Raw genomic sequence first — 48,808 nt, forward strand, 5'->3', positions numbered from 1 at the left:
GCATGCCGGTGATGATGGGTGCCAGTTTTGCTGCCGTCGGCAGCATGGTGGCCATGGCCGGCATGCCCGGCGTAGGCCTGCAGGGGATCTTCGGCGCGACCATCGCTGCCGGGTTCTTCGGCATGCTGATCGCGCCGTTCATGTCCAAGGTCGTACGCTTCTTCCCGCCTCTGGTCACCGGTACGGTGATCACCTCTATTGGCCTGTCGCTGTTCCCGGTGGCGGTCAACTGGGCAGGTGGTGGCGAAGCATCGGAAAACTTCGGCGCGCCCATCTACCTGCTGGTGGCCAGCCTGGTGCTGGCCGTGATTCTGTTGATCAACCGCTTCATGCGCGGCTTCTGGGTCAACGTGTCGGTACTGGTGGGCATGGGCCTGGGCTACATCCTGGCCGGCTCCATCGGCATGGTCGACCTGACCGGTCTGAACGAAGCGCCGTGGGTGCAAGTGGTAACCCCACTGCACTTCGGCATGCCGACCTTCAGCCTGGCGCCGATCCTGTCCATGTGCCTGGTGGTGGTGATCATCTTCGTCGAGTCCACGGGCATGTTCCTGGCCCTGGGCAAGGTGACCGATCGCGAAGTTACCCCGGGGATGCTGCGGCGCGGCCTGTTGTGCGATGCCGGTGCGTCGTTCATCGCCGGCTTCTTCAACACCTTCACCCACTCCTCGTTCGCCCAGAACATCGGCCTGGTGCAGATGACCGGGGTGCGCTGCCGCTTTGTCACCATCGTGGCTGGCGCACTGCTGATTGTGCTCAGCCTGCTGCCCAAGGCGGCCTTCCTGATTGCCTCGATTCCACCCGCTGTATTGGGCGGCGCATCCATTGCCATGTTCGGCATGGTCACCGCCACCGGAATCAAGATCCTTCAGGAGGCGGACATCGGCGACCGCCGCAACCAGTTGCTGGTGGCGGTGAGCGTCGGCTTCGGGTTGATCCCCGTGGTGCGGCCGGAGTTCTTTGCCCAGATGCCACAGTGGATGGAACCCATCACCCACAGTGGTATTGCCATGGCCACGGTCAGTGCCCTGGTGTTGAACGTACTGTTCAACATCCTTGGCGGTGCCGAACGCGCAGTGCACAACGACGCTTGTCACCAGCATTGAGCCAAGCGGGGCGGCGCGTTGCCGCCCCGCATTCACATAAGCCGTAACCGCTATACCGTCGGCCCGCCGGAATGGGCCGCCCGGGGCGCCTGCGCGCCAAAAAAACCGCCAACAAAAACAATAAGTCCGGGAATCACAACATGAAGCGCATCACCACGTCCCTGTTGTTGGGCAGCAGCCTGCTGGCCACCCTCCCCTCGCATGCAGGCGAATGGCTGCAATGGCACGGCGAAAGCCTGACCTACCTGTACGGCAAGGATTTCAAGGTCAACCCTGATATCCAGCAGACCATTACCTTCGAGCACGCCAACAAATGGAAGTACGGCGACACCTTCATGTTCGTCGACAAGATTTTCTACAACGGCAAGGCCGACCCCGGCAAAGGCGTGACTACCTACTACGGCGAGTTCAGCCCGCGCCTGTCGTTCGGCAAGATCTTCGATAAAAAACTGGCCTTCGGCCCGGTCAAGGACGTGCTGCTGGCCATGACCTACGAGCGCGGCGAAGGCGACAACGAGGCCTACCTGATCGGCCCCGGCTTCGACCTCGACATCCCTGGCTTCAACTATTTCACCCTGAACTTCTACGTGCGCAACACCGAAGGCAGCCGCCCAGGGGACAACGTCTGGCAGATTACCCCCGGCTGGTCCTACACCATCCCCGTGGGCAGGTCAGACATTCTGATCGACGGTTACATGGACTGGGTCACCGACAACGACCAGACCCGCCGTGGCACCTACCACGCCAACCTGCACTTCAACCCGCAGGTCAAATACGACCTGGGCAAGGCGCTGAACCTGGGCGCCAAGCAGCTGTACGTGGGCTTTGAGTACAGCTACTGGAAGGACAAGTACGGCATCGACAGCCGCGGCAACCTGGACAGCAACCAGAGCGTTGCCAGTGCCCTGATCAAAGTGCACTTCTAAGAAACTGACCAAACGCACAAGTTTGCATCACCCCGCTCCAGGACGGAGCACTTGAGGCGCGGCGCGCAAGCCAGTAATCTGCGCGCCCCCTCGATCAGGGCAGAACGGATTCTGCCTGCGTTTACTGACCGCTCAGTCAATGAATACGGGCGGTTGGCCAACGTGTTGCTAGCCTGAAAGACCCTTTTCATCCGTTCAGAACGAAGTCGAGCAGGAAGGTTTTGCCAACCCGGAAAAGTTGGCCCAACCCTTGCCAAACAGCTGTGGCCTATCGAAAAAAGCTGACTCGCAAGACAAAAAAAGCGCCAACACCGAGCGCTGACAACAGATCAATCAAGGGAGCGACACTCGCAATGCGTACCATCAACAGCCTGATCCTCGCCGGCGGCCTGCTGGCCTGTGGCACCACCTTCGGCGGCGACCTGCTGCAATGGCAGAACAACAGCCTGACCTACCTGTGGGGCAAGAACTTCAAGGTCAACCCGTCGATCCAGCAAACCGTTACCTTCGAGCACGCCGATGGCTGGAAGTACGGCGACAACTTCATCTTCGTCGACAAGATCTTCTACCAGGGGCAGAAAGACGCCGGTAACGGCCCGAACACCTACTACGGCGAGATCAGCCCGCGCCTGTCGTTCAACAAGATCTTCGACCAGAAGCTGGAGTTCGGCCCGGTCAAGGACGTGCTGTTGGCCATGACCTACGAGTTTGGCGAGGGTGACACCGAGTCGTACCTGATCGGCCCCGGCTTCGACCTGGCCATCCCGGGCTTCGACTACTTCCAGCTGAACTTCTACAACCGCACCACCGACGGCAGCCGCGCCGGCGACAATGTGTGGCAGATCACCCCGGTATGGTCGTACACCATTCCGGTCGGCGATTCCGACGTGCTGATCGACGGCTTCATGGACTGGGTGGTGGACAACGACGAGAACCGCCGTGGCACCTACCAGGCCAACCTGCACTTCAACCCGCAGATCAAGTATGACCTGGGCAAGGCATTGCACCTGGGTGAGAAGCAGTTGTACGTGGGTGTGGAGTATGACTACTGGAAGAACAAGTACGGTATCAAGGACAGCGATGCGTTCACCACCGACCAGAACACCATGAGTTTCCTGGTCAAGGTGCACTTCTGACCTGAGCCCTCCGGGCCGCGCTGCGGCCCATTCGCGGGCACGCCCGCTCCCACAGGGTCCGCGCTCGGCCCAAGGCAGGCACTTTACCTGTGGGAGCGGGCTTGCCCGCGAACCGGGGCAGCGCCCCGGCCATGCGCACTAGCTGGCCGGCCGAACTGCCCGCCACAGTTTGCCGACAACCGCCACCACTGCCAGCACCACGGCTCCGGCCACCACCCCGGCCACGCCATTGAGCAGCGCACCGGTCAATGCACCACCACGCCCTTCGCTGAATGCCTCGATGGCGTGATGCAGCGGCGCGATGCCGTGCACCAGAATCCCGCCGCCGACCAAAAACATCGCAGCAGTCCCGATCACCGACAGGCTTTTCATCATGTATGGCGCCGCCCGCAGGATGCCGTTGCCGACCCCCTGCGCCAGGCGAGATGCCTTCGTGGTCATCCACAACCCAAGGTCATCCAGCTTGACGATGCCACCGACCAGCCCGTAGACGCCGATGGTCATGACAATGGCAATCCCCGACAGCACGATGATCTGTTGTGACAGTGGCGAGTCAGCGACGATGCCCAAGGTGATGGCGATGATTTCTGCCGACAAAATGAAGTCGGTACGCACGGCCCCCTTGATCTTGGCTTTTTCATACGCCACCAGGTCGACGCTGGCATCAGCCACCGCCTCCGTGCGCGCCTGGTGCTGCGCGTCGTCTTCTTCCTTGCTGTGCAAGAACTTGTGCGCCAGCTTCTCGAAGCCCTCGAAGCACAGGTAGGCGCCACCGATCATCAACAATGGTGTAACCGCCCAAGGAATGAATGCACTGATCAGCAGCGCCGCCGGTACCAGGATTGCCTTGTTGACAAACGACCCCTTGGCCACCGCCCACACCACAGGGATTTCGCGTTCGGCACGCACACCGGTGACCTGCTGGGCGTTCAACGCCAGGTCGTCGCCCAGCACGCCTGCGGTTTTTTTCGCCGCCACCTTGGTCATCACCGAGACGTCATCCAGCACGGTTGCGATGTCGTCGATCAGTACCAGTAGACTGCTTCCTGCCATGTTTGCCTGTATCCAGATGTGTATGTGCCACGGATTCTAGCCCAAAGCCGCTGCCTTGAGCGCCCGTCGAGCCCGGTGCTACCATGCCCGATCCCTCTTAGAGGTGGCCAGACACGAGGAAGATCCCTGACCATGAGCACCATTCGCGAGCGCAACAAGGAACTGATCCTGCGCGCGGCCAGCGAGGAATTCGCAGACAAGGGCTTCGCCGCCACCAAGACCAGCGATATCGCGGCCAAGGCCGGCCTGCCCAAGCCGAACGTGTATTACTACTTCAAGTCCAAGGACAACCTCTACCGCGAGGTCCTGGAAAGCATCATCGCGCCGATCATGCAGGCCTCTACGCCGTTCAATGCCGACGGCGACCCGAAAGAAGTGCTGAGTGCCTACATTCGCTCGAAGATCCGCATTTCGCGTGATCTGCCGCACGCCTCCAAGGTGTTTGCCAGCGAGATCATGCACGGCGCCCCACACCTGTCGCCAAACCAGGTGGAGCAGCTGAACGAGCAGGCCCGGCACAACATCGAGTGCATCCAGCGCTGGATCGACCGCGGGCAGATCGCCCATGTGGATGCGCACCACCTGATGTTCAGCATCTGGGCGGCGACACAGACGTATGCAGATTTCGACTGGCAGATTTCTGCTGTGACCGGTAAGGCCAAGCTGGCTGACAGTGATTATGACGCGGCGGCCGAGACCATCATCCGCATGGTGCTCAAGGGCTGTGAGCCCGAGGCAGCCTGACAGGGCCAGTGGGGCTGCTTTGCAGCCCATCGCCGGCAAGCCAGCTCCCACAAGGTCTCCACAGTTCTCAGGCACTGTGATAATCCTGTGGGAGCTGGCTTGCCGGCGATGAGGCCAGAACAGGCAATGAAGATTTAGGCTGCTACCCCGGCATCCGCCCGCAACCCGACCTCCTCGATCGCACTGATCGCACACTGCTCGTCAATATCCGACGTATCCCCGCTGATCCCGACAGCACCCAGCACCTTGCCAGCCTGATCACGAATCAGCACCCCACCCGGTGCCGGCACCACAGGCCGTTCACCCATCCCGTTCAGCGCAGCAAAAAACGCAGGGCGCTGCTGAGCATCCAGCGCCAGCAAGCGCGAGCCCTTGCCCAGGGCAATCGCACCCCAGGCCTTGCCCGTGGCCACCTCAGGCCGGATCAGGCTGGCGCCATCCTCACGCTGCAACGCCAGCAAGTGCCCGCCAGCATCCAGCACCGCCACCGTCAGTGGCGCAGCATTGATCTTGCGGCCCGCCGCCAGCGCGGCATTCACCAGGCTGACAGCAACATTCAGGTTCAAAACGTTCATGGAAAGGTCCTCTTCTTGTTGTGAGAAGCCCTGAGGGCAGTTGAAAACCGATAGACCAAATAGAACACAACGAAATGTATTTTTGTATACAATATTTTGAAACGATCGTATGCGATGGCGCAAATAGCCGTTTTCACGGCCGCTTTGACGAAAGCTGGCCCACCCGATGAAAACCCATTGACCTGAGCCGCCAGCCGTGAATACACTCTGTCGCAACGCAAGTTGTATACAATTACAAAATCGATGAGGCACAAACCATGAGCAAAATGAGAGCAATCGATGCAGCCGTTCTGGTCATGCGCCGTGAAGGTGTAGATACCGCGTTCGGCATCCCGGGGGCTGCCATCAACCCGTTGTACTCGGCCCTGAAGAAAGTCGGTGGCATCGATCACGTCCTCGCTCGTCACGTCGAAGGTGCCTCGCACATGGCCGAGGGCTACACCCGTGCCAACCCGGGCAACATCGGCGTGTGCATCGGCACTTCCGGCCCGGCCGGCACCGACATGGTCACCGGCCTGTACAGTGCCTCGGCCGACTCCATCCCGATCCTCTGCATCACCGGCCAGGCTCCGCGTGCCCGCCTGCACAAGGAAGACTTCCAGGCCGTCGACATCACCAGCATCGTCAAGCCGGTCACCAAATGGGCGACCACTGTCCTGGAACCAGGCCAGGTGCCTTATGCCTTCCAGAAGGCCTTCTACGAAATGCGCACCGGCCGCCCTGGCCCGGTACTGATCGACCTGCCGTTCGACGTACAGATGGCCGAAATCGAATTCGACATCGACGCCTACGAACCGCTGGCCGTCAACAAGCCTTCCGCTACCCGTGTACAGGCCGAGAAAGCCCTGGCCTTGCTCAATGAAGCCGAGCGCCCACTGCTGGTGGCCGGTGGCGGCATCATCAATGCCGATGCCAGCGACAAGCTGGTCGAATTCGCCGAACTGACCGGCGTGCCAGTGATCCCGACCCTGATGGGCTGGGGCACCATCCCGGACGACCACGCACAAATGGTCGGCATGGTCGGCCTGCAGACCTCGCACCGCTACGGCAACGCCACCCTGCTGAAATCCGACCTGGTGTTCGGTATCGGTAACCGCTGGGCCAACCGCCACACCGGCTCGGTCGACGTCTACACCGAAGGCCGCAAGTTCGTGCACGTCGACATCGAACCCACCCAGATCGGCCGCGTGTTCACCCCGGACCTGGGGATCGTTTCCGACGCTGGCAAGTCATTGGACGTGTTCCTGGAAGTGGCCCGCGAGTGGAAAGCCGCCGGCAAGCTGCAGTGCCGCAAGGCCTGGCTGGAAGACTGCCAGCAGCGTAAAGCCAGCCTGCAGCGCAAGACCCACTTCGACAACGTGCCGGTCAAGCCGCAGCGCGTTTACGAAGAGATGAACCAGGTATTTGGCAAGGACACCACCTACGTCAGCACCATCGGCCTGTCGCAGATCGCTGGCGCGCAGTTCCTGCACGTTTACAAGCCACGCCACTGGATCAACTGCGGCCAGGCCGGCCCGCTGGGCTGGACCATCCCTGCCGCGCTGGGCGTGGTCAAGGCCGACCCCAAGCGCAAGGTTGTCGCGCTGTCGGGTGACTACGACTTCCAGTTCATGATCGAAGAACTGGCCGTGGGCGCGCAGTTCAACCTGCCGTACGTCCACGTGCTGGTGAACAACGCCTACCTGGGCCTGATTCGTCAGGCGCAGCGTGGCTTCGACATGGATTACTGTGTACAACTGGCGTTCGAGAACATCAACTCCACCGACGCTGCCACCTACGGTGTCGACCACGTTGCCGTGGTCGAGGGCCTGGGCTGCAAGGCCATCCGTGTGTTCGAGCCGGCCGAGATCGCCCCTGCCCTGCTCAAGGCACAGAAAATGGCCGAAGAGTTCCGCGTACCGGTGGTGGTCGAAGTGATTCTCGAGCGTGTGACCAACATTTCCATGGGCACCGAGATCAACGCGGTCAACGAGTTCGAAGACCTGGCCCTGGTCGGTAACGACGCGCCAACCGCTATCTCGATGCTGGACTGATCGCCTGACGCCCCCAGGCATACCCTGGGGGCCTTCAACGCAAGGAGACACCCCATGCCTCGCTTCGCTGCCAACCTGTCCATGCTGTTCACCGAACAGGACTTCCTGGCCCGCTTCAAGGCTGCCGCCGATGCTGGTTTCAGCGGCGTCGAATACCTGTTCCCGTACGACTTCAGTGCCGCCGAAATCAAGCAGCAACTGGAAGCCAACGGCCTGACCCAGGTGCTGTTCAACCTGCCCGCTGGCGACTGGGCCAAAGGTGAGCGTGGCATCACCTGCCACCCTGACCGCATCGAAGAATTCCGTGCCGGTGTCGACAAGGCCATGGAATACGCCAAGGTGCTGGGCAACACCCAGGTCAACGCCCTGGCTGGTATTCGCCCACAAGGCCCGGATTGCGCCACCGTGCGCAAGACGTTCGTGGAAAACCTGCACTACGCCGCTGACAAGCTCAAGGCCGCCGGTATCCGCCTGGTCATGGAAATGATCAACACCCGCGACATCCCGGGTTTCTACCTGAACACCACTAAACAGGCCCTGGAAATCCAGGCCGAAGTGGGCAGCGACAACCTGTTCCTGCAGTACGACATCTACCACATGCAGATCATGGAAGGTGACCTGGCGCGCACCCTGGAAACCAACCTGCAGTTGATCAACCACGTGCAGCTGGCCGACAACCCGGGCCGCAACGAACCCGGCACCGGCGAGATCAACTACCGCTTCCTGTTCGAGCACCTGGACCGCATCGGCTACCAGGGTTGGGTGGGCGCGGAGTACAAGCCCAAGACCACCACCGAAGCAGGCCTTGGCTGGCTGAAAACGCACAACGCAATCTGAACGGCTGAACGCTAGCCCCCTGTGAAACACGAACCCTGTGGGAGCGGGCATGCCCGCGAACACCGGCATCGCCGGTGCCATCCACCGAGTCGCCTGTTTCGCGGGCACGCCCGCTCCCACAGGGGCCGAGGTTCGCTTGAGACATCACAAATACAAAGAGGCACATTCTCATGGCTAAAATCGGTTTCATCGGCACCGGCATCATGGGCAAGCCCATGGCCCAGAACCTGCAAAAAGCAGGTCACAGCATCTTCGTCTCCACCCACCACGACGCAGCCCCGGCTGACCTGATCGCTGCAGGCGCCGTGGCCCTGGCCAACCCGAAGGAAGTGGCCCAGGAAGCCGAATTCATCATTGTCATGGTGCCGGATACCCCACAGGTAGAAAGCGTGCTGTTCGGTGAAAACGGCGTGGCCGAAGGCGTGGGCCCGAACAAGATCGTGATCGACATGAGCTCGATCTCCCCTACCGCCACCAAAACCTTCGCCGAAAAAATCAAGGCTACCGGCGCCGCTTACCTGGACGCTCCAGTGTCCGGTGGCGAAGTCGGTGCCAAGGCCGCGACCCTGAGCATCATGGTCGGTGGCTGCCCGAAAGCCTTCGAGCGCACCCTGCCGCTGTTCGAAGCCATGGGCAAGAACATCACCCGCGTGGGTGGCAACGGCGACGGCCAGACTGCCAAGGTGGCCAACCAGATCATCGTTGCACTGAACATCCAGGCTGTTGCCGAAGCCCTGCTGTTCGCCGCCAAGAACGGCGCCGACCCGGCCAAGGTGCGTGAAGCACTGATGGGCGGCTTCGCTTCGTCGAAAATCCTCGAAGTGCATGCCGAGCGCATGATCAAGGGCACCTTCGACCCGGGCTTCCGCATCAACCTGCACCAGAAAGACCTGAACCTGGCCCTGCAAGGCGCCAAGGAACTGGGTATCAACCTGCCCAACACCTCCAATGCCCAGCAAGTGTTCAACACCTGCCAGGCCCTGGGTGGCGGCAACTGGGACCACTCGGCGCTGATCAAAGGCCTGGAACACATGGCCAACTTCTCGATCCGCGACGACAAGTAATCTGTAAGCCTTAACGGCCTCTTCGCGGGCTCGCCCGCTCCCACAGGGATCGCACCGCCCTCGAAACCTGTGCAGTACCTGTGGGAGCGGGCAAGCCCGCGAAGAGACCAACACCGATGAACCTGCGACCACAGGCTCATAAGGTGGCACCGAGCAACACCCGCCCCTGGTTCGGCCTGCACGGAGGCAGTTCCAGGGGCGTTTTTGATTCTGCAGAACAACAATAATTGGGAGCCTGCCATGTCGGTCGATCCGCAAAAAATTCTCCGCGAGCTGTTCGACACAGCCATCGCTGCCGCCCACCCCCGTCAAGTGCTCGAACCCTACCTGCCCGCCGACCGTAGCGGCCGGGTCATTGTCATCGGCGCCGGCAAGGCCGCAGCCGCCATGGCCGAAGTGGTCGAGAAAAGCTGGCAGGGCGAAGTCTCTGGCCTGGTCGTCACCCGTTACGGCCATGGCGCCAACTGCCAGAAGATCGAAGTGGTCGAAGCCGCCCACCCGGTACCCGACGCCGCCGGCCTGGCCGTGGCCAAGCGCGTGCTGGACCTGGTCAGCAACCTCAATGAAGACGACCGCGTCATCTTCCTGCTCTCCGGCGGTGGCTCCGCGCTGCTGGCGCTGCCGGCCGAAGGCCTGACCCTGGCCGACAAACAGCAGATCAACAAGGCACTGCTGAAATCCGGCGCCACCATCGGCGAGATGAACTGCGTACGCAAGCACCTCTCGGCGATCAAGGGCGGCCGCCTGGCCAAGGCGTGCTGGCCGGCCACCGTCTACACCTATGCCATTTCCGATGTGCCCGGCGACCTCGCCACGGTGATCGCCTCCGGCCCGACCGTGGCCGACCCGAGCACCTCGGCCGATGCCCTGGCCATCATCAAACGTTACAACATCGACGCCCCCAAAGCCGTCATCGACTGGCTCAACAACCCGGCGTCGGAAACCGTCAAGGCCGACGACCCGGCCCTGGCCCGCAGCCACTTCCAGCTGATCGCCAAGCCCCAGCAGTCGCTTGAAGCCGCTGCGGTCAAAGCCCGCCAGGCCGGCTTCAGCCCGCTGATCCTCGGCGACCTGGAAGGCGAGTCGCGCGAAGTGGCCAAGGTACACGCCGGTATCGCCCGGCAGATCGTGCTGCATGGCCAGCCACTGAAGGCGCCGTGCGTGATCCTGTCCGGCGGCGAAACCACAGTGACGGTGCGCGGCAACGGCCGTGGCGGGCGTAACGCCGAGTTCCTGCTCAGCCTCACCGAAAGCCTGAAAGGCCTGCCGGGTGTGTATGCCTTGGCCGGTGACACCGACGGCATCGACGGCTCGGAAGAAAACGCCGGCGCCTTCATGACGCCAGGCAGCTACGCCCGTGCCGAGGCCCTGGGCCTGTCGGCCAGCGACGAGCTGGACAACAACAACGGCTACGGCTATTTCGCCGCGCTGGATGCGCTGATCGTCACCGAACCGACCCGCACCAACGTCAACGACTTCCGCGCCATCCTGATCCTTGAGACTGCCCAATCATGACGCCTGATAAAAAAGTAAAGATCCTCGCCACCCTCGGCCCTGCGATCAACGGCATCGACGACATCCGCCAGCTGGTAGAGGCCGGGGTTAACATCTTCCGCCTCAACTTCAGCCACGGCGAACACGCTGACCACGCCCTGCGCTACCAGTGGATCCGCGAAGTGGAGCAGCAGCTCAACTACCCGCTGGGCATCCTCATGGACCTGCAAGGGCCAAAACTGCGCGTGGGCCGCTTTGCCGAAGGCAAGGTGCAGCTGCAACGCGGCCAGGCCCTGCGCCTGGACCTGGACAAGGCCCCGGGCGACAGCCGCCGGGTAAACCTGCCGCACCCCGAAATCATTGCCGCCCTTGAGCCCGGCATGGACCTGCTGCTGGACGACGGCAAGCTGCGCTTGCGCGTTACCGCCAAGCACAGCGACGCCATCGACACTGAAGTGCTGAACGGTGGCGAGTTGTCTGACCGCAAGGGCGTGAACGTGCCGCAAGCGGTACTCGACCTCTCCCCGCTCACCGAAAAAGACCGCCGCGACCTGGCCTTCGGCCTGGAACTGGGCGTGGACTGGGTAGCCCTGTCGTTTGTGCAACGGCCGGAAGACATCACCGAAGCACGCCAGCTGATCGGCGACCGCGCCTACCTGATGGCCAAGATCGAAAAACCTTCGGCGGTCGAACAGCTGCAAGCCATCGCCGAACTGTCGGACGCGATCATGGTGGCCCGCGGTGACCTGGGCGTGGAAGTGCCGGCCGAAAGCGTGCCGCAAATCCAGAAACGCATCATCGGCACCTGCCGCCAGCTGGGCAAGCCGGTAGTAGTGGCCACGCAGATGCTCGAGTCCATGCGTTTCTCACCGGCGCCAACCCGCGCCGAAGTCACCGACGTGGCCAACGCCGTGGCCGAGGGTGCCGACGCAGTGATGCTGTCGGCCGAGACCGCGTCGGGCGATTACCCGCTGGAAGCCGTGCAGATGATGAGCAAGATCATCCGCCAGGTGGAGAACGGCCCGGACTACCAGGCCCAGCTCGACGTTGGCCGGCCGAAGGCCGAGGCCACCGTGTCGGACGCCATCAGCTGCGCGATTCGCCGTATCAGCGGCATCCTGCCGGTGGCGGTGCTGGTCAACTACAGCGAGTCGGGCGCCTCGACCCTGCGTGCTGCCCGTGAGCGGCCACGGGCACCGATCCTGAACCTGACGCCAAACCTGAACACCGCGCGCCGCCTGAGTGTGGCCTGGGGCGTGCATTCGGTGGTCAACGACCGCCTGCGTCAGGTTGATGAGGTTGTGTCTACCGCGCTGGAAATTGCCCAGGCGCAAGGCATGGCCAGCCGCGGTGACACGCTGTTGATCACTGCCGGTGTGCCTTTCGGCAAGCCAGGGTCGACTAACACGCTGCGGATCGAGAATTTGATCTAAGCCACTGCATTTCCCCTGTGGGAGCGGGCGCGCCCGCGAATACGTCAGCCCAGGCAACGTCGTTGCTCCTGCTGGCCCTTTCGCGGGCACGCCAGCTCCCACAGGGTCGGTGGTGTCGCAAACAATCGCGGAAAACCCGAGGCCCAAAGAGGCCCACCGCTTCCCTTCAACCTCACTGACTGCCCCATGTACACCAAAAATTTCGTCAACCCGTGCCCCGACTGGGCCACGGCGTTACTCAACGGTTTCAGCCAGGTGCTGCTGCTGCGCAACCCCCTGTGCGGCCTGTGCTGCCTGCTGGCCATCCTGCTGACCGCCCCCGACCTGGTCGGCGGCGCCCTGCTCGGCGCCCTGGCAGGCCTGATCACCGCCCAAGCCCGTGGCTACGACCGCGCCGACCGCCAGGCCGGGCTGTACTGCTACAACGGGGTGCTCATCGGCATCCTGATCAGCGCCGTGCTGCCCTGGTCGGCCATCCTGCCGCCGCTGATCATCGCCGCCGCCGGCCTGTCCAGCATCATCACCCACCAGTGGCGCAAGCGCGGCGGCAAGCTGCTGATCGCATACACCGCGCCGTTCGTGCTGCTGGGCTGGGCCGCGCTACTGTTCGCCAGCCCCTCGCCCAACGGCTTCGTCGAGGCCGATCCGCTGCACGCCTTGGCGCGCGGTGTAGGCCAGATCTTCCTGCTCGATCAGCCCTTGGCTGGTTTGCTGATTATTGTCGGCATGTTCATCGCCAACCCTTATGCCGCACTGTGGGCGGTGATCGGTTCGGCCATCGGCGGCGGCGTGGCACTGCTCGCCCACCAGGCGCAAGCCGCCTGGCTGGGCCTGTACGGTTTCAACGCTGCGCTGGCGGCATTGGCATTCAGCCGGCAAGGTGAAAAGCCGTGGGTGACACTGCTGGCAATTGCCCTGGCCCTGTTGCTGCAACCATTGTTCAAGCTGTTGCCGGTGGCCGGCCTGACTGCGCCGTTCGTTACTGCCTGCTGGCTCATGCACCTGGGCAACTACCTGGCCCAACCCAGGCAGCGCAACGCCAGCCGCTTGCACAGCTGAAACGCAGCCCCTAGGCTCAGCCCATCGCATTTTGGAACGAGCCAATGAACAACCCTGCAAGCCTGCGCGAGCGGCTTTATGTCATCGTCTTCCAGACCGACACCGTGGCTGGAAGGCGCTTCGACAAGATCCTCCTGCTGATCATCCTCGCCAGCCTGGTCACGGTGATTCTCGACAGCATCGACGAAGTACACCAAAGCTACGCCGGCCTGCTGGCAGGCATCGAATGGGGCTTCACCGGGATCTTCCTGGCCGAATACATCACCCGCCTGTACTGCTCGCCCAAGCCTTTGCGCTATGCCTTCAGCTTCTACGGCCTGGTCGACTTGCTGGCGATCGTGCCCGGGATCATCGCGCTGTACTACAGCGACGCCCAGTACCTGTTGATCATCCGCGTGATACGGATGCTGCGGATCTTCCGTGTGCTCAAGCTCAGCCCTTACCTCAAGCAGGCCCACTACCTGATGGAGGCGCTGCGCGGCAGCAAGCAGAAGATCATCGTGTTTCTGGTGACGGTATCGACTCTGGTAACCGTGTTCGGCACCTTGATGTATGTGATCGAAGGGCCGGAGCATGGTTTTACCAGCATCCCCAAGGGTATCTACTGGGCCATCGTCACCCTCACCACCGTGGGCTTTGGCGATATCGTGCCGAAGACGCCGCTGGGGCAGGTGCTGTCGTCACTGGTGATGATTACCGGCTATTCGATCATCGCCGTGCCGACTGGCATCTTTACCGCCGAACTGGCCAATGCCATGCGCGGGGAGCAGTTGCAGCATGATTGCCCGACTTGCCACAAGAAGACCCATGAGCATGGGGCGGCGTTCTGTTCCCGGTGCGGGAATGGGTTGTTTCCCAAGCAATGATGCTGCCTGTACCCGCGAAAGGGCCAGAGCAGGCAGCGGCATAACCAAAGTGTTTTTTGTTCTTTAACCCGCTTCAAGCCACCCGCTATAGTCGCTGGCAATCTGCCCCAATAACCTTCAAGAACAAGGAAGCAACGTGAAAAAACTCTTCACCGCCTCGCTGCTCGCCGCAGGCCTGGCCTTGGGCAACATCGCCCAGGCCGCCCCTACCCTGCTCAACGTTTCCTACGACGTGATGCGCGACTTCTACAAGGACTACAACCCGGCCTTCCAGAAGCACTGGGAAGCCGAGCACAAAGAGAAGGTCAACGTGCAGATGTCCTTCGGCGGCTCCAGCAAGCAGGCGCGTGCGGTGATCGATGGCCTGCCGGCCGACGTGATCACCATGAACATGGCCACCGACATCAACGCCCTGGCCGACAACGGCAAGCTGGTGCCGGACAACTGGGTGAGCCGCCTGCCCAACAACAGCGCGCCGTTCACCTCGGCCACCGTGTTCATCGTGCGCAAGGGCAACCCGAAAGCCCTGAAAGACTGGCCCGACCTGCTCAAGGACGGCGTGCAGGTGATCGTGCCCAACCCGAAGACTTCGGGTAACGGCCGCTACACCTACCTGTCCGCCTGGGGCTATGTGCTCAAGCAAGGCGGTGACGAGGCCAAGGCCCGTGACTTCGTAGGCAAGCTGTTCAAACAGGCGCCGGTGCTGGATACCGGTGGCCGTGCAGCCACCACCACGTTCATGACCAACCAGATTGGTGATGTGCTGGTTACCTTCGAGAACGAAGCCGAAATGATCGCCCGCGAGTTCGGCCGCGACCAGTTCGAAGTGGTTTACCCGAGCGTGTCGGCCGAAGCTGAGCCGCCGGTAAGCGTGGTGGACAAGGTAGTGGCCAAGAAAGGCACCCAGGCCGTGGCCGAGGAATACCTGAAGTACCTGTGGTCGCCAGCGGCCCAGGAAATTGCCGCACAGAACTACCTGCGCCCGCGCGATGCGACCGTGCTGGCCAAGTACACCGACCGGTTCCCGAAAGTGGACTTCCTGTCGGTGGAGAAAACCTTCGGTGACTGGCGCACCGTGCAGAAGACCCACTTCAATGATGGTGGCGTGTTTGACCAAATATATACCAACCAATAGCCGTAAGGGGGCATCTGGCCTAATGCCAGTCAGTCAAGACTGACTCATTGACCTTTAGCCTGTAGGCCACAAAATCCGATGCTTGGAAACGAGCATCGGATTTTTTATGCGCCGCCTGTCAAAAGCCCTCTCTCTGAAACACCACCTTAGAGATTAAAGCGCGGCTATTGAGCAAAACGGTCAAAGGAAAGGTCCGGTGGCTTCCTAGAGCGGTGAAGCAACGACCAGCAAAGTACCCCACCCGAAAATAAAAAAGCCAGTCAGCTTAACTGACTGGCATTATACATCTACCCCCATTTTTCTTCCCCTTCCCCTACCCCTTTCGCTATTCCGGCTAGTCAAGAAACATTTTGAAATAGCACACCTCCAGCACCAGACCTACAACTTACAAATAAGCAAGACATTTCTGACATATAGAAATATCTAGTACACACCTGCCTTTCAAGCTACCTTGCCGAGAAAATCACAAAGCGCTAAGGTACCGTCGACAACTTTAAAAGGATCAAGCCAATGATAAATGGACATATCAATTGGTTGATAAAGCCGCTCGGCTATCAGCCAATTACCAAGCGATGCCCTTCGTGCGAAGTCAAAAAACTGTTCCTACCCGCCGGCACGTTCAGGGTCAACGCTCAGAAAAAAACTCTTGATGTCTGGAATATCTACAAATGCGAGAAGTGCGACTACACGTGGAACATTGACATCCACGCCCGCATCAACACCAACAAGCTCGACCCTGAACTTCATCAACGTTTTCTGCACAATGACCTTGATGAAGTTCGTCGTTACGCCTACAACTACAGCTTGTTGAAACGCAACCATGCCGAACTCGGCCCGACCCCACCCTATGAGATACAGGGGCCATCACCGTACGCGCTCACTGACACCGAACAGGTGATCATCACCCTCGACTTTGAACAGGCCATTCCCGTGCGCCTGATCAATATCCTCACCCGTAAGCTTTGCCTTTCCCGCGGCCAGGTCGCCCGCTTGATCGACGAGGGTGTACTGCTCGACTTGTCGCCAAGCGACCTCAATCGTAAGTTCAAGCAGAGCATGACGCTGCGTATGAGCCTGGTACGCCTCTACCAGCTTGATCCACCGTTCGTGGAAAGCACATCCAACGTGGAAGTCTCCTGACATCACTGCGTATTCAAGGAGGAGGACAGTGTCATGCTGTTTTCAAAATCCGCCCATCCCGACAAACTCAATCTGCTGTGTTTTCCCTTTGCGGGGGGGCAGCGCCGATTTCTACAACCGCTGGAACTCCCCGGCGCTCAATGACATCGTTGTTCATCCTATCCGATTACCCGGGCGCGGCCAACTTATAAACCTGCCACTAATCAGCAATATGCCGCTTTTGATAGACCTGATAATAAACGAGCTTTATCGCTTTCGCGACTGCCGCTTTGCATTATTAGGCACCAGCATGGGCGGCTGGCTCGCGCTCCAACTTGCACAAGAGCTCAAGCGCCGCGAAAGTTTGCTACAACCGGAATGCCTGGTTATATGTTCCACGGCCCACCCCGCATTCCGCAAACATTTGCCGCAAATTGACAACATTGATCAGAGCGCCGCGATCAGGCGGTTGGGCGAGTTCAACCCATCCTGCCTGGCCACGTTGAAAAACCCTGAACTGGCGTCGCTGTTCCTGCCCATCCTGCAGGCTGACTTCACCCTGTGTAGAACCTGGCAATTCAATTCTAACGTTGGCGTCAACTGCCCGATCTGGGCATTTCATGCCCACGACGATCACATCGTCGACTACAGCATGATGTTGCCTTGGAAAAACCTCACCTGCGGCGCGTTTCAGATGACCCGCGTCGACGGAGATCATTTTTTCACCGAGCACCCCTCGCCCGCGTTTCTCGAACAACTGCATCACCTGCTCCACGTGGCGCAACGCCAACCACTGCTGCTGCCTTGAAAAGCGCCGGCAGTCACTGCCGGCGCCCAGTTCATCCCTTAACCATCGACTTCTTCGAGCAAGCCACTGATCTGCTGGCGCACATGCTCGAACAGGCGCCTGCCGATATCCGCGCTGGCCGCCGAGGTTTTCGACAACACCCCTTGAGTCGATGCGCCTTGCGAAAGTGGCAACTGGTAAACTCCGCAGCGCGGCGGATGCTCATGATCTGGACGCGGCGTACGCACCAGATGAGGATGCAAGTGCAGCATCAAGCTGGTCTCCGTGATTCCCGCATGCTCTGCATGCCAGCCCGGGAACTCGGGCAAGTGCTCGCCGACCCATTGCTCGCCGACCAGGCTCCACCAACTGAACGCCAGTACCGAACGCTGGCCAAGCAACCCACGCTCGCGCACTTTGTCGAGCGCCTCGAAAACGAACGCTTCATTTTCGTAGTGGCCGTTAATGATCACCAACTGCCGGAACGGCAGGCTGGCCAGGCTGCGAAGCGATTGTTCCAGGTAATCGATGAAGGTATCCCCTTCGATGAACACCGTACCTGGAAACTGCAACCCTCCCCCACTCTGTGGCAGCGAACGCACGGAGATGGGCAGCAGTGGCAGCATGATCGCCCGCCGGTCGGCACACAGCGCCTCGGCGAATGCCTCGGGGATCAACGCATCAACATTAAGCGGCAGGTGCGGCCCATGCTGCTCGATGCCGCCCACCGGCCACACCAGCACCTGGCCCTCCACGGCCTGCCGCACATCCTGGCTGGTCAGCTCGCTGAACCGCACGATGTTGAGCCCACTCATCCTGCCACCCTCCGTGTAGCTCCCGGATCGAGATCGAAATATTCATCGGTGATGCGTTCAAGCGTGCCGAACATGTCCTGGTGCAGCGCCGAATACACCTGTGCCATCTGCGCGCCGGCCAGCTGGTACTCGCGCACATCGCGACCGTTCTGCACGCCTCCGCAGCCCATGATCGGCAAGTCGAAACCGCGCTGGCGCAGTTCATAGATCGCGGCCAGCACCAATGGCTTGATCCCCGCCCCCGAATAACCGCAAACCCCTCCCAGCACTACGTCCCTGCACTCAGGGTCGAACGCCAGACCCGAGATGGTGTCGCTCAGGGTCAGCGCCGATGCGCCGCCACGCTGTGCGGCCATGGCACGCTCATGCAAGCCCTGGCCAAGGGCCAGCTTGACCGCGAATGGCGCATCGGTGCTTTGCCTAACGGCCTGTGCATAGGCCTCGACACGCTCGGGCGTGTCTTCGGTAACATCCTCCGCGTGCAGGCAGGATATGCCCAACTCCAGTGGACAATCGCTGGCTTGTGCCACCTGCGCGGCCAGTTCGCCAAGCGCGGCAGGGGTGGCGGCATGGATCGAGGCAATGATCGCCAGCCCCTCACGTTGGAACTGGCCGAGCAATATCAGCCAGTTGGCGACCGAGCGCTTGGAGTAGGTGGTGTTGTTCAGCATGCCGGTACCAATGGCATGGATCCGCTCGGTATGGGTCTTCTCGCAGCCCGGGAAAATGGTCTTGGTGACCACTGCCCCAGCCCCGCGCGCCATCAGCTGCCGGATGTTCCGCGCCTGGTCCGACAGCAGCCCCGAACCTACGATAAGCGGCGACGCCAATTGCAGGCCAAGCACCGAGTAGCCGCTGCGTTGTTGTTCAATGTTCATCACTGCATCCCTGTGACAAGAATCGAAGAGGTGGAACGTGGGCAGGCGCTCACACCTGTACCGCGCAAGGTTGCCTGGCAAGCAGCCCCTGGAAGATCTCGCCGATCTGCCAAGGGTTGGCGCGAAAATCACGGACATCGAGTCGGGCAACCGTACCCACATGCTCCAGCCCCTTGAGCAGGTGGCTGGCGTTGTCGACGATCGGCATTTCGGTGACCAGCAACACCGGCCGACGCAACGCCGAAGCCCAACCCAGTTCGATGTGCGTGCCGTCGGTGCGCAACAATTCGCCATTGGCCAGCACCGGCAGGATAGGCATGAATACATCGCACTCCTGCATCCAGGCAAAATCACGCCGCGAAACCATTTCCGGGGTGAAGGCTGGCGTATCGACACCGAACTTCTCGGCCAGGTGAGCCGACAGCACCTGGCCGTTGAGGTCCCTGACCGCCTCGACCGCCAACTCGATGGTCTGCCTGAGTTCCTGATGGAAACCCTCTTGGCGGATGGCGAACTGGATCGGGCCACCAATAAACACTTTCAGGTTGCGCAATGGCATGGGAAAACTCCTTGTTGAGGTACTGGATGAACCATCGAGGGTGCCCGGCAAGGCACCCTCGCCGGGTTAGATCAAGCCTTGACCACGCAGCTCTTCGAGGCTGTCGACGAATGCCTGGTGCACCTGGTCCAGGTGCCGGTCCTGGTGCGCGGCGCTGAGGAACCAGCAGCGCCACTCCCAGATGTAGACGCCGCGAAGCAGCAGGTTGTAATAGAGCAGGTCCATGTTGTCGCGATGCACCAGGCGCATGAACGACGAGAAACTGCGCGCCTCGATGGCCACCTGGTAGGTCGCGAACAGGTCGTTCAAGCGCGCCGAGAAAACCTGTGTCCGCAGGTTGAGTTCCTCGGTGAACGCCGCACCGCGGCGCTTGACCTCAAGTAGCGAAGCCTTGGCGGTGGCCATCGCCAACGGGTGCTGGAAGAAGGTCCCGCCAAAGAACGTCGGCTCCACCGCCGGGAAGCTGTCGTCCCCGTACTGCCAGGGTCCACCATCGATGGCATCAAGCGTGCTGCCACGCCCGGCGACCACGCCAAGCGGCATGCCTCCACCGATGGTCTTGCCGTAGGTGACGATGTCTGCATTGATGTCGAACAGCCCTTGCACCCCCGCAGGGTGCGCGCGAAACCCAGTGACGATCTCGTCGAAAATCAGCAAGGCGCCCACGGCGCGGGATGCGTCGCGCAGGGCGCGCAGATAGGCTGGGTCGGCGAGGCCCGGGTCGCGGGTCGGCACTGGCTCTATCAACACCGCGGCGACCTGCTGGCCATGGCTGGCAAGAAAATCGAGCGCCGCCTGCGAGCCGAATTCGAATACCGATACATCCTCCACCATGCCTGCGGGGATACCGATCGAGACCGGGCTGGTCGCGCCCGCGCGCGATGGGTCGGCGCTGGCCAGTACCGCATCCCAATGCCCGTGATAGCTGCTGGAGAACATCACCACGTGGTTGCGCCCAGTCGCCGCCCGCGCGGCGCGCACGGCATTCATGATCGCCTCGGTGCCGCTGTTGACAAAGGCCACTCGGTCCATGCCCGTGACCTCGCACAACAACTCGGCCACCTGCAGTGCCGTCGCGTTGCGCGCGCCCAGGCCAAAGCCCTGTTCAAGCTGGCACTCCAGCGCCTGGCGGACGAAGGTCGGGGCATGCCCGAACAGATGGGTACCGAAGCCCATGGTCATGTCGATGTAGTCATTGCCATCGAGATCGCGCACCCTGACGCCCTCGTACTCAGTGCACACCAGCGGGTAGAGCAGCTCCTTGACCGAACCCTTGAAGCCGATGCCCGAGCGGCTGTCGGCGATTCGCTGGCGAACAGCCGTGGCATGGGCCTTGGACATTTCGGTGCGCTGGGTATAACGCGGGATGAAGTTCGCCAGGTAGCGGCGCCTGACATCCGACTCGACCGGGTCCGAACCACGACGCATCCATTTGAACGCCCCCTCCGGGCGCTCGTCCGCAACCTGCTGGACTGACAAGCCCGACTGCGACTGCAAGTACTCGCATAACTGACGGATGGTTTGCAGCTCGGAGAAGAACTGCCGTACCGACAGCTTGACGCCGAACTGGCGCTGGATCGGCGCCAACACTTCGAACAACTGCAGCGAGTCGGCCCCCATCTCGGTGAGCGTCGCATCGATATCGACCGAGCGGGCCGGTAGGCCAAAGGCCTCGGCAAACACCTCGATCAGTTCCTGTTCCCTGGATTGCACGGTTTGCATGGGTATTTCCCTCCTTGACTATCAATCAGCGTGTCTGTTCATGCCACGCCCGCTGCGCCGCCAACGATGACGTGCGCGTTGGTTCCGCCGATGCCGAACGAACTGACGCCAGCCAGACGCTCATGCACGGCCCGCTGCCACTGTCGACTCCTGCCGCTCACGTCGAAGGGCGACGATGGGTCGCGCAACTCGCTGCAAGGTTGCTCGCAGTTGAGGGTCGCGGGCAGGACGCCCCAGCGCACGGCCTGAATGGCTTTGATCAAGCCGACGATGCCTGAGGCGCAGTCCGCGTGCCCCAGCGTCGCCTTGACCGACCCAAGCGCGCAGCTGCGCGGGGGCGAACCCTCGAAGATTCTCGACAACGCCCGCAGCTCCACGGCGTCACCCACCGGCGTGCCGGTGCCGTGAGCCTCGAGCAGGCCGATATGCTCGGGTTGCACGCCCGCGCGGCGCATCGCCTCGCGAATGACCCGCTCTTGGGCCTTCACGTTCGGCGCGCTGTAACCCGCCTTCTCCAGGCCATCGTTATTGACCGCCGAGCCCTTGATCAACGCCAGCACCGGGTTGCCGTCGCGCCGGGCATCAGCCAGGCGGCGCAGGCCGACGAAGGCTGCGGCATCGGCGAACAAGGTGCCATCGGCACGCTGGTCGAATGCCCTCACCCGGCCCGACCGGGAAAGAATGCCGCCTTCGTGGTGCAGGTAGCCGACGTGCGCCGGGTAGCGCACGCACACACCGCCGGCCAGCGCCAGGTCGCACTCGCCGGCCCTCAGGCTGGCGCAGGCCAGGTGCACTGCCACCAACGAGCCCGAGCAAAAATTCGCCACATTGATCGCAGGCCCGGTGCAATCGAGCTTGTAGGCCACACGTGTGGCCATGGCGTCGCTGCTGCGGCCACCAAGGGTGAGCATCGCGTCGGAGGGGCTTTGATCTTCGAGCCGCTGAAGGTCATGCCAGGTATCGGCCCGCGTGCCGACGAACACCCCACAATGGCCAGCCTCGCGCCCCGTGCGATAACCCGCGCCCAGCAACGCCGCCTGGCACAGCACCAGGCATTGACGTTGCTGCGGGTCCATGCGCGAAGCCTCACGCGGGGTAAATCGAAATGCGCCATGGTCGAACTGCTCCGGCGCCTCGAGAAATGCCCCCCGCGGGACCAGCACCTGGCCTTCGCCGGCAGGCACCGGCCCACACCCCGGGTCATAGGTGGCTACCAGCTCCTGGGCATCCTGGATCGCTCGCCACAGTGCATCGCAGTCTGCAGCTCCGGGAAAACGTCCCGCCAGGCTGACCACGGCAATCTCATCGGCGTTGTTGATGATGGCCTGCATCGTCCTCTTCCTCCTTGCTCACATCAGGTAACTGTGCTTTCACCCGCTCGGCCAGTGCACGCGCACTGGCGAACTCGAACAGATCGACCATTGACAGGCTCACGCCAAACAGCAGATTGACCTGTCGGATCAATTCAGCGCCGACCAGCGAGTCCCCTCCCAGATCGAAGAAGTTCGCATCGTCACTGACCTGGCAGCGCAGCACCTGCTGCCACAGGGCTGTCATCGCCGACGGCCCCTGGCGTTGCGCGGTACTCGCCGCGCCCGCGAGAGCTGGCGTGTGCGAGGCTGGCGCCGCGGCCAGTCGAGCGGCCAACGGGGTGCTGGAAACGACGAACCGGCGGTGACGTGGCAGCGCGGCGAAGATCGCATCCAGCAGGCGATCGACTTCCTCGGCCACCAGGCCGGCGCTGCGACTTGCGCCATACCGGAAACCTTCGTTGTGCTCCCAGCCCTCCCATCCATCCCAGTCGATGGCGAAATAGTTTGAGTGCCCGGCCCCGCGCCCACTCCAGAAGGCACAGGCTTCATTCGCTGCGGCATAGGGGCCCAGGCCAAGACCACCGGCCAGCACCGCCAACGAAGAGACATAGCAGCCAAAACGCAGGGGGCGCTCAGCGAACCACGCATGCAATGAACACGCGCCCTGCCACTTGGCAGCCATCAACACCTGCCACTGCTCGACCGTCGAACGCATCAGCCATTGCTGCGTGCTGTTGCCCGACAGCCCGGCCGCATGCACGAAGGCATTGGGCTCGATACCGTCCGCCTGCAAGCGGTCGAGCGCGGCGAACAGTGCCTCACGGTCGGTGATGTCGGCGTCGATCACCTCCACACGCACGCCCAGTTCACGCAGGGCCGCCAGGCGCTGCTGGCGAGTCCGGCGACGTTCGCCATCGTTGCTTTGCGGGCGTTGCACCAACACCAAATCGGCACCGTGACGCCGCGCCAGGTAGCTGGCCATGCCAAAACCCACCGTACCGAGTCCGCCGGTGACCAGGCAGACCAATGGCTGGGCGAACGTCGGCGCGTCGAGGGTATTCGCCATCACCTCATGGCCCCGCGTCCACACCTGCCCTGAGCGCAACGCGCAGAGCATCGGCAACGAGCCAGCTCGCGCCAGCACCTCGGCCAGGGCACCGGCCTGTTCGGGGTCATCGGTCAATGCCGGGGGGACATCGATGACCCTGATCTTCACAGCGGGATGTTCATGCCCGATGGCCGTGACACACGCCAGCGCAGCGGCGGGGCCGACGCGCACCTCAGCGACAGCCAGGGGATCGGCGAAACCCGCCCCGACCAATACCAGCTCCACGGCCTGGTGGCCTTGCTCGATCAATTGCCTGACCTGTTCGCACAAGCGCCAGGCCAGGCTCGGGTCATCCATCGACGGTGCCCGGCTCTCCCACAACCAGACAAGCCGTTCGCCCCCTTGTCCGGCCTGCCCTTCGGCCAAGGCTTGCACCCCTCGCCACCGCAGTGCCTCGCACAGAGGCCCACGCATGCCCGGCGCCACGCCGAGCAACTGCACGGTATCGCCAGCCCCGCCAAGGGCGAACCCCTGCAAACGCCCCTGACGCCGCCACTGCTCCACATAGACCTCGGGGGCACGCTGTGCCGCGTCAAGGACCGGTTGCGTGTACCAGCACTGCCTGCGCCGCAGCGGCGCGAATGGCAGCTCACGGTGCGTCACCTGCCGCCCCCCTCTGAGCACCGCCCAGTCCACCTGCCCGCCCATCGCCCAGAAGCGGCCCAGCCAGGCCCGCAATGGCGACCCGCACGCCTCCAGGTCCAGCACCATCGCCGCCTGCCGCGAAGCAGCGGCAACGGACATGCCCGCCACGAGGGGCGCCTCTTGCGGCGCGAACGCAAAGGCCAGCGCGTGCCCCGGCAGCAAGCGTTCAAGAAAGCCGGTCAGCGCCCGCGCTGGCACTTCGCGTTCAAGCTGGTCACCCTGCACGCCTGCCTCGCCCTGCAATTGCTGCAGGCAACGCTGATAGCCAGGCTCATGGGAAAGTGCCAGCGACAACGCATGATTGACCACCACACGCAGCGCACGGGGCTCGGCTTCGACCTTGGCCACGGTGAACTCACGCGCGCGCAGGGCGTGGCTCAGTTGCTCGAGGTCGTCGACATGCAGTGCCGCTCGCCAGGGCAGGCTGGCACGGCCCTCCGCCAGTCCATCGGCGACGTGCTCGAGGTGAAGGTCCGACGCCTGGCCAACCCGTTCGCCCAGTGCAGCGGCCAGGGCCTGCACATCCTGCTGGTCACGCCCGCTGAGCAGGATCGCCTGTGGCAACCCCAGGGCCACCTGGACGGGCCGCACGGGCGCCTGCTCGAGCACCATGTGCACATTGCTGCCACCTGCGCCGAACGAACTGACACCGGCCCTGCGCACCTGGCCCGGTTGCCAGTCCTTCGGCTGGGTATTTATCAGGAACGGGCTGCGCTCGAAATCGCATGCCGGGTTGGCACGCGTGAAGGTCGGGTGTGGCGCGATACAGCTATTGCGCAGACACAGCACGGCCCTGGCAAGCCCGGCAAAACCTGCCGCGGCAGCCAGGTGGCCGAGGTTGGCCTTCACCGAACCCAGCGCGCAAAATCCTCGACGGTCCGTGTGCTGGGCGAAAGCGCGGCACAGGGCATCGAACTCGACCGGGTCGCCGAGCATAGTCCCGGTACCGTGGGCCTCCACCATGCCGATCATGTGTGCCTCGACCTGGGCCAGGGCCATGGCCTGAAGGATCAACTGCCGCTGGCCCTCCATGCCTGGCGCGGTGAAACCCGCGCGCCCGGCACCGTCGTTGTTGGCCGCCGAGCCCAGGATGACCGCTTGAATGCTGTCGCCAGCCGAAAGGGCGTCCTCCAACGGCCGCAGCGCCACCAGGCCGACGCCATCACCGAAGAACGTGCCGCTGGCCTGGGCATCGAATGGCCGACAGCTGCCATCGCGCGAAAACATCAGGCCCGACTGGTAGAAGTAGCCCGGGCGCGCCAGGGCATGAAACGAAACGCCCCCGGCGAACGCGACCTCGCACTCCCCCAGCAACAGGCTGTTGACCGCCAGGTGCAGGGCGCTCAGTGAAGAGGAGCAGCCCGTCTGCACACTCATGCTCGGCCCCTCCAACCCTAGCTTGTAGGACACCCGAGCCGTCATGTAGTCCTTGTCGTTGGCCAGCATGCGTTCAGTGCCGGCGGCGGACATCAGGTCACATTCCCCGCCGATCACATTGAGCTGATAGGTGTTCATCGAGCACCCGGCGAACAGCCCGATTCGCGGGCGCCGCAGCGGGTTGCCCAGCCCGGCGGTCTGCGTCAACTCCCAGGCACACTCGAGCAACAGACGATGCTGCGGGTCGAGCAGCTCGGCTTCGCGTTGGGTCATGGCGAAGCATTCAGGGTCGAACTGCGCGGCATCGGCAAGCCGTGCGTCGACCGGCACGAAGGCGGGGTCATCGATCACCGCGGCACTCAACCCCATGCGTCGCAGTTGCGCCGAATCGTACCGGGTGGAGCAGACCTTGCCTTGCACCAGGTTGCGCCACAGCTGGCGAGGATCCTGCGCGGCCGGCAACCGGCAACTCATGCCGATGATGGCAATGGCTTGATCATTCATGGTGGCCTCCTTCGGCGACCTGCATCCCGGGCCGCTGCCTGCGCCGCATCAAGGTATCGCGCCGCCGCTCAGGCTCGAGAACCGGCGCGCTGGCCAGGCGGTCCTGCGCTTGCAGCGCCTCGGCCAACATTCTTGGCGTCACCCAGCGGAACAGGTCCGAGGGGCGCAGTTGCCGCCCCTCGGGCCACTGTTGCAAGCGGCCATGCACTTGCAGCAACGCCATCGAGTTGCCGCCCAGGTCGAAGAACGCATCGTCCAACCCCACCTGGCTACGTCCGAGTACCTGGGCCCAGATCGTCCGGACCCGTTCGCGCCAGTCGTCACTGTCCGCCGAGGATTGCGCTGGCACCGCGTTCATGGCCTCGAACATTACGCCGACAGCCTTGCGATCGAGCTTGGCGTGACGGTTCAGCGGCAGGTCCGCCACTGCCAGCAACCGCGTAGGCTGCATGTAGGCCGGCAGCCCTCGCCGCAGGTGCTCGCGCAAGGCGTTCTCGTCGAAGGCGGTAACCGTGTCATGACACTGCACGAGCACAACCAGTCGCGCATGCCCCGCGACATCTTCCAACAGCGCCGCCGCCTGACGGACTTGAGCGTGCGTTTCCAGGCAGCACTCGAGCTCGCCAAGCTCGATGCGATAGCCGTTGAACTTCACTTGCTCGTCGCGACGCCCCGCAAAACGCAGCCGTTCACCATCCCAGTAGCCCAGGTCGCCGGTGCGATAGGCGATGGCATCCCCACGGTAGGGGTCGACGATGAAGCGCTCGCGGTTCTGCTGGGCCAAGCCAACATAACCCAGTGACACCCCCGCCCCACCGATCACGATTTCGCCCAACCCTCCCATGGCGGGGCACGCCTCGTCGTTGAGCAAATAGAGCGTTGCAAAAGGCAGTGGCCGGCCGATCGGCACGATCACCTCCTGCGCCAGCGCAGGGGTAACGTGTTCGATAGTGGCGAACACTGTGGTTTCCGCCGGCCCATAAAGGTTCCACAGCGCCCAGCGCTCGCTCAGAAAACACTGGGCGGTCGCACCGGGCAGCGCCTCCCCGCAGACGATCCAATGCCGGGCGACGAGCTGCGCCGAATGCCTGGGCAAGTCAGCCGACAACTGCCGCAGCCCGGAAGGTGTCTGGGTGATCACATCGACCTGGTGCCGGACCAGCCACTCGAGCAGTTGGTCCGCACGCGAGCGCACCGCCTGCGGGATCACCAGCAGGCACCCGCCTGAGCACAGCGCCCCCCAGATTTCCCAGACGGAAAGATCGAAGCTGGCCGCGTGCGACCAGCTCCATACCAGACCCTCCGGCATCTGCAGTGTCGTGTACATGGCGTCGAGCAGCGCCACCACGTTGTGCTGCGCCACATCGATCCCCTTGGGCTGGCCGGTGGAACCGGAAGTGAACACGCTGTAGGCGCAGGTGCCGGGCGCACTCAGGTCGAACAAAGACCCCTGAACATGCTCAAGACCTGGGCCTGCAACCGGGCAGCAGCGAACGCCATGCTCATCTCGCCAGGGCAATGGCCCCTCGGCGACCACCAGGTTGATCGCCGACTGCCGGACGATCACGGCCAGGCGCTCGGGCGGCAGGTTCGGATCCAGCGGAACATAGGCGGCCCCAGCGCGCATGGCCGCAAGCATCGCCACCACCGCCTCGATGCCGGGCGCCAGCAGCACGCCGACCCGATCACCGGGCGTCACGCCGAACTCAGCCAACTGCCGGGCCAAGCGCACGCTGCGCGCCTGTACGGTGCGATAATCCAGCTCGCTGTCCTGCTCTCGCAGCGCCGCAGCCTGCGGATCGCGGGCGGCATGGGCATCGAACCAGGCCACCAAGGAGGGTTGGCGCGCCCCCTGGACCGGCTCGCCGTTCAACGGCCCGGGGACATGATTGTAGTCGCTCTGCCAGGCGATGTTATGCGCATCGCCGCACACCGCCTGCTCACCTAGCAACGCATCGACGACACCCAGCCAGTGCGCTGCGAAACGCTCCAGGCCTGTGGTGGAAAAACTCCGCGAGTCACCTTTGATGACGCAACGCAGGCTATCGTGTGCCTCTACCAACTCCAGCGCGATATCCACCTGGCCCTGCTGTTGCGCCAATGGCCAGGGGGCGATACGCAACCCGGCCCATTGGGCACCCGCCTGCGGCCCTGCCATCTGCAATGCCAACCAGCGCGAATGTTCCACCCGACCCAGCAGGTTGACGGTGGTCTGGAACAACGGATTGCGCCCTTCGGGGCGTGGCACCCCCAGGGCATCCACTACCGCAGCCAGGTCGAACCCCCGATTGTCCAGTGCCGCATGCAGGTCTGCGCGGATGGCGCCGACCAGGTCATGCCATGACCCCGCTGGGCGCACGCGCAAGGGCAACACGTTGAACAAGCTGCCAAGGGTGTGGGCGAATGTCGTGTCGCGCATCGACATGGGCATGCCGACCACGACCTCATCCTGGGCGCAGGCCCTGGCCACCGCCGTGGCCCAGGTTGCCAGGATCACCGCATACAGCGACGCCTGCCGTTCTTCGGCCACGCGCCTGAGGCCACGCAAGCGCTCACCGTCGACCTCCAGGTAGTGGCTGTCGCCTGCCGCGATCCCCTGTCGCCAGTGGTTCGGCCAGTCGAGGGGCGCCGGTACCTGGCCCAGGTACCGATGCCAGTAGGTTTGCTCGCAATCCATGGAAGAATCGCCGGTTCCATGAGCACGGCGACGGTACTCGGCGAACGGCACGGACGTGTCGCGCCAATGCTCGACATCACTGCCGGTTTCGTCCAGGTAGAGCGATTCCAGTTCATCGAGGATCAGGCCAAGGGAGGTGAAGTCGGCGATGACGTGGTGCGCGCATAGCACCAGGACATGAGCTTGCGCCCCCCGGGCGAAGCAGCCCAGGCGCAGGCAGGGCCCCTGGCGCAGTTCGAAGGGGGTGGCGAACCAGCTGTCGATCCGCGCCTTGATGGCGCGATCGTCCAGGCCCTGCCCATCGATGAACGCGACCGGCACGTCCAGCTCGGCGTGGCAAACGGCCGTCGGGCCACTGCGACCGCCGTCATAGGTCGTGCGCAGGATGTCGTGCCCGGCCACCAGCCTCTGCCAGGCGAAGCGCAGTGCCTCCAGGTCGAGGAAACCGGTGATGGCCGTGGCCAGCCCGATGTTGTAGCGCGTGTCGTCCGGTTGCACCTCGGCCATCAGCCACTGCGCATGCTCTTGGGCCGTCAGCCGCGTCTCCAGGGTTTGCGATGTATCCATGAACGGTACCAACTCCTTGTAATGGGCCGTGTTCGAATCAGGCTTGAGGCAGCAGCTTGGCCACCACGTCCTGCAGTGTCGGGCTGTCGAAGAACGCGGTGATCGGCAGCGACTTGCCGGTGCGCTCGCGGATACGCTGGACAATGGCGACCGCGCCGAGCGAGTCCAGGCCAAGCCCAGCCAGCGTGGTGTCGCTGGTCAGTGCCACGTTGCGAGTGGCCTTGCCCAGTTCTTCGATCACCAAGACGGTCATCGCGGCATGCTGCTGCTCATGGCTACCCTGCAAGGCCACCGCTTCACCCAGCGGTTCGGCCTGCACAACCGCAACGTGCGGGCCGCGCAGGCCCACCCGCTGGCGCAGAACACCCGGCGATGCCTGGGCGACCATCACGCTCGGATGGGCATCCAGCCCAGCACAATCCAGGGTCCAACGCACCACCTCCTCGAGCGGCACCTGCCCCAGTCCCATGGCCTGCAAGCGTTGTTGATGGTCCGCCGCAAGGCGCGCGGTCATGCCCGCGGCCCACGGCCCCCAGGCAATGGCCTGGCCGGCCAGGCCCATGGCCGTGCGCTGGGCCATGAAGGCCTGGGCGAAACCGTTGGCCGCCGCATAGGCGCACTGCCCAGCCAGGCCGATGCACGCCGACAGCGACGCAAAGGTCACGAACCACTGCAACGGCTGCCCTTGAAGGGCGTGGTGCAAATTGACCGTGCCGATAACCTTGGGCGCCAGCACACGGCTGACCGCTTGCGCATCCAGGCGCGCCAGGAGGGCGTCCTCGACCACGCCCGCCAGGTGCAGTAACCCCGCCAGCGGCTGCCCTCGACGCGCCACTTGACGCATCAGCGCCGCGACATCGGCGGTGCTGGCCACATCGCCCTGGAACAGGTGCACATCAAGGCCCTGCTGGCTCAGGCTCCTGGCCTCTTCGACCAAGGCCGGCGACGGTCGGCTGCGCCCCATCAGCGTGATCTGTCGCGCGCCACGTGCGATCAGGCCTCGGCACAACGCCTGCCCGGTGTCGCCAAAGCCACCGGTAATCAGGTAACGGCTGTCCGCTCGGACCGTCATCGCCTCTTCAGGGGCGTATGGCAGGGGCTCCAGGGCTTGCTCGAACACACGTCCGTCATCCACCCGCAGCAACCCAGCGCCAGGCGCACCGCCCAGCAACCCCAGCAGCACATCAAGGTCGGTTGGCGACGGTGGCCACGCCGCGGGCAAGTCGATCGCCTGGCAGCGAATCGCCGGATACTCGTTGGCAATCACCCTCAGCATGGCAAGCGTCGCCGCTCCGAGCAGGTAGTTGTCGCCCGCCGACGGCTCATGGGCGCCCCGTGTCACCACGCAGAGGCGCGCTTCGCTCACCCCCGCGTCCTCGATTTGCCCGCACAGACGGCGCAACTGCTCCAGGCGCTCGCTGATCGCCACCGACCAATCCGCCGTGGCTTCGCGCCCTTGTCCGCCGGTATCCACCCATTGTCCAGGCGCGCCGGCCATACGTGCAGCGGGGTGAGCGGACTGTTCGAGCCTGGCGGCCAGCAGGCTCGCCAATGGATCATTGCCCAGCACCACCGTGCATGGGGCGACCGGCGTCAGCTGCGCTGGTGGCATTTCACGCCAGGTGAACCCACACACCTGGGTGACGCCGCCCGATTCGCTGTTGAGCAACGCCTCGCGCTGGGCGCGCTTGAGCTGGACATTGCGCAACGCTCCCACCCACCGCCCCTGATCGTCGTGCAATTCGATGTCGCCTTGGAGGATCTGGCTGTGTTGATCAAAGGCTGCCGTGGTCAGGCGGATCGTCGCGCGCAGTTCACCGCGCACGGCGTGAGCGAGCGTCAGTTCCTCAACCGCCAGGGGAATATAGAGATCCATTTCCGGGCATTGCTGCCAGTAGCCGGCAAACAGCGCCTGGAAACAGGCATCGAGCACGCCGGGGTCGAGCACCAGCCCTTGGTCCTGCGCCATGTCGCTACTGGCGAGCAGGCGCACTTGCATGAGCTGCGCGCGACTGTCGAGCCACATCGACTCGATCCGCTGGAACAACGGCCCCAGTTGCAAACCCCTGGCATAGGCCTGGGTGTAGAACGCCACACAGTCCAGTTGCCGGGCGTCGGCGCCAGGTGCTGGCGGCGGTTCATCCGCCACTTGAGGCGACGACGGCATGGCCTGCACCACCGCGATGGACAACGCTTGGGGAATGCCCTCGTTCGCCGCGGCGACGCCTACCTGGTACTTGCCTTGCTGTGAGGTACAGGCCCACTCGATGGCCACTTCGCGACGCTCGCCAAGGGCCATGAGCAACGGCCGCAGGAAGCGCACGTCACGGATACACACCGCAGGCATGTGCAGGCCCCGCAACGCCTGGGTGACCAACGCACTCAGGTGCATCGCTCCAGGCACCACGACGCGGTCGAACATACGGTGGTCAGCCAGCAGCCCGGTGCCTGGCCAACTGGCCTCGAACAGCTTGGCCTTCGCGCCATCGCTCACCCGCGTGCCGGCGAGGCCCAGCGGCAAAGGCGGCGCCTCGCTCACCAATGGAGGCAGCTCGTAGGTGGCGTGCTGCCAGGTGTGCCGCCGCGGCGTGGGATCGAGCGCGACGCCCAGCGTCTGTCCCGCCTCGTAGAGGCCGGCGAGCAGGCCGTTCAGCGATTGTTGCAACGGCTTGTGCCGATTGAGCACCGCCATGGCCCGCAGGCCGGGCCGCGAAGCGCCCAGGCAGCGCTGGATATGCTGGACCAGTGACGCATGAGGCCCCAGCTCGATGAACGTGTCACAACCCAGGTCCGCCAGCCGTGCCACGGCGAGGTCGAAACGCACGGGGCGCAGGGCATTGCGCACCCAGTAGCCGGCATCCCGTGGCAGTGGCGCCTCCTCGTCACCATGACTGGTCGAAACGAATGGCACCATGCCCTGGGCGTGGCGCAGGTGGGCGAACGCTTCCTGCAGGTCCTGGGCCAGCGGTTCGAGCTGGCTGCAATGGAAGGGATAATGCTCATTGACCATGACCGGCTCGACACCGGCGGTGGCGCAACACGCCTGGAACCGGGCCAACGACGCCGCCGCAACCGAAACGATGCTGGCGCCGGGGCTGTTGCAGGCGCTGATGGAGACATCTGGGGACTGGTGCACGATACGTTCGACCGTTTCCGACGGCGCCAGAAGCGCATGCATGCTGCCTTGCCCGTGCAGCACGGCCATGCAGCGTCCCCGGGCCAGGGCCGCCTGCAATGTCTGCTCACGGCCCAGTATGCCGGCGCAGCAGGCGGCGGAAAGTTCACCGATGCTGTGCCCGCTGACTGCCGCAGGCTTCACGCCCCAGCTGATCAGCATGTCGAACAACGCCAGTTGAATCGCCACGACGCAGGGTTGCGCCCATTGGGTGAGCGCAAGGTCGGTATCGCTGCGGGCGGCGATCGCACCGAGCAACGACCACCCAGCCAAGCGTTGCATGATTGCCTCGCTCTGTTGCAGGCTGCGTCGGAACGATGTGTCCTGCGCCAGCAATTGGTCGACCATCCCTGGCCACTGGCTGCCCTGGCCGGAAAACACGAACGCCAGCTTTTCGCCCGGCCCATGGGCCTGGCCGTCCTGTGCCAACCATGTGCGCATGTCGTTGGCCACTGCACCGGCCGTGCTGGTCACGAACGCCTTGCGAAACGGCCCTGTCGCGCCGGGCGAGTTCGGCTCGACCCGCTGATCGCCAGGCAGCGCGGCGAGCGCCGCGCAAGCGCGCGACACCTCATCGCGCAGGCCATCGCGGGTCTGTGCGGCAAGCCTGAACAAAGGGTCAGGCATCTTCGCTTCGCCCTGAGCGGCCCTGGCGAGGATCACCTGGGCATTGGTGCCCGACCAGCCGAAGGAGCTGACAAGTCCGTACAACGGCTCGCCACCGGCATCCGGCCAGGCCAGGTTGGTGCGGGGAAACGCCAGGGTGGTGTGCGCGTCGATATGCTGGTTGAGCGACCTGAGGTCGGCAAGGCCCGGCACGCTTCGATGCTGCAGGCACAGGACGGTCTTGATCAACGAGGCGATACCCGCAGCCGCTTCGCAGTGGCCGATATTGCCTTTGACCGAACCGATCAGGCACGGGGGCGATTCTCGCCGAGTGCCCAGCACCTTGGCCAAGGCCGCCACCTCGATCGGATCGCCCAGCTTAGTGCCCGTGCCATGCGCCTCCACATAGCCCAGGCTGTCGGCGCTGATGCCGGCCCGGGCGAGCACGCCACGCAGCAGGGCCTCCTGGGCCAGACCGTTGGGTGCGGTCATGCCGTTGGTGCGGCCATCCTGGTTGACAGCCGAAGCTTGGATCAACGCCAGCACTCGATCACCGTCGCGGGTCGCATCGCTCAGCCGTTTGAGCACTATCACCCCACAACCATCACTGCGCACGATACCGTCGGCACGCTCGTCGAACGGTTTGCAGCGCCCATCAGCCGCCATCAACCCCATGCGCGAAGTCGCCACGGTGAATTCAGGGCTCAGGACAAGGTTCACCCCGCCAGCGACGGCCTGTTCGCACTCGCCGTTGCGCAGGCTCTGGCACGCTTGGTGAACCGCGACCAACGACGACGAGCAGGCGGTGTCGATCGCAAGGCAGGGGCCTTTGAGATCGAACAGATAAGCCAGGCGCCCCGCCAGCACACTGTTGGAGACCCCGGGCCCACTGAAGGCGTTGACCCGTTCGATGTCGTCGAACAGCCGACGCGCATACCCATCGTTGTAATTGACCGCCCCGACATAGACGCCCGTCTGGCTGCCGCGCAACCGCTCACGGGTCTGCCCGGCATTGACCAGCGCCTCCCAGGCGACCTCGAGGAAGATCCGCTGCTGGGCATCCATGTGCGCGGCCTCGGTGTCGCTGATACCGAAGAAGGCGGCATCGAACGCCCGCTCATCGATCACCCCGGCCCAGCGGGTGGCGAGCTTGCCCACGGCCATCGGATCGGGGTCGTAGTACCGCGCGTTGCTCCAGCGCGATGCAGGCACCTCCTCGATCGCATCGCGCTGTTGCGTCAACAGCGACCAGTACGCCTCCAGCGAGTCGGCCCCAGGCAAGCGGCAGGCCGCACCAATGATGGCGATGGGTTCTTCGTTGCGTTGCAGTACCGCCTTGAGCTGGCGGACACTCGCCAACGCCTGCTGCAATGCCGATGCCGTTTCGGTTTTGGCGGATCCTTGTGTCATTTCATGTCCTCGCTGAATTTGTCCTTGATCGTGGCCAGCTCCCTGAGTAGCTCCGCCATCAACGCATCGTCATCCTCGTCAGGCTCCGTGATCGGCTCGGCCTCGCCGAGCCCTCCGCCCTCCGTGGGCCACAGCAACGATTCGAGGTAGCAGGCCAGGGCCGTGATGGTCGGGTAGTTCCACAGCACCGTGGCAGGCATGCGCACCTGCAACTCGGTTTGCAAGCGATTACGTATTTCCACGCCCAGCAGCGAGCTGACCCCCAGTTCGCTCAGCGGCGCGTTCGCCGGGATCCGCTCAAGCGGCACCTGTAGCAGCGACGCCACGAAACGACTAACGATGGCGCACAACTGCCCGTGCCGGTCCGCCGTATTGGCCAGCACGTCATCGCGCACCGCCAAGGCTGGCAGGTCACTCGCCAATGCCGCCGGGCCGCGATAGCACATGATCAGCGGGTGGCCATGGCCCTCGGGCCATTGCTCCAGGCACTGCAAGGCCTCGCGCATGGCGATCGCTGGCAAGTGCTCGAACACCTGCGCAGCGCCCCCCCGAACCAGCAGCCCTTCGTCAGCGAATGGGCCGAACCTTGCGCTGATGGCGGGCAACCCCTGGCTCAAGCGGTAATCGGCCAGGCCATCGAGGTAGGCATTGCCGCTGGCGTAGGCCGCATGGCCGGGAAACCCGAACAGGCTCGAGACGGACGACACCAGCAGGAAGCGACGTACCGGCCACCGCAAGCTGGTCTGATGCAGGTTCCAGGCGCCCTCGCGCTTGGCGCGTACGCCGTCGAGAAAACCGGCCAGGGTCATCCCCTCGAGCGCCCCTGAGTGCAGCACGCCCGCCGCGTGACTGATGCAGGTCAGCGGCCCGAGTTGCCGGGCGGCACGCTCGATCGTCGCGTCCAGGCGGGCGGCGTCGGCGACATCGAGCCGTTCGACGATGATCGTCGCGCCTTGGCTACACAATGCCTCCATGGCCTCCATGGCCTGCTGGCTCGCCGGCTTGCGCCCCAGCAACAGGAAACGGCGCTCGCCCTGATCGAAATACCAACGCAGCATTACTTGCCCAAAGGCCCCGAAGCCTCCCGTGATCAGGTGGAAACCTGCTTCCTGTCCATGCGGGGTATGGGTCAGCAGCGCCTGCGTGGTCACAGGCTGCAACGCCGGTACGTAACGCACACCCGCACGCCAGGCGCTTTGGGATACAGGCTTGGCAAGGCTGGCCAGCATCGCCTGGACGAGGTCGCGTTCAGCCGCCTCTGCATTGGCCGGGCCGACATCGGTAATGCACAAGCGCTGGCCATCCAGTTCCAGTTGCGCAGTCCTGAGCAGCCCCCACAGCAAGGTGGCGTCTGCGTCGACCTGGGTATCCATGGGTACCCGCTGCGCGGCACGGGTGACCACGTGCAACGTCGCGGCGCCAGCGCGCATCCTGCCCAGCGCCTGCAGTAGGCCCAGGACGCAGGCGACCAGATGCTCCGTACCCTCGGCTGGCTCAGCCAGCAGCACGATAGTGTCGAACACAGCGCCTTCGAGCAGCTCGAGAAAATCCCGTTGATAGGCCTGGCAGGTGCCGCCGGGGGCAAGCTCATGCCATGTAGCCTTGGCGAAGCTCACATGTGCGCGCAGCGCCGACCATCCAGGCGCACGCCCGACAACCAACAGACCCTGCGTATCGACACCAGCCACCGGCGAACAATCGGTCGGCAGCCAGGCCAGGCGATAGCCACTCGCACCGTCTGTTGATGCAGATTCACGCGCTGGCCGTGCGCCAGGCAGCACCAGCGGTGGCTGCCGTGTGGCGGGAAGCGTCACAACGCCGACGCCGGCCAGGTAGCTGCGCACCTTCAACTCGGCGAGCAACTGCGCGGCCGTGCTGCCCTGGAGGTCTCCGAAACACAGCAGCGCACCGTCGTCGACGCCCTCGGCCTGCGGCCAACCCCGCGTATCCCGCTCAGCGACGGCACGGACCAGCACGCTCAAGCCGGACCGCCCCGCCACCAGGTCTTCAATGCTGCCAACCGTGTCGCCTGCACGATAGCGCGTGATCACCAGGCCTTCATGACGCAGCAATTCGGTACAACCGATGAACAGGGCCACGCCCTCGACCAGATGCTCCTCGATGCCCAGGTCGTGCGCGACCTGCATGACCCGACCGTATCCGCTGGCGAACGCGGGCAAGGCCTGAAGCACGTCCCTTTGTGCGGGGGAAAGTGGCGCACGCGGGCAGACACGCTACAAGGGCGCAGCGCACACCCGGCTGGCTGTGGGCTCAACCGCCAGTGCCGCGCGCAAGCAGGCCAGCGCCTGGGCCGGCGACTCGACCATGAACGCCAGGCGATGGCGCTCATGACTGCCGGCGCCTTGCAAAGCCTGGGCGCAATCGGCCAGGCACAGTGCCGTATCCTGCTCGAGCCAGCGTGCGATGCTGGCGCAACGCGCGAGCAATGCTGCATGGCTGTGGCCACTGAGCAGCATTGCTTGCGGGCTGTCGCCCGGCAAAGGCGCCATTTCGTGGCACTGGTCCAGGGCCTGTGCCAAGGCATGGCCGTCGCTGCCCCCGCGCCAGGCAGTGGCCAGCAGGCCCCTGCCCGGCGCAGTGGCCGCCAGTGCTTCTCGCAGGCTGCCTTGCAGCACGGGATGACTGGAGACTTCCACGACCACCCCGTCACTGGCCCGCAAGGCCGTGCACAGTGCATCGAACCAACGCACCGGCCGGGCCACCGCATCCGCCCAGTAGCGCGGGCGCAAGCAACCATCGGCCGCCTCGACCGAACAGGTCCCCAGCAAAGGCAGGTGCGGGGCGCTCGGCACGATGTCCTCGAGCGCCTCGCACAGCGCCAGGTAGCCCTCTTCTTCAGCCCCGGTATGCACGGCGACTTCACACCTGACCTGGTTGAAGCGCACGCCGTTGCGTGCGCAATGCTGTTGCACCTGGGCGATGGCGTCGACCGAACCGCTGATGACCGTCGCCTGGTCAGCATGCTGGATGGCCACGCTGGCGGTAACCTCAAGCGTGGCGAGCAGCGCCTCGGCGGCGTCCCAGCCAAGGCCCAGCAAGGCCATTGCCCCTGGCCGCCGAGCGGCCCACCGTGCCTGCGCAAGAATGACCCGCAACGCATCGCGAAGGCTCAGCACGCCACACACATGCGCCGCGGCCACTTCACCGATGCTATGGCCGATTGCCGCGACCGGGCGCAGGCCCTTGGCGAACCACACCTCGGCCAACGCCACCTGGAGGGCGAAATGGCAGGGCCAGGCGACTTCAACATCGCTGAAACTTTCCTCGGTGTCATAGAGACGTTCGGCCAGGGACCAGCCGGCCATCGCCGTGAACAACTGGTCGCATCTGGCCACGCACGCACGGAAAACCGGGTCCAGCCGTGCCAGTCGCAACCCCATGCCCGGCCACTGCGCCCCTTGACCGGAAAACACCAGCAAGGCGCCTTTCGCCTTGCTGGCGGGCGGCACCACGACCAGGGACAGGTCACTGCCACCAAGCGTGTCATCAGCCGGCACCGACCATTGACGACCCACGATCACGTGGGCATTGGTGCCACCGAAACCGAAGGAGCTCACCCCCGCCAGTGGCTGCGCCGAAGCCCAGGGCGTGCTCTGCAATACCGGTTGCAGGGACAGCCGCGACCAGTCGATCGCAGGGTTGGGAGCGCGGTAGTTGAGGTGGGCAGGTATTACCCCATGCTGCAGCGCGAGCAGCACCTTGATCAGCCCGGCCATCCCCGCCGCCGCCTCGGCATGGCCGATGTTGGTCTTCACCGAACCGATGAGCAGGGGGTGGCGACGGGCGCCGCGCAGGCAATAGGCTGCGGCGATGGCAGTGGCCTCTATCGGGTCGCCCATGGCCGTGCCGGTACCGTGGGCCTCGACGTACTCGACATCGCCCGGAGCGATCCCGGCCTGGCGAAGCGCCTCATCCAGCAAGGCTTGCTGGGCCTGCATCGACGGCGCCGTGAGGCTATTGTGAAAGCCGTTGTTGTTGACCACCGACGCGCGGATCACGCCCCAGATCGGCGATGCCGCCTGCAACGCGTCCGGCAGCCTGCGCAGCACCACCACGCCCGCGCCTTCGGCCCGTACATAGCCGTCGGCGGCCGCGTCGAAGGTATGGCAGGTCGCCGTCTCCGACAGGCCGCCGAAGCAACGCATGGCGGTAAAGCTGTGCGCCGCCAGCATCAGGTTGACCCCTGCGACGATGGCGAAGTCGCATTCACCCTGGCGCAGCGCCTGGCAAGCCAGGTGCAGGGCGACCAGCGAGGAGGAACAAGCAGTATTGACCGTCAAGCTGGGCCCACCGAGCCCCAGGGCGAACGAGATCCTGGCCGAGAGGATGCTGGTATCCAGGCCCGTTGCGCTCTGCGCCGTCATCTGCTGCGGCGGGACATGATGGGCGAAGTCCGACCACATGGCGCCGACATAGACCCCACCGCGTTGCCCGCGCAATCCCGCAGGCGGCATCCCGGCCTGCTCCAGGGCAGCCCACGCCAACGTCAGCAGCAAACGCTGTTGCGGGTCCATCTGCGACGCCTCGTGGCCACCCAGCCCGAAGCGCTCGTGGTCAAAGTCGCAGGTAGCGTCGATAAAACCACCGATCTCGTCGGGCGCCACATGCCAGTCACTGTCCGGTCGCTCGGTGAAATGATCGGGAGCAACCGGCCCGATGCCTTGGCCGCCGCTTTCGAGCAAGCGCCAGAACGCCAGGCTGTCGTCGGCCCCGGGGAAACGGCAGGCAAGGCCCGTGATCGCCACCGCCTGTCGCTGATCGGAAAGCCTTGCTGCCTGCGGCTCGGCACGCTCGCCCTCCCCGCACAGGTGCCGGCACAACTGCGCGGGGGTCGCGAAGCGCCAGAACAAGGTGGGCTCCAGGTCCCGTTCCAGCTGCGTTCCCAAAGCAGCCAGCAGGCCGGCCACGGCGATCGAATCCAGGCCCAGGCTACCCAGCCGGGTGTCCTCTTCCACCCGCTCCCCATCACAGGTCGACGCCAGGTGCGTCAACACCACGGCCAGTACTTGCTCGTATCCAGCACTCATGCAGATGTCCTTTTAGGTTTAGCCATGGCTTCCTGTCATGGCGGTGAGTCGGTCATGCTCAACCTTCTGCCATTGCGATCGGCCGCATGCCCTCGAACAATCGGTCGACCAATGCCTCGATGGGGAGCGCACGGGCCATCTCAGGCGCCACCAGCACGGTGAGGCGCAAGCGTCGCTCGTACAGTTCGGCCTCGAAACTCAATGGCAGGTCGGCCACCTGCCGAGGATCGCGCGCGATATGCAATTGCTCCGGGGCAGGCCGATAGCCAATCAGGCTGGCGCCCGGCTTGTGTGCCGAGATGAAGTTGAAACCGATGGCAGGCAAGTCGGGCACCGGCGCGCCCGCGACACCGCTGAAATACCGGATTGCGAAGGCTTGTGCCTGCGCCATGCCCTGTTCTACCTCGGCCCTGGCCGACCGCGCGGTTTCTCGCAGGCTGCGTCCGGCCTGAAGCGTCAAGCGCAGCGGGAGCGGGAACGAAACCGACCCCACCAGCTGGGTGACGGGTGTCTGCCATTGGCCAACGAAATGCGGGCTGACCCACATCATCAGCGCCACCGGGCCGTGAGCCTGAGCCTGGCTCAGTGCTTGCAGCCAGCAACCGAGCAGGTAGTCGCTCAAGCTAACCTGCCACTCGGCCGCGCATCGACGCAGCTCATCCACGGCCGCAGGCTCCAACTGCAGGCAGTACCGTACGAGGGTATGCTCCAGGGCCTTGCCGGCCTGCTCTGCTGCCACCTGGTCCAGCACCCCGACACCTGCCGGGTCGCCGAACGCTGGCGACACCTCGGCGGGCAGCGCCCGGTAGCATTTAGCAAGCTCCTGTGCGAAGGCCGGATAACTGTCGCAGGCCTCGTCGTCGAGCGGGCAGCCCTGCACCGAGGCCCGATATGCCCTGGAAAGGTCCCGCCAGAGTATCCGGCTGGAAATGCCATCGCAGACCAGGTGATGGAAGACCAGCACCAGGCGCTGGTCCTCGGCCTGCTCGGCATCATGCAGGATGTACCTCAGCAAGGGAGGCGCCAGGGTCGAGGTCGCGAGCAGTGCTTCGACGCTGGCCTGAACCTGTGCACCAGGCAACACCCCGGGTGCGGCGGCAACTACATGCAACACCTGCTCCACGGGAAACGCGTCAATGGCAACAAAGTCCATGCGCCATTCGCCTTCGCTGCGCGTGAAACAGCCACGAAGTGCCGGATACTTCTTCACGACAAACCGCACGGCCTCGCGCAGATGATGAGCACAAAGATGCTCCTGCGGTATCAGGACTTCACCGACATAACGTTGTTCCAGATGCAAGGCTGCACGCTGGTCATACAACTGCCCCAACAGTAGGCGCATGCCACCTCTCCAAATTTAAAGCAGCACAAATCCAGACCCGGAACTATTCAACCGAACAGTTCCGAGCCGCGTATTATTTGACTGAATTAAGAAGAAACTTGCTGTTCGGCAGAAACAGTCGAATACCTTCGAAAGTTCACAAACACCAACAGTGCGATCACCACCAGTACCCCCACGGTGGCCATCATTACCGAGGACACCGCTTGGTCGAACGCCAATCGCGCATTCACAGCAATTTCCTGCCCCAGCGGTGCGGGCATTTGCGCGGCAGCAGCCAGCGCGCTGTCGATCCCATCCAGCAGGCGCACCGCGTCGGCGGCCTGCTCGGGCACGACCAGCGAGCGGCTGTACACCACCGACATCAGGCTACCCATGAAGGCGATGCCCAACCCTCCTCCCAGTTCGTAGGAGATTTCCTCGGCCGAAGCGGCCATACCCGCTCGCTCCGGCGGCGCGCTGGCCATGATGGTGGTGGACGCCCCGGTCATGCTCGCCCCTACGCATGCGCCCATGACGAACAGCAGCAGCAGTTGCAGGGCGACCGAATGGCTGAAACTGTACATGAACAGGCCAATGGCACCGGCGTAGATCAACAGTGCGAGCACCAGGAACCGATCGCAGCGAACCTTGGGCAGCAACCAGCCGCTTAATGGACCGGCCACGATCGCACCCACGGAAAGGGGCAGGAAATACAGGCCGGTCTCGAGCGGGGATAGCCCGATCACCAGTTGCAGGCGCTGGCTCAGTACCAGGTTAATGCCCATCAAGCAGCCGGCCGCGGCCAGGCTGGCGATGACCGCAGAGGAGAACGCGGGGCTGCGGAAAATCTGCAGGTCGATCAACGGAAAACCACGCTTGCGCTGCCCGCGCACGAACATCCAGCCGAAGCCCGCGCAGATGACCAACGCCCCCAGCGCCGCCACCAGCGAGGGCTCGGGCTTGGCGAATTCCTTGATCAGGTACGCCAGGCTGATGAGCCCTACCATCGCCTGCAGGGAGCCAAGCAAGTCCCATGGGCCGGCGTTGGCCTGCGGCGTGTTCCTGATCAGCAGCAAGGACAACACCAGGGCCACCAGCACGATGGGCACGTTGATCAGGAACACCGAGCCCCACCAGAAATGCTCGAGCAGCGCCCCCCCTATCAGCGGACCTATCGCTGCACCACCGGAAGCCACGGCCGTCCAGACGCCGATGGCAAAACCACGCTCACTCTCATCCTTGAAGGTCAGGCTGATGATCGCCAGCGTGGCCGGCATCATGGCCGCCGCACCGACGCCCAGCGCGCCCCTGGCCAGGATCAGCAGCGCGGAAGATGGCGCGAATGCTGCCAGAAGCGACGCCGCACCGAACAGCACAAGGCCGATCACGAACAATCGCTGGTGGCCGATGCGATCACCCAAGGTGCCAGCACCCAGCAACAGGCCGGCGACGACCAGGGGGTACATGTTGATGACCCACAGCTTTTCGGAGGTAGATGCCCCGAGCGCATGGGTAAGTGTGGGCAAGGCGATGTAAAGGACCGTCATGTCGATCGCAACCAATAGCAAGGCGAAGGACAGGACGGCCAATACGAGCCATCGCTGGTAAGTGTTGAACATTAGCATTCTCCCTACCTTGATGAAGCCGATCATTGATTGTCGGCGCCGCATCCAAATCGGAACTCGGATCCTAGTAGACAGCCAACTTCATTGCAAATATTAAAAATTGCAAAAACAATTAACCCTCACACAATGAATATAAAAAAATCATACCCGTAAGATACATCCTACATTAACAGACGAATAATTACGTACTTTTAATAGAACTCCATCACCTTGAGTGCTCCTCCACGCCCGCATCCGAAAAACCGGCGGATTCGCCAGCTGCTCGGCGAACGCCAGCGCGTGCAAGGACAAATCTTCGATAAGGAACTGCCGCCCGAAGCCTGGGTCGTTGGCTCAGGCCAGTATGGTGCCGAACAACTGGCAACCTGCCTGCCGGACAACAACGTCACCAACCAGTCGCTGCAGTTCGCCTATGCGTTCTTCTCGGTGCAGTTCACTTACGACAGTGATGTGGATGCGTCATTGGCGCTGATCCATGAGGTGGGCAAGTCGATTAGCGAAGACCCGCTGCTGCGCATCAACCTGCAAGGGCCGTTACAGGTATACGGGGTGGACCGCTTTGCCCAGGTGTACCCACTGCCGCTGTAGGCCCTGGAGGCTTGAATTCGCCTGCACCGGCCCTTTCGCGGGCTCGCCCGCGAAGCTTCCAGCAAGGGCAACATCAAACCTGACGGAATATTAAGGCCTTCAGCCCGCCAGCCGGGTCCACATCCGGGAATTCCGGAGGGTTCTCCAGCCGCTCGACAAACACCAACGAAGACGCCTGCTCCGCCATCCCCTCGATCAGGAATTCCGGCCCGATACCCGGGTCGTTGACACACGCCAGCACCGTTCCCCCCGCATTCAGCAACTCCGGCAGACGCCGCAGGATCTTCGCGTAATCCTGGGTCAGCACAAAGCTGCCACGCTGGAAGGTAGGCGGGTCGATGATGATCAGATCATAAGGCCCGTACTTGCGCACCTTGCCCCACGACTTGAACAGTTCATGCCCCAGATACGCCACCCGCGAGGCATCGTGACCATTCAGGCGATGGTTGTCCCGGCCGCGAGACAACGCCGACTTGGCCATGTCCAGGTTCACCACCTGCTCGGCACCGCCGGCAATCGCCGCTACCGAAAAGCCGCAGGTGTAGGCAAACAGGTTCAGCACGCGCTTGCCCGCCGCCTGCTCGCGCACCCAGCGCCGGCCGTAGCGCATGTCGAGGAACAGGCCGTTGTTCTGTCGCACGCCCAGGTCCAACAGGTAGGTAAGGCCGTCTTCGACCACCTCGCGCTGCTGGCACGGCTCGCCCAGCAACCACTGGCCGGGGCTGTCAGGCAGGTAGCGGTGCTGGATGAGGATGGCCTGGCCGCCCCATTGCGGGCGCTGGGCCAGATTGCGCAGCATGGCTTCCAGCTCGGCCAACTGCCCTTCGGGCATCTCGCGGAACAAAGCGACCGATAACACACCTTGCAGCCAGTCGACGGTGACCTGCTCCAGGCCCGCCCAGCAGCGGCCACGGCCGTGGAACAGGCGGCGGGTTTCCTGCGGGGCAGGGTCGAGGGCGGCGAGCAGGTGTTGCTCCAGTGTGTGGATTGGCGAAGTCATGGCGGGTCGCAAGCTGGCAAAAGCGGCATTCTACCCGTTGAGGCCGCTTCGCGCCCTATCGCCGGCAAGCCAGCTCCCACAGGTACTGCGCAGGTCTTGAGGCTTGTGCAGTACCTGTGGGAGCTGGCTTGCCGGCGATAGGGCGCGAAGCGGCCTCAATGGCCCTTGACCACTACCGCCTTGGGCCGGAACCACCACCCCTGCTGCATCCCCGCCGCTGCCAGCAGGATCAAGCCAACCCCAACCCATTGCAGCGGTGCCAACCGGTGCCCGAACGCCACCCAATCCACCAGAATTGCCGCAATCGGGTAAATGAACGACAGCGCCCCGGTCAACGCCGTAGGCAAGCGCTGGATGGCGCTGTACAACAGCACATACATCAACCCTGTATGCACCATGCCCAGCGTCAGCAAACTGGCCAGTGCCGGCACTTCACCCGGCAACCCACCCAACTTGACCCACGGCGCCAGCAGCAGCACCCCGGTGGTCACCTGGATCAGTGCAATCAGGTGCGGGGGCGTGCCACTCAGGCGCTTGATGATCAACGCAGCGATTGCATACAAAAAAGCCGCGCCCAACGCCAGGGCAATGCCCAGCAGATAGTCTTCACCACCCCCCTGCCCTGCACCATGGGCACTGACGATGGCCAGCATGCCAAGGAAGGCCACACTCAGCCAGGTAACCTTGGCCAGGGTGATTTTCTCGCCCAGGAACAAGGCCGCCAGCCCCACCAGCATGAACGGCTGCACGTTGTACACCGCCGTGCCGATGGCGATCGACGCCCGTGAATACGAAGCAAACAACAGCACCCAGTTGCCGACAATGGCCACACCACTGGCAATCGCCAACAGGAACGCCGTGCGGCTGATCACCCCCGGCCGCAAAAAGCCGAACGCGGCGCAGATCACCAGCAGGGTCACGGCGCCGAACACGCAGCGCCAGAACACCACCTCAAGCACCGGCTGGCCAGACACCAGCACGAACCAGCCGATGGTCCCGGAAATCAGCATGGCAGCGACCATTTCCAGCGAGCCACGGCGCAATGAACTGTCCATCTCACACCTCCCGTTGACGATGGCAACAGTATGCAAAGGTTGCAGCCTCACCTTCCAGCGGATAACCAAGGCAAATCTGCAACCTTACCTTTACTATCAAGGCAAATAACGTGAATTACCTGACGAGGTGACCATGACCGATGCCATCGACCAACTCCTGATCAATGCACTGATGGAAGACTCGCGCCGCTCGCTCAAGGCCCTGGCGCAGGTCAGCGGGCTGTCTGCGCCCAGCGTCAGCGAGCGCCTGCGCCGCCTGGAGGAACGCGGCGTACTGCGCGGTTACACCGTAGAGGTAGACCCGCGCGCCTTCGGTTACCAGTTGCAGGCCATCGTGCGCATTCGCCCGCTGCCGGGGCAGTTGCAGGAGGTGGAGCGGCAAATCATCGCAATCCCAGAATTCACCGAGTGCGACAAGGTTACTGGCGAGGACTGCTTCATTGCCCGGCTGCATGTGCGCTCGATGGAGCAACTGGACACCCTGCTCGACCGCATAAATGTGCTGGCCGAGACCAACACCGCAATCATCAAGAAGAGCCCGGTGAAACGGCGGTTGCCACCGATGGATTGAGAGGCCGGCACAAAAAAACCTGACTATTTTTTGTACACAGAAATGTCACCTTAAGTGCCATTTTTGTGTGCACTTTATCCGGTAACGCCCCAATACGTTACACACTACCCTGCAACTAATTTTGACCACTCGATCAACTAATTATCAGTCTAAAAAATTAAACCTGCTTATTTGGTCAACTTATAATTCCTCAATTTCATGAACTTATCTTTCGAAGTCACGGATTCGAAATGATAGGCCTTTAACGCTTGCTCTTTCCTTGGCATGGAACTCGCTTTTGTGTCCTCGTGTTTTGTATACAAACCAAACAAAACATAAATACACAAGAACCCGCGACGCCGGTCCAATCCCGGCCGCCGCGCCCAGAACCCTGTGATGCCAAGCTGCACCGACGAGATGGCGAGCCCGTGCGCATGCCCGCTCATCGCAGTCACTGTGCATCAGGAGCCGCCGGAATGAGTAGCAGCCTCGACCTTGCCCCTGAACAATCCGTCGCCAGCACCCACCCCGCTTCCACACTTGCCGGCAGCCAGCCGACACTGGCGCTTAGCCCGCGCCTGCATAACCGCGACCTCGCCCCGACGCGCATCGAGGGCCGCCGCTGGGGTGGTTACAGCATCTTCGCTTTGTGGACAAACGATGTGCACAATATCGCCAACTATTCGTTCGCCATGGGCTTGTTCGCCCTCGGCCTGGGTGGTTGGCAAATCCTGTTGTCGCTGGCGATTGGCGCGGCGCTGGTGTACTTCTTCATGAACTTGTCCGGTTACATGGGGCAGAAAACCGGGGTACCGTTCCCGGTCATCAGCCGCATCGCCTTCGGCATCCACGGCGCGCAGATTCCGGCGCTGATCCGCGCCGTCATCGCCATTGCCTGGTTCGGCATCCAGACCTATCTGGCCTCGGTGGTGCTGCGTGTGCTGCTCACCGCCGTGTGGCCGCAAGTGGCCGCCTATGATCAGGACAGCATCCTTGGCCTGTCGAGCCTGGGCTGGGTGTGCTTCGTGTCGATCTGGCTGGTACAGCTGGTGATCCTGGCCTACGGCATGGAAATGGTGCGCCGCTATGAGGGCTTTGCCGGCCCGGTCATCCTGCTGACCGTGGCTGCGCTGGCCGTGTTCATGTACTTCAGGGCCGACGCACGCATCGCCTGGTCGGTGGCCGAGCCGCTCACCGGGTATGAGATGTGGCGCAATATCTTCGCCGGCGGTGCCCTGTGGCTGGCGATCTACGGCACCCTGGTGCTGAACTTCTGTGACTTCGCCCGCTCTTCGCCGTGCCGCAAGACCATCCGTGTCGGCAACTTCTGGGGCCTGCCGGTGAACATCCTGGTGTTCGCCGTGATCACGGTGGTGCTGTGCGGCGCGCAGTTCCAGATCAATGGCCAGATCATCGACAGCCCTACGCAGATCGTCGCCGCCATTCCCAGCACAGCGTTCCTGGTGCTCGGTTGCCTGGCCTTCCTGATCGTCACCGTGGCGGTGAACATCATGGCCAACTTTGTCGCCCCGGCGTTCGTGCTCAGCAACCTCGCCCCGCGCCACCTCAACTTCCGCCGCGCCGGGCTGATCAGCGCCACCGTGGCCGTGCTGATCCTGCCGTGGAACCTGTACAACAGCCCGCTGGTGATCGTGTACTTCCTCTCCGGCCTGGGCGCCCTGCTGGGCCCGCTGTACGGGGTGATCATGTCCGACTACTGGTTGCTGCGCAAAGGCTGCATCAACGTGCCGGAGCTGTACACCGAACACCCGACCGGCGCCTACCACTACAGCAAGGGCATCAACCTGCGCGCCGTGGCCGCCTTCGTACCCGCCGCACTGTTGGCCATTGTCCTGGCCCTGGTGCCGAACTTCCATGGCATCGCGCCGTTCTCCTGGCTGATCGGGGCCGGCATCGCCGCTGCGCTGTACCTGCTGATCGCCCCGCGCAATCGCCACTACCACGATGTCAGCGGCGAATGCATTGCCGTCGACCACAGCAGCCACTGATCAGGGAGGATTACCCATGCGTATTCTGATCGCCAACGTCAACACCACAGAAGCCATCACCGAAGCCATCGCCGAGCAGGCACGCAGCGTGGCCGCCCCCGGTACTGAAATCATCGGCCTGACACCGTGGTTCGGCGCGGAATCGGTGGAAGGCAACTTCGAAAGCTACCTGGCGGCCATTGCCGTGATGGACCGGGTACTTGCCTACGAAGGCCCCTACGATGCCGTGATCCAGGCCGGTTACGGCGAACATGGCCGTGAAGGCTTGCAGGAATTGCTGGATGTACCGGTGGTGGACATTACCGATGCGGCCGCCAGCACGGCGATGTACCTGGGCCATGCCTACTCGGTGGTGACCACGCTGGACCGCACCGTGCCGCTGATCGAGGACCGGCTAAAGCTGTCCGGCCTGTATGACCGCTGCGCCTCCGTGCGAGCCAGCGGGCTGGCGGTGCTGGAACTGGAAGCCGACCCACAGCGGGCCGTGGAGGCAATCGTCGAGCAGGCCGAACGTGCCGTGCGTGACGACAAGGCCGAGGTGATCTGCCTGGGTTGTGGCGGCATGGCCGGGCTGGATGAACAGATTCGTCAGCGTACGGGAGTGCCGGTGGTTGATGGCGTGAGTGCGGCGGTGACCATTGCCGAATCGCTGGTGCGGATGGGCTTGAGCACATCCAAGGTGCGTACTTATGCCACGCCGAGGGTGAAGAAGGTGGTGGGTTGGCCGATGCGGTTCGGCCGCTAGTCCTTCACTTGCCTGTACCGGCCTCTTCGCGGGCACGCCCGCTCCCACAGAACAAATCGTAATTCTTTGATTTGACACGGTCTCTGTGGGAGCCGCGCTTGCCGGCGATGGGCTGCGAAGCAGCCCCAATGCAGGCGGCACCAT

At 63.5% G+C, this 48,808-nt stretch carries 34 protein-coding genes (1 of these 34 running past the window's edge); 18 read left to right on the forward strand and 16 right to left on the reverse strand.

Features of this window, described 5'->3' with window-relative positions:
* From ACFY9W_RS20380 to ACFY9W_RS20390, 3 genes are all read left to right on the forward strand, one after another.
* Positions 1 to 1,106, forward strand: partial view of a solute carrier family 23 protein gene (locus ACFY9W_RS20380; protein ID WP_391133741.1) — the 3' portion only. Its footprint begins 250 nt before the window's first position; 1,106 of the gene's 1,356 nt are visible here — the last part of the coding sequence; its start codon lies off the left edge, out of view; the stop codon is at positions 1,104 to 1,106.
* A 140-nt stretch (positions 1,107 to 1,246) separates the two neighbouring features.
* Positions 1,247 to 2,032 carry an outer membrane protein OmpK gene (locus ACFY9W_RS20385; RefSeq protein WP_391133744.1) on the forward strand — a complete coding sequence of 262 codons (786 nt, stop codon included), beginning with the start codon at positions 1,247 to 1,249 and terminating at the stop codon, positions 2,030 to 2,032.
* A 353-nt stretch (positions 2,033 to 2,385) separates the two neighbouring features.
* Positions 2,386 to 3,168, forward strand: coding sequence for an outer membrane protein OmpK (locus ACFY9W_RS20390; RefSeq protein WP_391133746.1), 783 nt, complete (start codon positions 2,386 to 2,388; stop codon positions 3,166 to 3,168).
* Between the two features lie 138 nt (positions 3,169 to 3,306).
* Here ACFY9W_RS20390 and ACFY9W_RS20395 read toward each other — a convergent pair whose 3' ends face one another.
* Positions 3,307 to 4,221 carry a DUF808 family protein gene (locus tag ACFY9W_RS20395; protein ID WP_391133749.1) on the reverse strand — a complete coding sequence of 305 codons (915 nt, stop codon included), beginning with the start codon at positions 4,219 to 4,221 and terminating at the stop codon, positions 3,307 to 3,309.
* A gap of 132 nt (positions 4,222 to 4,353) precedes the next feature.
* Here ACFY9W_RS20395 and ACFY9W_RS20400 point away from each other — a divergent pair, with 132 nt between their 5' ends.
* Positions 4,354 to 4,965, forward strand: a complete 612-nt coding sequence (locus ACFY9W_RS20400) for a TetR/AcrR family transcriptional regulator (protein ID WP_010955036.1) — start codon at positions 4,354 to 4,356, stop codon at positions 4,963 to 4,965.
* A gap of 134 nt (positions 4,966 to 5,099) precedes the next feature.
* Here ACFY9W_RS20400 and ACFY9W_RS20405 read toward each other — a convergent pair whose 3' ends face one another.
* Positions 5,100 to 5,540 (reverse strand): heme-binding protein, encoded by a 441-nt coding sequence (locus ACFY9W_RS20405; RefSeq protein ID WP_391133752.1) that lies wholly within the window; start codon positions 5,538 to 5,540, stop codon positions 5,100 to 5,102.
* A gap of 257 nt (positions 5,541 to 5,797) precedes the next feature.
* On the opposite strand from ACFY9W_RS20405, the gene gcl reads away from it, so the two are divergent.
* The 10 genes from gcl (at position 5,798) to ACFY9W_RS20455 (ending at position 17,388) form a co-directional block, all read left to right on the forward strand.
* Positions 5,798 to 7,573 carry a glyoxylate carboligase gene (gcl, locus tag ACFY9W_RS20410; protein WP_391133755.1) on the forward strand — a complete coding sequence of 592 codons (1,776 nt, stop codon included), beginning with the start codon at positions 5,798 to 5,800 and terminating at the stop codon, positions 7,571 to 7,573.
* Between the two features lie 54 nt (positions 7,574 to 7,627).
* On the forward strand, positions 7,628 to 8,410 hold the full coding sequence (gene hyi, locus ACFY9W_RS20415; RefSeq protein WP_391133758.1) for a hydroxypyruvate isomerase: 783 nt from the start codon (positions 7,628 to 7,630) through the stop codon (positions 8,408 to 8,410).
* Positions 8,411 to 8,580: 170 nt separating this feature from the next.
* Entirely contained in the window at positions 8,581 to 9,474 is an 894-nt protein-coding gene (locus ACFY9W_RS20420) for a 2-hydroxy-3-oxopropionate reductase (RefSeq protein WP_391133762.1), read from the forward strand.
* A gap of 240 nt (positions 9,475 to 9,714) precedes the next feature.
* A complete protein-coding gene (locus ACFY9W_RS20425; protein ID WP_391133765.1) occupies positions 9,715 to 10,989 on the forward strand; it encodes a DUF4147 domain-containing protein in 1,275 nt (424 codons plus the stop codon).
* Complete coding sequence (gene pyk / locus ACFY9W_RS20430; protein WP_391133768.1) at positions 10,986 to 12,401, forward strand: pyruvate kinase; 1,416 nt, start codon at positions 10,986 to 10,988, stop codon at positions 12,399 to 12,401. The genes ACFY9W_RS20425 and pyk overlap by 4 nt, the downstream gene beginning before the upstream one ends.
* Positions 12,402 to 12,587: 186 nt before the next feature.
* Positions 12,588 to 13,460, forward strand: coding sequence for an urea transporter (locus tag ACFY9W_RS20435; RefSeq protein ID WP_391133771.1), 873 nt, complete (start codon positions 12,588 to 12,590; stop codon positions 13,458 to 13,460).
* A 44-nt stretch (positions 13,461 to 13,504) separates the two neighbouring features.
* Positions 13,505 to 14,326 carry an ion transporter gene (locus ACFY9W_RS20440; RefSeq protein WP_391133774.1) on the forward strand — a complete coding sequence of 274 codons (822 nt, stop codon included), beginning with the start codon at positions 13,505 to 13,507 and terminating at the stop codon, positions 14,324 to 14,326.
* Between the two features lie 136 nt (positions 14,327 to 14,462).
* Positions 14,463 to 15,461: a sulfate ABC transporter substrate-binding protein gene (locus ACFY9W_RS20445; protein ID WP_391133777.1), complete on the forward strand. Its 999-nt coding sequence runs from the start codon at positions 14,463 to 14,465 to the stop codon at positions 15,459 to 15,461.
* A gap of 510 nt (positions 15,462 to 15,971) precedes the next feature.
* Positions 15,972 to 16,601, forward strand: a complete 630-nt coding sequence (locus ACFY9W_RS20450) for a DUF1062 domain-containing protein (RefSeq protein WP_391133780.1) — start codon at positions 15,972 to 15,974, stop codon at positions 16,599 to 16,601.
* Between the two features lie 28 nt (positions 16,602 to 16,629).
* A complete protein-coding gene (locus ACFY9W_RS20455) occupies positions 16,630 to 17,388 on the forward strand; it encodes a thioesterase domain-containing protein (protein ID WP_391133782.1) in 759 nt (252 codons plus the stop codon).
* Positions 17,389 to 17,426: 38 nt separating this feature from the next.
* On the opposite strand, the gene ACFY9W_RS20460 is transcribed toward ACFY9W_RS20455, so the two are convergent.
* From ACFY9W_RS20460 to ACFY9W_RS20515, 12 genes are all read right to left on the reverse strand, one after another.
* Positions 17,427 to 18,182 (reverse strand): creatininase family protein, encoded by a 756-nt coding sequence (locus ACFY9W_RS20460; RefSeq protein ID WP_391133785.1) that lies wholly within the window; start codon positions 18,180 to 18,182, stop codon positions 17,427 to 17,429.
* Positions 18,179 to 19,060, reverse strand: a complete 882-nt coding sequence (locus tag ACFY9W_RS20465; protein ID WP_391133788.1) for a hypothetical protein — start codon at positions 19,058 to 19,060, stop codon at positions 18,179 to 18,181. Before ACFY9W_RS20465 ends, ACFY9W_RS20460 begins: the two co-directional genes overlap by 4 nt.
* Before the next feature lie 49 nt (positions 19,061 to 19,109).
* A complete protein-coding gene (locus ACFY9W_RS20470; RefSeq protein ID WP_391133791.1) occupies positions 19,110 to 19,619 on the reverse strand; it encodes a nucleoside 2-deoxyribosyltransferase in 510 nt (169 codons plus the stop codon).
* A gap of 66 nt (positions 19,620 to 19,685) precedes the next feature.
* Positions 19,686 to 21,341 (reverse strand): aminotransferase class III-fold pyridoxal phosphate-dependent enzyme, encoded by a 1,656-nt coding sequence (locus ACFY9W_RS20475; protein ID WP_391133794.1) that lies wholly within the window; start codon positions 21,339 to 21,341, stop codon positions 19,686 to 19,688.
* Positions 21,342 to 21,379: 38 nt separating this feature from the next.
* Entirely contained in the window at positions 21,380 to 22,672 is a 1,293-nt protein-coding gene (locus ACFY9W_RS20480; protein ID WP_391133797.1) for a beta-ketoacyl synthase N-terminal-like domain-containing protein, read from the reverse strand.
* The gene (locus ACFY9W_RS20485; protein WP_391133800.1) at positions 22,644 to 26,288 is read right to left on the reverse strand and encodes a beta-ketoacyl synthase N-terminal-like domain-containing protein; all 3,645 of its coding nucleotides are present in this window, start codon (positions 26,286 to 26,288) and stop codon (positions 22,644 to 22,646) included. The genes ACFY9W_RS20480 and ACFY9W_RS20485 overlap by 29 nt, the downstream gene beginning before the upstream one ends.
* Positions 26,281 to 29,532, reverse strand: coding sequence for an amino acid adenylation domain-containing protein (locus tag ACFY9W_RS20490; protein ID WP_391133803.1), 3,252 nt, complete (start codon positions 29,530 to 29,532; stop codon positions 26,281 to 26,283). Before ACFY9W_RS20490 ends, ACFY9W_RS20485 begins: the two co-directional genes overlap by 8 nt.
* A gap of 37 nt (positions 29,533 to 29,569) precedes the next feature.
* Complete coding sequence (locus ACFY9W_RS20495; RefSeq protein WP_391133806.1) at positions 29,570 to 34,723, reverse strand: SDR family NAD(P)-dependent oxidoreductase; 5,154 nt, start codon at positions 34,721 to 34,723, stop codon at positions 29,570 to 29,572.
* A complete protein-coding gene (locus ACFY9W_RS20500; protein ID WP_391133809.1) occupies positions 34,720 to 36,870 on the reverse strand; it encodes an SDR family NAD(P)-dependent oxidoreductase in 2,151 nt (716 codons plus the stop codon). Before ACFY9W_RS20500 ends, ACFY9W_RS20495 begins: the two co-directional genes overlap by 4 nt.
* A gap of 87 nt (positions 36,871 to 36,957) precedes the next feature.
* Positions 36,958 to 39,771 carry a beta-ketoacyl synthase N-terminal-like domain-containing protein gene (locus ACFY9W_RS20505; protein WP_391133812.1) on the reverse strand — a complete coding sequence of 938 codons (2,814 nt, stop codon included), beginning with the start codon at positions 39,769 to 39,771 and terminating at the stop codon, positions 36,958 to 36,960.
* Positions 39,772 to 39,829: 58 nt separating this feature from the next.
* On the reverse strand, positions 39,830 to 41,113 hold the full coding sequence (locus tag ACFY9W_RS20510; RefSeq protein ID WP_391133815.1) for a condensation domain-containing protein: 1,284 nt from the start codon (positions 41,111 to 41,113) through the stop codon (positions 39,830 to 39,832).
* Positions 41,114 to 41,199: 86 nt separating this feature from the next.
* Entirely contained in the window at positions 41,200 to 42,711 is a 1,512-nt protein-coding gene (locus ACFY9W_RS20515) for an MFS transporter (RefSeq protein WP_391133818.1), read from the reverse strand.
* Between the two features lie 216 nt (positions 42,712 to 42,927).
* Between ACFY9W_RS20515 and ACFY9W_RS20520 the strand changes: the two genes are divergently transcribed.
* Complete coding sequence (locus ACFY9W_RS20520; protein ID WP_391133835.1) at positions 42,928 to 43,305, forward strand: hypothetical protein; 378 nt, start codon at positions 42,928 to 42,930, stop codon at positions 43,303 to 43,305.
* Positions 43,306 to 43,378: 73 nt separating this feature from the next.
* On the opposite strand, the gene ACFY9W_RS20525 is transcribed toward ACFY9W_RS20520, so the two are convergent.
* Entirely contained in the window at positions 43,379 to 44,305 is a 927-nt protein-coding gene (locus tag ACFY9W_RS20525) for a class I SAM-dependent methyltransferase (RefSeq protein ID WP_391133820.1), read from the reverse strand.
* Positions 44,306 to 44,460: 155 nt separating this feature from the next.
* Positions 44,461 to 45,360 carry an EamA family transporter gene (locus tag ACFY9W_RS20530; protein ID WP_391133823.1) on the reverse strand — a complete coding sequence of 300 codons (900 nt, stop codon included), beginning with the start codon at positions 45,358 to 45,360 and terminating at the stop codon, positions 44,461 to 44,463.
* Between the two features lie 133 nt (positions 45,361 to 45,493).
* Between ACFY9W_RS20530 and ACFY9W_RS20535 the strand changes: the two genes are divergently transcribed.
* From ACFY9W_RS20535 to ACFY9W_RS20545, 3 genes are all read left to right on the forward strand, one after another.
* A complete protein-coding gene (locus ACFY9W_RS20535) occupies positions 45,494 to 45,931 on the forward strand; it encodes an Lrp/AsnC family transcriptional regulator (RefSeq protein ID WP_043197208.1) in 438 nt (145 codons plus the stop codon).
* Positions 45,932 to 46,386: 455 nt separating this feature from the next.
* A complete protein-coding gene (locus tag ACFY9W_RS20540) occupies positions 46,387 to 47,919 on the forward strand; it encodes a cytosine permease (RefSeq protein WP_391133826.1) in 1,533 nt (510 codons plus the stop codon).
* A gap of 16 nt (positions 47,920 to 47,935) precedes the next feature.
* Positions 47,936 to 48,664, forward strand: a complete 729-nt coding sequence (locus tag ACFY9W_RS20545; RefSeq protein WP_391133829.1) for an aspartate/glutamate racemase family protein — start codon at positions 47,936 to 47,938, stop codon at positions 48,662 to 48,664.
* Positions 48,665 to 48,808: the final 144 nt, after the last annotated feature.

The sequence above is a fragment of the Pseudomonas sp. NPDC008258 genome (assembly GCF_042956345.1).
Lineage (GTDB): Bacteria > Pseudomonadota > Gammaproteobacteria > Pseudomonadales > Pseudomonadaceae > Aquipseudomonas.

What these genes read in the sequence shown, in the direction of transcription:
- ACFY9W_RS20385 (WP_391133744.1), top strand. Translation starts at nt 1,247, where the DNA reads ATGAAGCGCATCACCACGTCCCTGTTGTTGGGCAGCAGCCTGCTGGCC.
- ACFY9W_RS20390 (WP_391133746.1), top strand. Translation starts at nt 2,386, where the DNA reads ATGCGTACCATCAACAGCCTGATCCTCGCCGGCGGCCTGCTGGCCTGT.
- ACFY9W_RS20395 (WP_391133749.1), bottom strand. Translation starts at nt 4,221, where the DNA reads ATGGCAGGAAGCAGTCTACTGGTACTGATCGACGACATCGCAACCGTG.
- ACFY9W_RS20400 (WP_010955036.1), top strand. Translation starts at nt 4,354, where the DNA reads ATGAGCACCATTCGCGAGCGCAACAAGGAACTGATCCTGCGCGCGGCC.
- ACFY9W_RS20405 (WP_391133752.1), bottom strand. Translation starts at nt 5,540, where the DNA reads ATGAACGTTTTGAACCTGAATGTTGCTGTCAGCCTGGTGAATGCCGCG.
- gcl (WP_391133755.1), top strand. Translation starts at nt 5,798, where the DNA reads ATGAGCAAAATGAGAGCAATCGATGCAGCCGTTCTGGTCATGCGCCGT.
- hyi (WP_391133758.1), top strand. Translation starts at nt 7,628, where the DNA reads ATGCCTCGCTTCGCTGCCAACCTGTCCATGCTGTTCACCGAACAGGAC.
- ACFY9W_RS20420 (WP_391133762.1), top strand. Translation starts at nt 8,581, where the DNA reads ATGGCTAAAATCGGTTTCATCGGCACCGGCATCATGGGCAAGCCCATG.
- ACFY9W_RS20425 (WP_391133765.1), top strand. Translation starts at nt 9,715, where the DNA reads ATGTCGGTCGATCCGCAAAAAATTCTCCGCGAGCTGTTCGACACAGCC.
- pyk (WP_391133768.1), top strand. Translation starts at nt 10,986, where the DNA reads ATGACGCCTGATAAAAAAGTAAAGATCCTCGCCACCCTCGGCCCTGCG.
- ACFY9W_RS20435 (WP_391133771.1), top strand. Translation starts at nt 12,588, where the DNA reads ATGTACACCAAAAATTTCGTCAACCCGTGCCCCGACTGGGCCACGGCG.
- ACFY9W_RS20440 (WP_391133774.1), top strand. Translation starts at nt 13,505, where the DNA reads ATGAACAACCCTGCAAGCCTGCGCGAGCGGCTTTATGTCATCGTCTTC.
- ACFY9W_RS20450 (WP_391133780.1), top strand. Translation starts at nt 15,972, where the DNA reads ATGATAAATGGACATATCAATTGGTTGATAAAGCCGCTCGGCTATCAG.
- ACFY9W_RS20460 (WP_391133785.1), bottom strand. Translation starts at nt 18,182, where the DNA reads ATGAGTGGGCTCAACATCGTGCGGTTCAGCGAGCTGACCAGCCAGGAT.
- ACFY9W_RS20465 (WP_391133788.1), bottom strand. Translation starts at nt 19,060, where the DNA reads ATGAACATTGAACAACAACGCAGCGGCTACTCGGTGCTTGGCCTGCAA.
- ACFY9W_RS20470 (WP_391133791.1), bottom strand. Translation starts at nt 19,619, where the DNA reads ATGCCATTGCGCAACCTGAAAGTGTTTATTGGTGGCCCGATCCAGTTC.
- ACFY9W_RS20475 (WP_391133794.1), bottom strand. Translation starts at nt 21,341, where the DNA reads ATGCAAACCGTGCAATCCAGGGAACAGGAACTGATCGAGGTGTTTGCC.
- ACFY9W_RS20480 (WP_391133797.1), bottom strand. Translation starts at nt 22,672, where the DNA reads ATGCAGGCCATCATCAACAACGCCGATGAGATTGCCGTGGTCAGCCTG.
- ACFY9W_RS20485 (WP_391133800.1), bottom strand. Translation starts at nt 26,288, where the DNA reads ATGAATGATCAAGCCATTGCCATCATCGGCATGAGTTGCCGGTTGCCG.
- ACFY9W_RS20490 (WP_391133803.1), bottom strand. Translation starts at nt 29,532, where the DNA reads ATGGATACATCGCAAACCCTGGAGACGCGGCTGACGGCCCAAGAGCAT.
- ACFY9W_RS20495 (WP_391133806.1), bottom strand. Translation starts at nt 34,723, where the DNA reads ATGACACAAGGATCCGCCAAAACCGAAACGGCATCGGCATTGCAGCAG.
- ACFY9W_RS20500 (WP_391133809.1), bottom strand. Translation starts at nt 36,870, where the DNA reads ATGCAGGTCGCGCACGACCTGGGCATCGAGGAGCATCTGGTCGAGGGC.
- ACFY9W_RS20505 (WP_391133812.1), bottom strand. Translation starts at nt 39,771, where the DNA reads ATGAGTGCTGGATACGAGCAAGTACTGGCCGTGGTGTTGACGCACCTG.
- ACFY9W_RS20510 (WP_391133815.1), bottom strand. Translation starts at nt 41,113, where the DNA reads ATGCGCCTACTGTTGGGGCAGTTGTATGACCAGCGTGCAGCCTTGCAT.
- ACFY9W_RS20515 (WP_391133818.1), bottom strand. Translation starts at nt 42,711, where the DNA reads ATGTTCAACACTTACCAGCGATGGCTCGTATTGGCCGTCCTGTCCTTC.
- ACFY9W_RS20525 (WP_391133820.1), bottom strand. Translation starts at nt 44,305, where the DNA reads ATGACTTCGCCAATCCACACACTGGAGCAACACCTGCTCGCCGCCCTC.
- ACFY9W_RS20530 (WP_391133823.1), bottom strand. Translation starts at nt 45,360, where the DNA reads ATGGACAGTTCATTGCGCCGTGGCTCGCTGGAAATGGTCGCTGCCATG.
- ACFY9W_RS20535 (WP_043197208.1), top strand. Translation starts at nt 45,494, where the DNA reads ATGACCGATGCCATCGACCAACTCCTGATCAATGCACTGATGGAAGAC.
- ACFY9W_RS20540 (WP_391133826.1), top strand. Translation starts at nt 46,387, where the DNA reads ATGAGTAGCAGCCTCGACCTTGCCCCTGAACAATCCGTCGCCAGCACC.
- ACFY9W_RS20545 (WP_391133829.1), top strand. Translation starts at nt 47,936, where the DNA reads ATGCGTATTCTGATCGCCAACGTCAACACCACAGAAGCCATCACCGAA.